This is a genomic window from Streptomyces sp. NPDC046860, assembly GCF_040645115.1.
GTDB lineage: Bacteria > Actinomycetota > Actinomycetes > Streptomycetales > Streptomycetaceae > Streptomyces.
Genome location: NZ_JBEYXQ010000028.1, coordinates 1 through 57,380 on the forward strand (window position 1 = coordinate 1; position 57,380 = coordinate 57,380).

50 protein-coding genes, 1 rRNA gene and 1 pseudogene (1 of these 52 running past the window's edge) are annotated in these 57,380 nt (G+C 73.0%); 38 read left to right on the forward strand and 14 right to left on the reverse strand.

From position 1 onward, the window contains the following. Positions 1-95 (forward strand): 5S ribosomal RNA (gene rrf / locus ABZ898_RS27825); the annotation flags it as partial. Between the two features lie 1,445 nt (positions 96-1,540). Beyond that, the gene (locus ABZ898_RS27830) at positions 1,541-2,398 is read left to right on the forward strand and encodes a hypothetical protein (RefSeq protein ID WP_361664726.1); all 858 of its coding nucleotides are present in this window, start codon (positions 1,541-1,543) and stop codon (positions 2,396-2,398) included. Positions 2,399-2,490: 92 nt separating this feature from the next. Here ABZ898_RS27830 and ABZ898_RS27835 read toward each other — a convergent pair whose 3' ends face one another. Continuing rightward, positions 2,491-3,774, reverse strand: a complete 1,284-nt coding sequence (locus ABZ898_RS27835) for a DUF1015 domain-containing protein (RefSeq protein ID WP_361664565.1) — start codon at positions 3,772-3,774, stop codon at positions 2,491-2,493. A gap of 72 nt (positions 3,775-3,846) precedes the next feature. Here ABZ898_RS27835 and ABZ898_RS27840 point away from each other — a divergent pair, with 72 nt between their 5' ends. The 4 genes from ABZ898_RS27840 (at position 3,847) to ABZ898_RS27855 (ending at position 7,895) form a co-directional block, all read left to right on the forward strand. Continuing rightward, the gene (locus ABZ898_RS27840) at positions 3,847-4,875 is read left to right on the forward strand and encodes an HAD hydrolase-like protein (RefSeq protein ID WP_361664568.1); all 1,029 of its coding nucleotides are present in this window, start codon (positions 3,847-3,849) and stop codon (positions 4,873-4,875) included. 70 nt (positions 4,876-4,945) lie between these two features. Continuing rightward, positions 4,946-5,989, forward strand: a complete 1,044-nt coding sequence (locus tag ABZ898_RS27845) for an iron chelate uptake ABC transporter family permease subunit (protein ID WP_361664570.1) — start codon at positions 4,946-4,948, stop codon at positions 5,987-5,989. Then, entirely contained in the window at positions 5,986-7,032 is a 1,047-nt protein-coding gene (locus tag ABZ898_RS27850) for an iron chelate uptake ABC transporter family permease subunit (RefSeq protein WP_361664572.1), read from the forward strand. The genes ABZ898_RS27845 and ABZ898_RS27850 overlap by 4 nt, the downstream gene beginning before the upstream one ends. Beyond that, on the forward strand, positions 7,029-7,895 hold the full coding sequence (locus ABZ898_RS27855) for an ABC transporter ATP-binding protein (RefSeq protein WP_361664575.1): 867 nt from the start codon (positions 7,029-7,031) through the stop codon (positions 7,893-7,895). The genes ABZ898_RS27850 and ABZ898_RS27855 overlap by 4 nt, the downstream gene beginning before the upstream one ends. On the opposite strand, the gene ABZ898_RS27860 is transcribed toward ABZ898_RS27855, so the two are convergent. Beyond that, a complete protein-coding gene (locus tag ABZ898_RS27860) occupies positions 7,879-8,226 on the reverse strand; it encodes a sterol-binding protein (RefSeq protein WP_361664578.1) in 348 nt (115 codons plus the stop codon). The genes ABZ898_RS27855 and ABZ898_RS27860 overlap by 17 nt on opposite strands. 42 nt (positions 8,227-8,268) lie before the next feature. Here ABZ898_RS27860 and ABZ898_RS27865 point away from each other — a divergent pair, with 42 nt between their 5' ends. The 6 genes from ABZ898_RS27865 (at position 8,269) to ABZ898_RS27890 (ending at position 14,251) form a co-directional block, all read left to right on the forward strand. Then, a complete protein-coding gene (locus tag ABZ898_RS27865) occupies positions 8,269-8,505 on the forward strand; it encodes a hypothetical protein (protein ID WP_361664581.1) in 237 nt (78 codons plus the stop codon). 26 nt (positions 8,506-8,531) lie between these two features. Continuing rightward, positions 8,532-9,347: a TlyA family RNA methyltransferase gene (locus ABZ898_RS27870; protein WP_361664584.1), complete on the forward strand. Its 816-nt coding sequence runs from the start codon at positions 8,532-8,534 to the stop codon at positions 9,345-9,347. After that, positions 9,344-10,270 (forward strand): NAD kinase, encoded by a 927-nt coding sequence (locus ABZ898_RS27875; RefSeq protein WP_361664587.1) that lies wholly within the window; start codon positions 9,344-9,346, stop codon positions 10,268-10,270. The genes ABZ898_RS27870 and ABZ898_RS27875 overlap by 4 nt, the downstream gene beginning before the upstream one ends. A 63-nt stretch (positions 10,271-10,333) precedes the next feature. Then, the gene (gene recN, locus ABZ898_RS27880; protein ID WP_361664729.1) at positions 10,334-12,067 is read left to right on the forward strand and encodes a DNA repair protein RecN; all 1,734 of its coding nucleotides are present in this window, start codon (positions 10,334-10,336) and stop codon (positions 12,065-12,067) included. Positions 12,068-12,076: 9 nt separating this feature from the next. Next, positions 12,077-12,832, forward strand: coding sequence for a hypothetical protein (locus ABZ898_RS27885; protein ID WP_361664590.1), 756 nt, complete (start codon positions 12,077-12,079; stop codon positions 12,830-12,832). A gap of 282 nt (positions 12,833-13,114) precedes the next feature. After that, on the forward strand, positions 13,115-14,251 hold the full coding sequence (locus tag ABZ898_RS27890) for a glycosyltransferase family 4 protein (protein ID WP_361664593.1): 1,137 nt from the start codon (positions 13,115-13,117) through the stop codon (positions 14,249-14,251). Positions 14,252-14,263: 12 nt separating this feature from the next. Here the strand turns inward: ABZ898_RS27890 and ABZ898_RS27895 are convergent, their stop codons facing one another. From ABZ898_RS27895 to ABZ898_RS27905, 3 genes are read right to left on the reverse strand one after another with little or no spacing between them, the layout of a single operon-like run. Next, positions 14,264-15,907, reverse strand: a complete 1,644-nt coding sequence (locus ABZ898_RS27895; protein ID WP_361664597.1) for a PucR family transcriptional regulator ligand-binding domain-containing protein — start codon at positions 15,905-15,907, stop codon at positions 14,264-14,266. A gap of 50 nt (positions 15,908-15,957) precedes the next feature. Beyond that, on the reverse strand, positions 15,958-17,340 hold the full coding sequence (locus ABZ898_RS27900) for an FAD-binding oxidoreductase (RefSeq protein WP_361664600.1): 1,383 nt from the start codon (positions 17,338-17,340) through the stop codon (positions 15,958-15,960). A gap of 53 nt (positions 17,341-17,393) precedes the next feature. Continuing rightward, complete coding sequence (locus tag ABZ898_RS27905) at positions 17,394-19,196, reverse strand: glycoside hydrolase family 15 protein (RefSeq protein ID WP_361664732.1); 1,803 nt, start codon at positions 19,194-19,196, stop codon at positions 17,394-17,396. Between the two features lie 540 nt (positions 19,197-19,736). Between ABZ898_RS27905 and ABZ898_RS27910 the strand changes: the two genes are divergently transcribed. The 10 genes from ABZ898_RS27910 (at position 19,737) to ABZ898_RS27955 (ending at position 31,636) form a co-directional block, all read left to right on the forward strand. Next, on the forward strand, positions 19,737-21,404 hold the full coding sequence (locus ABZ898_RS27910) for a CTP synthase (protein WP_361664603.1): 1,668 nt from the start codon (positions 19,737-19,739) through the stop codon (positions 21,402-21,404). 84 nt (positions 21,405-21,488) lie between these two features. After that, positions 21,489-22,115, forward strand: a complete 627-nt coding sequence (locus ABZ898_RS27915; RefSeq protein WP_361664606.1) for an NUDIX hydrolase — start codon at positions 21,489-21,491, stop codon at positions 22,113-22,115. A gap of 175 nt (positions 22,116-22,290) precedes the next feature. Further along, positions 22,291-24,357 carry a tetratricopeptide repeat protein gene (locus ABZ898_RS27920; RefSeq protein ID WP_361664609.1) on the forward strand — a complete coding sequence of 689 codons (2,067 nt, stop codon included), beginning with the start codon at positions 22,291-22,293 and terminating at the stop codon, positions 24,355-24,357. A gap of 148 nt (positions 24,358-24,505) precedes the next feature. Beyond that, positions 24,506-25,621 (forward strand): alanine dehydrogenase, encoded by a 1,116-nt coding sequence (gene ald, locus ABZ898_RS27925; protein WP_361664735.1) that lies wholly within the window; start codon positions 24,506-24,508, stop codon positions 25,619-25,621. A 371-nt stretch (positions 25,622-25,992) separates the two neighbouring features. Next, a complete protein-coding gene (locus ABZ898_RS27930; protein ID WP_361664612.1) occupies positions 25,993-27,168 on the forward strand; it encodes a ParA family protein in 1,176 nt (391 codons plus the stop codon). Then, positions 27,153-27,698, forward strand: coding sequence for a hypothetical protein (locus ABZ898_RS27935; protein WP_361664614.1), 546 nt, complete (start codon positions 27,153-27,155; stop codon positions 27,696-27,698). Before ABZ898_RS27930 ends, ABZ898_RS27935 begins: the two co-directional genes overlap by 16 nt. A 39-nt stretch (positions 27,699-27,737) precedes the next feature. Beyond that, entirely contained in the window at positions 27,738-28,781 is a 1,044-nt protein-coding gene (locus ABZ898_RS27940) for a segregation/condensation protein A (protein WP_361664617.1), read from the forward strand. Continuing rightward, positions 28,778-29,413 (forward strand): SMC-Scp complex subunit ScpB, encoded by a 636-nt coding sequence (gene scpB / locus ABZ898_RS27945; protein WP_361664620.1) that lies wholly within the window; start codon positions 28,778-28,780, stop codon positions 29,411-29,413. Before ABZ898_RS27940 ends, scpB begins: the two co-directional genes overlap by 4 nt. Before the next feature lie 13 nt (positions 29,414-29,426). After that, on the forward strand, positions 29,427-30,500 hold the full coding sequence (locus ABZ898_RS27950; RefSeq protein WP_361664623.1) for a pseudouridine synthase: 1,074 nt from the start codon (positions 29,427-29,429) through the stop codon (positions 30,498-30,500). A gap of 113 nt (positions 30,501-30,613) precedes the next feature. Next, positions 30,614-31,636 (forward strand): ADP-ribosylglycohydrolase family protein, encoded by a 1,023-nt coding sequence (locus ABZ898_RS27955; RefSeq protein ID WP_361664626.1) that lies wholly within the window; start codon positions 30,614-30,616, stop codon positions 31,634-31,636. On the opposite strand, the gene ABZ898_RS27960 is transcribed toward ABZ898_RS27955, so the two are convergent. Beyond that, positions 31,633-32,319 carry a nucleotidyltransferase domain-containing protein gene (locus tag ABZ898_RS27960; RefSeq protein WP_361664629.1) on the reverse strand — a complete coding sequence of 229 codons (687 nt, stop codon included), beginning with the start codon at positions 32,317-32,319 and terminating at the stop codon, positions 31,633-31,635. The genes ABZ898_RS27955 and ABZ898_RS27960 overlap by 4 nt on opposite strands. 22 nt (positions 32,320-32,341) lie before the next feature. Then, entirely contained in the window at positions 32,342-32,779 is a 438-nt protein-coding gene (locus ABZ898_RS27965) for a Rieske (2Fe-2S) protein (RefSeq protein ID WP_361664632.1), read from the reverse strand. A 239-nt stretch (positions 32,780-33,018) separates the two neighbouring features. On the opposite strand from ABZ898_RS27965, the gene aroH reads away from it, so the two are divergent. The 5 genes from aroH (at position 33,019) to der (ending at position 37,509) form a co-directional block, all read left to right on the forward strand. Next, positions 33,019-33,381 carry a chorismate mutase gene (gene aroH / locus ABZ898_RS27970; protein ID WP_361664635.1) on the forward strand — a complete coding sequence of 121 codons (363 nt, stop codon included), beginning with the start codon at positions 33,019-33,021 and terminating at the stop codon, positions 33,379-33,381. Continuing rightward, positions 33,378-34,472: a prephenate dehydrogenase gene (locus ABZ898_RS27975; protein ID WP_361664638.1), complete on the forward strand. Its 1,095-nt coding sequence runs from the start codon at positions 33,378-33,380 to the stop codon at positions 34,470-34,472. Before aroH ends, ABZ898_RS27975 begins: the two co-directional genes overlap by 4 nt. A gap of 128 nt (positions 34,473-34,600) precedes the next feature. Further along, positions 34,601-35,296 (forward strand): (d)CMP kinase, encoded by a 696-nt coding sequence (gene cmk / locus ABZ898_RS27980; protein ID WP_361664641.1) that lies wholly within the window; start codon positions 34,601-34,603, stop codon positions 35,294-35,296. 2 nt (positions 35,297-35,298) lie between these two features. Next, a complete protein-coding gene (locus tag ABZ898_RS27985; protein ID WP_361664738.1) occupies positions 35,299-35,961 on the forward strand; it encodes a lysophospholipid acyltransferase family protein in 663 nt (220 codons plus the stop codon). 63 nt (positions 35,962-36,024) lie between these two features. Further along, complete coding sequence (der, locus tag ABZ898_RS27990; RefSeq protein ID WP_361664644.1) at positions 36,025-37,509, forward strand: ribosome biogenesis GTPase Der; 1,485 nt, start codon at positions 36,025-36,027, stop codon at positions 37,507-37,509. A 93-nt stretch (positions 37,510-37,602) separates the two neighbouring features. On the opposite strand, the gene ABZ898_RS27995 is transcribed toward der, so the two are convergent. Both ABZ898_RS27995 and ABZ898_RS28000 read right to left on the reverse strand, forming a co-directional pair. After that, on the reverse strand, positions 37,603-37,998 hold the full coding sequence (locus ABZ898_RS27995; RefSeq protein ID WP_361664647.1) for a hypothetical protein: 396 nt from the start codon (positions 37,996-37,998) through the stop codon (positions 37,603-37,605). A 137-nt stretch (positions 37,999-38,135) separates the two neighbouring features. Beyond that, positions 38,136-38,927, reverse strand: a complete 792-nt coding sequence (locus ABZ898_RS28000; protein WP_361664650.1) for a hypothetical protein — start codon at positions 38,925-38,927, stop codon at positions 38,136-38,138. Between the two features lie 537 nt (positions 38,928-39,464). On the opposite strand from ABZ898_RS28000, the gene ABZ898_RS28005 reads away from it, so the two are divergent. Both ABZ898_RS28005 and ABZ898_RS28010 read left to right on the forward strand, forming a co-directional pair. Continuing rightward, positions 39,465-40,160 (forward strand): transglycosylase family protein, encoded by a 696-nt coding sequence (locus ABZ898_RS28005; RefSeq protein ID WP_361664653.1) that lies wholly within the window; start codon positions 39,465-39,467, stop codon positions 40,158-40,160. Positions 40,161-40,579: 419 nt separating this feature from the next. Then, positions 40,580-40,795, forward strand: a complete 216-nt coding sequence (locus tag ABZ898_RS28010; protein ID WP_361664656.1) for an I78 family peptidase inhibitor — start codon at positions 40,580-40,582, stop codon at positions 40,793-40,795. Positions 40,796-40,803: 8 nt separating this feature from the next. Here ABZ898_RS28010 and ABZ898_RS28015 read toward each other — a convergent pair whose 3' ends face one another. Together ABZ898_RS28015 and ABZ898_RS28020 are read right to left on the reverse strand one after the other, a co-directional pair. Then, complete coding sequence (locus tag ABZ898_RS28015; RefSeq protein ID WP_361664659.1) at positions 40,804-41,817, reverse strand: phosphatase PAP2 family protein; 1,014 nt, start codon at positions 41,815-41,817, stop codon at positions 40,804-40,806. 235 nt (positions 41,818-42,052) lie between these two features. Beyond that, positions 42,053-43,219 carry a glycosyltransferase family 39 protein gene (locus ABZ898_RS28020; RefSeq protein WP_361664662.1) on the reverse strand — a complete coding sequence of 389 codons (1,167 nt, stop codon included), beginning with the start codon at positions 43,217-43,219 and terminating at the stop codon, positions 42,053-42,055. Between the two features lie 261 nt (positions 43,220-43,480). On the opposite strand from ABZ898_RS28020, the gene ABZ898_RS28025 reads away from it, so the two are divergent. Both ABZ898_RS28025 and ABZ898_RS28030 read left to right on the forward strand, forming a co-directional pair. After that, positions 43,481-45,130, forward strand: a complete 1,650-nt coding sequence (locus ABZ898_RS28025) for an MFS transporter (RefSeq protein ID WP_361664665.1) — start codon at positions 43,481-43,483, stop codon at positions 45,128-45,130. A gap of 112 nt (positions 45,131-45,242) precedes the next feature. Continuing rightward, complete coding sequence (locus ABZ898_RS28030) at positions 45,243-46,433, forward strand: acyl-CoA dehydrogenase family protein (protein ID WP_361664668.1); 1,191 nt, start codon at positions 45,243-45,245, stop codon at positions 46,431-46,433. A gap of 36 nt (positions 46,434-46,469) precedes the next feature. Here ABZ898_RS28030 and ABZ898_RS28035 read toward each other — a convergent pair whose 3' ends face one another. Beyond that, a complete protein-coding gene (locus tag ABZ898_RS28035) occupies positions 46,470-46,907 on the reverse strand; it encodes a cell division protein SepF (RefSeq protein ID WP_361664671.1) in 438 nt (145 codons plus the stop codon). A gap of 489 nt (positions 46,908-47,396) precedes the next feature. On the opposite strand from ABZ898_RS28035, the gene ABZ898_RS28040 reads away from it, so the two are divergent. From ABZ898_RS28040 to ABZ898_RS28070, 7 genes and pseudogenes are all read left to right on the forward strand, one after another. Continuing rightward, positions 47,397-48,290, forward strand: coding sequence for a S1 family peptidase (locus ABZ898_RS28040; RefSeq protein WP_361664674.1), 894 nt, complete (start codon positions 47,397-47,399; stop codon positions 48,288-48,290). Between the two features lie 361 nt (positions 48,291-48,651). After that, entirely contained in the window at positions 48,652-49,734 is a 1,083-nt protein-coding gene (locus tag ABZ898_RS28045; protein ID WP_361664677.1) for a S1 family peptidase, read from the forward strand. A gap of 222 nt (positions 49,735-49,956) precedes the next feature. After that, positions 49,957-53,391, forward strand: a complete 3,435-nt coding sequence (locus ABZ898_RS28050) for a DNA polymerase III subunit alpha (RefSeq protein ID WP_361664680.1) — start codon at positions 49,957-49,959, stop codon at positions 53,389-53,391. Further along, a complete protein-coding gene (locus ABZ898_RS28055) occupies positions 53,388-54,365 on the forward strand; it encodes a hypothetical protein (protein ID WP_361664683.1) in 978 nt (325 codons plus the stop codon). The genes ABZ898_RS28050 and ABZ898_RS28055 overlap by 4 nt, the downstream gene beginning before the upstream one ends. Before the next feature lie 163 nt (positions 54,366-54,528). Further along, the gene (locus tag ABZ898_RS28060) at positions 54,529-55,383 is read left to right on the forward strand and encodes an alpha/beta fold hydrolase (protein WP_361664686.1); all 855 of its coding nucleotides are present in this window, start codon (positions 54,529-54,531) and stop codon (positions 55,381-55,383) included. A 276-nt stretch (positions 55,384-55,659) separates the two neighbouring features. Beyond that, positions 55,660-56,121: a GNAT family N-acetyltransferase gene (locus ABZ898_RS28065; protein ID WP_361664689.1), complete on the forward strand. Its 462-nt coding sequence runs from the start codon at positions 55,660-55,662 to the stop codon at positions 56,119-56,121. Between the two features lie 88 nt (positions 56,122-56,209). Further along, positions 56,210-56,551, forward strand: a pseudogene (locus tag ABZ898_RS28070) (methyltransferase domain-containing protein); the annotation flags it as partial. Positions 56,552-56,554: 3 nt separating this feature from the next. Here ABZ898_RS28070 and ABZ898_RS28075 read toward each other — a convergent pair. Then, on the reverse strand, positions 56,555-57,058 hold the full coding sequence (locus ABZ898_RS28075) for a DUF402 domain-containing protein (protein ID WP_361664692.1): 504 nt from the start codon (positions 57,056-57,058) through the stop codon (positions 56,555-56,557). After that, positions 57,039-57,380 carry the 3' portion of a GNAT family N-acetyltransferase gene (locus tag ABZ898_RS28080; protein ID WP_361664694.1) on the reverse strand. Its footprint extends 588 nt past the window's final position, so 342 of the gene's 930 nt are visible here — the last part of the coding sequence; the start codon falls outside the window, past its right edge; the stop codon is at positions 57,039-57,041. Before ABZ898_RS28080 ends, ABZ898_RS28075 begins: the two co-directional genes overlap by 20 nt.

The following is a 57,380-nucleotide window of genomic DNA, read 5'->3' on the forward strand; positions in this document are numbered from 1 at the left end:
AAACGCCCGGTTACATTCCGAACCCGGAAGCTAAGCCTCACAGCGCCGATGGTACTGCAGGGGGGACCCTGTGGGAGAGTAGGACGCCGCCGAACAATCTTTGGAGGACCCCTGGTCCCAGCGTTCAGCTGGGACCAGGGGTCCTTTTGTTTTTACAATACTTGTGGTACCCGAAGACAGGAGTCACCCGATGTCCACCAACTCTCCCGACGACCGACCGGAGCGCGACCAGCGGCGACGGGACAGTGGTGACCGCGGTGATCGTGGCGGCTACCGCGGCGGCCCGCGTCGGTCCAACGACCGTGGCGACGACCGCCGTTCCGGCGACCGCCCCTCCTTCCGCCGCGACGACCGCGGTGGCGACCGCCGTGACGACCGTGGCGGCGACCGGGGTGACCGTGGCGGGTTCCGCCGCGACGACCGTTCCGGCGGTGACCGTCCCTCCTTCCGCCGTGACGACGACCGTCGTGGCGATGACCGCGGCGGCTTCCGCCGTGACGACCGTGGTGGGTTCCGTGGCCGTGACGACCGTGGCGGCGACCGCCCGTCGTTCCGCCGCGACGACCGTTCCGGCGGCGACCGTCCCTCCTTCCGTCGTGACGACAGCCGTGGCGACTTCCGCCGCGACGACCGCCGTGACGACAGCCGTGGTGGCGACCGTGGTGGGTTCCGCCGCGACGACCGTTCCGGCGGCGACCGCCCGTCCTTCCGCCGCGACGACGACCGTCGTGGCGGTGACCGTCCGACCTTCCGTCGTGACGACAGCCGTGGCGACTTCCGCCGCGACGACCGCCGTGACGACCGTCGCGGCGACGACCGCGGTGGGTTCCGTGGCCGTGACGACCGTGGTGGCGACCGTCCGTCGTTCCGTCGCGACGACCGCTCCGGTGGCGACCGTCCCTCCTTCCGTCGTGACGAGCGCTCGGGCGGTGACCGTCCCTCGTACCGTCGCGACGACAGCCGCAGCGACTTCCGCCGCGATGACCGCGGTGGCGACCGCCGTGACGACCGTGGTGGGTTCCGTGGGCGTGACGACCGTGGTGGTGACCGTCCCTCCTTCCGTCGTGACGACAGCCGTGGCGACTTCCGCCGCGACGACCGTCGTAGCGACGACCGTGGTGGGTTCCGTGGGCGTGACGACCGTGGTGGCGACCGTCCGTCGTTCCGCCGCGACGACCGTCCCGGCGGTGACCGTCCCTCCTTCCGCCGTGACGAGCGCTCCGGTGACCGTCCCTCGTACCGTCGTGACGACAGCCGTGGCGACTTCCGCCGTGACGACCGTCGTGACGACAGCCGTGGTGGCGGTGACCGCGGTGGGTTCCGTGGGCGCGATGACCGGGGAGGTTTCCGTGGGCGGGACGACCGTCGCGGTGATGACCGCGGTGGGTTCCGCGGCCGTGACGACCGTGGCGCGCGTCCGGGCGAGCGGGGCGGCTTCCGTGGCCGTGACGACCGCCGGGACGACCGCCGCGGGGACGACCGCCGTGGTGGGTTCCGGGGCCGTGACGAGCGGGACCGTGACCGGGAGCCGATCAAGCGGCTGCCGATCCCCGAGGAGGTCACCGGCGACGAGGTCGACAAGGACGTCCGCCAGGAGCTGCAGAGCCTCCCGAAGACGCTCGCCGAGGACGTCGCCAGGAACCTGGTGATGGTCGCCCGCCTCATCGACGAGGACCCCGAGCGGGCGTACGGCTACTCCAGGGTCGCCCTGCGTCTGGCGTCCCGTGTGGCCGCCGTGCGCGAGGCCGCCGGCTTCGCCGCCTACGCCAACCAGAAGTACAGCGAGGCCCTGGCCGAGTTCCGTGCCGCGCGCCGGATGACGGGCAACACCGAGCTGTGGCCCGTGATGGCCGACTGCGAGCGTGGGCTCGGGCGTCCGGAGAAGGCGCTGGACATGGCCGGTGCCCCCGAGGTGCAGAAGCTGGACAAGGCCGGCCAGGTCGAGATGCGGCTCGTCGCCGCCGGTGCCCGGCGTGACATGGACCAGCTGGACGCGGCCATCGTGACGCTGCAGAGCCAGGAGCTGGCCTCCAACTCCGTCCAGCCCTGGACCGCCCGCCTGCGGTACGCCTACGCGGACGCCCTGCTGGCCGCCGGCCGGGAGAGCGAGGCGCGTGAGTGGTTCGCCAAGGCCGTCGAGGCCGACCGCGACGGCAGCACGGACGCCTCCGACCGGCTCGCCGAGCTGGACGGTGTGGAGTTCGTCGACGCCATGGACGAGGACGACGAGAACGAGACCGTGGTGACGGTCGTGGTGGACGAGGACACCACCACCGACGACACCACGACCGACGACGTGTCCGACGAGGACGCGTCCGACGACGACGAGCCCGAGGCCGATGAGCCCGAGGCCGATGAGCCGAAGATCGTCCAGATCAAGGACTCCACCGAGGACTGATCCTCGCGCGGAGGACGGAAGAGAACACGAAAAAAGGGCGGGACCCCAGCGGTCCCGCCCTTTTTTCGTGCCCGTATCGGCCGGAGGCGGCCTCAGATGTCCACCACCCGCAGCACCAGGCCCGACGCCGGCTTGGGGCCGAAGGACGTCGACTTGCGGGGCATCGTCACGCCCTGGCGGGCCAGCTCGCGCACGACCTCCTCGCGCACCGGGTGCAGCAGCACGGCCGTACCGCCGTCGCGTTCCGCCTTGGCGACCGTCGCCTCCGTGTCGTGGATGTAGGCGATGTGCGCGGGGGAGTCCTCGGGGATGTGCCAGACGTGCTCCAGGAGCGCGGCGTGCAGGACGGTCGCGTCCAGGGAGCGCCAGGCGGCCGGGTGGCCGGCCGGGACCGTGCGGGCGAGCAGCGCCGGGTCCGGGTGGTCCAGCAGATGGAAGGCGCCGTCGCCGGCCAGCAGGAACGCGTTGCCCTCGGCGGCCGCCTCGGCGAGTTCCGCGAGCGCCTCGGCCAGCGGTACCTCCAGACGCCGTACCCGGAACAGGCCTTCCACGGCGGCGAGGGCGTCGGCCACCGGCAGGCCGTGCAGCAGGCGGTGGATGGCGCGGACACGCAGCGGGTAGCGGGCGGTGTCGACCAGCAGGACCAGGCCCAGGTCCCAGGGGCCGGGGGAGGGGTGCTCGGCGCGCAGCAGGCGGTAGGTGGCCCAGCGGTGGTGGCCGTCGGCGATGAGGGCCTGGTGGTGGGCGAGGTCGGCCCGCACCAGGGCCAGTTCGGACCGGTCGGTCAGGGCCCACAGGCGGTGGCGTACGCCGTCCTCGGTGGTGGTCGTCAGCAGGGCCGGGAGTTTCGCGGTGCGCTCGACGACGTCGCTGGTGGGGCCGTCGCCGCGGTAGGTCAGCAGCAGGGGTTCCAGGTTGGCGCGGGTGGTGCGCATCAGGGCCGCGCGGTCGGCGACCACCGGTGTCATCACGTCCTCGTGGGGGAGGACGACGCCCTCCTCCGGCTCCGAGACCCGCAGGGCGCCGATGACACCGCGCTGGACGAGGCCGTCGACGTCCTGCTGTTCGTACACGTACAGGGCCGGATCGGGGTCGGGGGCGAGGACGCCCTCGGCGAGCCAGCGGCGCAGCGTGTCGGCGGCCTGTTCGTTGCGGATGTCGGGCGTGTCGGCCTGGGGCAGGATCAGCCGGACGATGTTGTACGGGTCGGCGTCCTGGAGGTGGTGCAGGCCGTCTGGGCGTACGACGACGTCGTACGGCGGGGAGGTGACGGAGGCCAGGCTGCCGACCCGTTCGGGGTCGTAACGAAGGCCGCGGAACGGGGTGAGTTCCAGACCTCGGGGCGCCATTGCTTCCGAGTGACCTGCGATGTTCATCCCGGCATCGTACGTCTGCGGGCGGCTTGCGGGATGATCGGGGGAAAGAGCGTCGAACGAGGAGCGATACGGATGAGCCGGAGCGTCAGGACGAGCCCCGAGGGCAGCGAGCGGCCCCTGAACGAGGCGTACGACACGGCGCTGCTCGACCTGGACGGGGTGGTGTACGCGGGCGGTGAGGCCATCGCGCACGCCGTGGACTCGCTGGCCGACGCCCGCGCCGAGGGCATGCACCTCGCGTATGTCACCAACAACGCGCTGCGCACCCCGGACACCGTGGCGGAGCACCTCACCGAGCTGGGCATACCGACCGGCGCCGACGACGTGATCACCTCCGCGCAGGCGGTGGCCCGGCTGATCAGCGAGCAGGTGCCCGCCGGGGCGAAGGTGCTGGTGATCGGCGGTGAGGGGCTGCGGGTGGCGCTGCGCGAGCGCGGGCTGACCCCGGTGGAGTCGGCCGACGACGACCCGGTCGCCGTGGTGCAGGGGTACGGCGGACCCGACCTGGCGTGGGGGCGGTTCGCGGAGGCGTCGTACGCGGTGGCGCGCGGGGTGCCGTGGTTCGCGTCCAACACCGACCTGACCATCCCGAGCGGGCGGGGCATCGCGCCGGGCAACGGCGCGGCGGTCGAGGTGGTGCGGATCGCCACCGGTGCCGAGCCGCAGGTGGCGGGCAAGCCGCTGCCCCCGATGCACAAGGAGACCATCCTGCGCACCGGTGCGAAGCGGCCGCTGGTGGTCGGCGACCGGCTGGACACCGACATCGAGGGCGCCTGCAACGGCGAGGTCGACTCGCTGCTGGTGCTCACCGGCGTCACCGACGGCGCCCAGCTGCTGGCCGCGCCGCCCCAGCACCGGCCGACCTATGTGGACGCGGATCTGCGGGGTCTGCTGACCGGGCAGCCCGAAGTGGTGCGGGAGGGCGAGGGCTTCTCCTGCGGTGGCTGGAGCGCCACGGCCGGGGCCGGCGGGCTGGAGCTGTCGGGCGAGGGGTCCGCGGTGGACGGGCTGCGCGCGCTGTGCGCGGCGGCCTGGACGGCGGCCGGGGACGGCAGTTGTGCGCTGGACGCGGAGAAGGCGCTGGCCAGGCTGGGTGTTTGAGGCTTGTCCCACACCGCGGCCGGGGGTCTCGGGATCGAGATCGAATAGCAGGATAGGCTAACCTAACCGCGTGTTGGTCGAGAGTCCTCCGGAACAGCGCGCGGCAGCCGCCGCAGCGCCCCCGAAGCGACGGCTGGTGCGTGCCCTCGGGCTGCTCCTCGCCGTCGTCCTTCTGGCGTGCGTCGCCATGACGAGTATCGGCGTCGGCGCCAAGTCCCTGGCGCCGGACCTGATCTGGCACGGGTTGTTCCACGACACCGGGACCTACGCGGACATCGTCGTGCGGGACCGGATCTCCCGGACCGTCCTCGGCCTGCTGGCCGGGGCCGCGTTCGGGCTGTCCGGCTCGGTGCTCCAGGCGCTCACCCGCAACCCGCTGGCCGACCCCGGCCTGCTCGGCATCAACGCCGGCGCCTCCGCCGCCGTCGTCACGGCCATCACCTTCTTCGGCGTGACCTCGCTGAGCGGCTATGTGTGGTTCGCGTTCGCGGGCGCGGCCGCCGTGGGCGCGCTGGTGTGGTTCCTGGGCGGCAGCCGGGGCGCCACCCCGGTACGGCTCGCGCTGTCCGGCACCGCGATCGGCGCCGCGCTGTACGGGTACCTCCAGGCGGTGATGATCGTAGATGACGAGGCGCTGTCCCGGATGCGTTTCTGGACGGTCGGCTCGCTGGACGCCGCCACCGACCGGACCATCGTCCAGGTGCTGCCGTTCCTCGCCGCCGGCATGGTCCTCTCGCTGGCCCTGGCCCGGCCGCTGAACGCCATGGAGATGGGCGACGACACCGCCCGCGCGCTCGGCGCCCACCTGGGCCGCACCCGTGCGCTGGCCATGCTGGCGGCGACCGTGCTGTGCGGCGCGGCGACCGCGGCCTGCGGCCCGGTCATGTTCGTCGGGCTGATGGTGCCGCACGTCGTGCGCTCCTTCACCGGGCCCGACCTGCGCTGGATCCTCCCGTACGCCGCCGTGCTGTCGCCCGTGCTGCTGCTCGGCGCCGACATCATCGGCCGTCTCGTGGCCCGGCCCGCGGAGATCCAGGTCGGCATCGTCACCGCGCTCATCGGCGGCCCGGTCTTCATCTTTCTCGTACGGCGGCGAAGGACGGCCCAGCTGTGAAGACACTCTCCCGGAGCCGTGCGGTACGCACCCCCGGCGGGCTCTCGCTGCGCCTGGACCCGCGCTCCGTCCTCGTCGTGGTCCTCCTGCTGCTCGCCGTGCTGGTCGCGGGCGTCGCGCTGATCGGCACCGGCGACGCGCACATACCCGCGGCCGACGTGCTGCGGGCCCTGGCGGGCGACGGCAGCCCGTCGGAGGACTTCATCGTCAACGAACTGCGGCTGCCCCGGCTGCTGGTCGGACTGCTGGTGGGCGCGTCGCTGGGGCTCGGCGGGGCACTGTTCCAGTCGATCTCGCGCAACCCGCTCGGCAGCCCCGACGTGCTCGGCCTGTCCCAGGGCTCGACCGCGGGCGCCCTGGTGACGATCGTGCTGTTCTCCGGCAGTGCCACCGCGGTGACCCTGGGCGCGCTGGCGGGCGGCCTCGTCACGGGCCTCGGCATCTATCTGCTCGCCTGGAAACAGGGGGTGCACGGATACCGGCTGGTCCTGGTCGGCATCGGTGTCTCCGCCGTCGTGACCGCCGTCAACGGCTATCTGATCACCAAGGCCGACATCGTGGACGCGGCCCGCGCGGTGGTGTGGATGACCGGCTCCCTCAGCGGACGGGACTGGACCCAGGTCTGGCCGCTGCTGGTCCTGTGCGCGGTGCTCGTCCCGCTGGTCCTCGCCAACGGGCGGGGCCTCAGGACGCTGGAGATGGGCGACGACGTGGCCCACGCCCTCGGCGTACGGGTGCACCGGGTACGGCTGGTGCTGATGGTGTGCGCCGTCCTGCTCACCGCGGCCGCCACCGCCGCGGCGGGACCCGTCGGCTTCGTGGCCCTCACCTCGCCGCAGCTCGCCCGGCGCCTGACCCGCTCGCCGGGCCCCAACCTCGTGCCCTCGCTGTGCATGGGCGCGGCCCTGCTGGTCGTCGCCGACTGGGTCTGCCAGCGTGCCTTCGGTGCCGACCAGTTGCCCGTCGGCGTGGTCACCGGGGTCGTCGGCGGCGCCTACCTGCTGTGGCTGCTGGTCAGCGAGCGCCGGGCGGGGCGGGTATGAGCGCCGGAGCCAGCGGACCCCAGCCGAACACTTCGAGGAGCACCAGCACCGTGAACCGCCTGTCCGCCGAGAACGTCACCCTCGCCTACGAACAGCGCGTCATCGCCGACGGCCTGTCGGTGGAGATACCGGACAACTCCTTCACCGTCATCGTCGGCCCCAACGCGTGCGGCAAGTCCACCCTGCTGCGGGCGCTGTCCCGGATGCTGAAGCCGTCCGCCGGCCGGGTGCTGCTCGACGGCGAGGCCATCCAGTCGATGCCGGCGAAGAAGGTCGCCCGTACCCTGGGTCTGCTCCCGCAGTCCTCCATCGCGCCCGACGGCATCACCGTGGCCGATCTGGTCGGCCGGGGCCGCTACCCGCACCAGGGGCTGCTGCGCCAGTGGTCGGCCGAGGACGAGCGGGTCGTCCAGGAGTCCATGGAGCGGACGGGCGTCACCGAACTCGCCGAGCGGTACGTGGACGAACTCTCCGGCGGTCAGCGCCAGCGCGTCTGGATCGCCATGGCGCTGGCCCAGCAGACCCCGCTGCTGCTCCTGGACGAGCCGACCACCTACCTCGACATCCAGCACCAGATCGACGTCCTCGACCTGTGCGCCGAACTGCACGAGACCGAGAACCGCACCCTGGTCGCCGTCCTGCACGACCTCAACCACGCCGCGCGCTACGCCACCCACCTCATCGCCCTGCGCGACGGCCAGGTGGTCGCCGAGGGCGCGCCGAACGACATCGTCACCGCCGAGCTGGTCGAGCGGGTCTTCGGGCTGCGCTGCCAGGTCATCGAGGACCCCGAGACCGGGACCCCGCTGGTCGTGCCCGCCGCCCGCAAGGCGCGGGCGGCGAAGGTCACAGCAGCTTCCTGAGCCGGAACAGGTCCATGAGGCCCGCCTCCAGCCGGATGCGGCCCGAGCCCCAGGCGCCGGCGAAGTTCAGCTCGCCGTCCACCAGCGCCACCAGGTCGTCCCCGGCCAGCGCGAGCCGGATCTGGGCCCGCTCGCGGGGCGGGCCCGGCAGGGTCTCGGCCACCTCGATCCGGCCGCCTCTCATGCGTCCGGCGAAGGTGACGTCCAGGTCGGTGACATGGCAGCTCACCGAGCGGTCCAGCGCGGCGGCCGCGCCGACGTCGCCCTCGGCGTGGCTCATGCTGTCCGAAAGCTTCTCCAGTGCCGTACGGCACTCCTCGATCGTGGCCATCGCGCACGACGGTACCCCAGGCGTTCGCGGTAGCGTCTGGGCATGAGCGAGTCCGCGCCCGGGCCGGTGTCCCCGGAGCCCGAGTCCGACCCGGCGGCCCCGGCGCCGCTGGCCGTCCCCCGCACCCCCACCGGGGACGCCGGGGTCGACGCCCGCGTGGCCCGGCTGGCCGACGCCGACCACCTGCGCACCGACGGACACCTCGGCGTGTACGAGGATGTACACCGGGGGCTGCGCGACGCGCTCGGCGCGCTCGACGCCCGCCCGGACCATCACTGAGCACTGAAGCAGGAGCTGAACCGAACGTGGCAGGAGTCGCACGCCGCCGTCTGGACGCGGAACTGGTCCGCCGGAAGCTGGCGCGCTCGCGCGAGCACGCGAGCCAGTTGATCGCCGCCGGACGGGTCACCGTCGGCAAGACCGTGGCGACCAAGCCGGCCACCCAGGTGGAGACCGCCGCCGCGATCGTGGTCCTGAGCGACGACACCGACCCCGACTACGTCTCCCGCGGCGGCCACAAGCTCGCCGGGGCGCTCGCCGCCTTCGTCCCCCAGGGACTCGAGGTCGAGGGCCGCCGCGCCCTGGACGCGGGCGCCTCCACCGGCGGTTTCACCGACGTCCTGCTGCGCGCGGGCGTCTCCCGGGTCGTCGCCGTGGACGTCGGATACGGACAACTCGCCTGGTCTCTCCAGAACGATGAACGGGTCGTCGTCAAGGACCGTACGAACGTACGCGAGCTGACGCTCGACGAGATCGACGGGGAGCCGGTGGGCCTGGTGGTGGGGGATCTGTCCTTCATCCCGCTCGGTCTGGTGCTGCCCGCGCTCAAGAGGTGCGTGACGCCGGACGCCGATCTGGTGATGATGGTCAAACCGCAGTTCGAGGTGGGTAAGGAACGGCTGGGCAGCGGGGGTGTCGTACGGAGTCCGCAACTGCGGGCGGAAGCCGTGCGCGGGGTGGCCGCGAAGGCGTGGGAGCTGGGTCTCGGGGTGCGAGGAGTCACCGCGAGCCCACTGCCGGGCCCGTCCGGCAATGTCGAGTACTTTCTCTGGCTGCGGGCCGGAGCGCCCGAGCTGGACCCGGCCGAGGTGAGTCGTGCAGTGGCGGAGGGGCCGAGTTGACACATAACCGAGCGCGTACTGTTTTCCTGCTCGCCCACACCGGGCGTACCGCGGCGATCCGCAGCGCGGAACTCGTCGTCAAGGGACTGCTGCGGTCCGGTATCGGGGTGCGGGTGCTGGAGGAGGAGGCGCGCGACCTGCCGCTGCCGGGCGAACCGGCAGGGGTCGAACTCGTCAAGGAGGCGACTCCGCAGTCACTCGACGGGTGCGAACTGCTGATCGTCCTCGGCGGTGACGGCACCCTGCTGCGCGGCGCCGAGTTCGCCCGCGCCTCCGGAGTGCCGATGCTCGGCGTCAACCTCGGCAGCGTCGGCTTCCTCGCCGAGGCCGAGCGGGACGACCTGGACCGCGTGGTCGACCGGGTGGTGGCCCGCTCCTACGAGGTCGAGGAGCGCATGACCATCGACGTGGTCGTGCACCGCAACGGCGACATCGTGCACACCGACTGGGCGCTGAACGAGGCGGCCGTGCAGAAGGTGTCCGCCGAGAAGATGCTCGAAGTGGTGCTGGAGATCGACGGCCGCCCCGTCACCGCCTTCGGCTGCGACGGCATCGTGCTCTCCACGCCCACCGGCTCCACCGCCTACGCGTTCTCCGCCGGGGGACCGGTGGTGTGGCCCGAGGTCGAGGCGCTCCTCATGGTCCCGATCAGCGCGCACGCCCTGTTCGCCAAGCCGCTGGTCACCTCGCCCGACTCGGTCCTCGCCGTCGAGGTGCTCCCGCACGTCCCGCCGGGCGTGCTGTGGTGCGACGGCCGCCGCACCATCGAGCTGCCGCCCGGCGCGCGGGTCGAGGTCCGGCGCGGCGCGGTGCCGGTCCGGCTGGCCCGGCTGCACCACGCCTCCTTCACCGACCGGCTGGTGGCGAAGTTCGCCCTGCCGACCACCGGCTGGCGCGGCGCCCGGGACCACTCCTCGGAGTGACAGGGGCGGCCCGTGTGCGTTCCGCGCTCCGGACCTCGTAAGGTCTGTTCCGTGTTGGAGGAGATGCGGATACGGTCGCTCGGGGTCATCGACGACGCCGTGGTCGAGCTCTCGCCGGGATTCACCGCGGTCACCGGTGAGACGGGCGCGGGCAAGACCATGGTGGTCACCAGCCTGGGACTGCTGCTCGGCGGGCGCGCCGACCCGGCGCTCGTGCGGATCGGCGCGGGCAAGGCGGTGGTGGAGGGGCGGATCGCCCTGGCCGCCGGCGCCTCCGCCCTCGCGCGTGCGGAGGAGGCCGGGGCCGAGCTGGACGACGGCGCCCTGCTGATCAGCCGCACCCTCTCGGCCGAGGGCCGCTCCCGCGCGCACCTCGGCGGGCGCAGCGTGCCCGTGGGGCTGCTCGCCGAGCTGGCCGACGAGCTGGTGGCCGTGCACGGCCAGACCGACCAGCAGGGCCTGCTCAAGCTGTCCCGGCAGCGGCAGGCCCTGGACCGGTACGCGGGCGAGGCCGTCTCCGGCCCGCTGACCGCGTACACCGAGGCGTACCGGCGGCTGCGGGCCGTCGCGGGCGAGCTGGACGAGATCGTCACCCGCGCCCGCGAGCGCGCCCAGGAAGCCGACCTGCTGCGCTACGGCCTGGACGAGATCGCCGCCGTCGAACCCCGCGCCGGGGAGGACACCGAACTCGCCGAGGAGGCGGAGCGGCTCGGGCACGCCGAGGCGCTGGCCGGCGCGGCCACCGCGGCGCACGCCGCGCTCGCGGGCAACCCCGAGGACCCGGAGGGCATCGACGCGTCCACCCTGGTCGCCGGTGCCCACCGGGCGCTGGAGGCGGTCCGCGCCCACGACCCGGCGCTGGCCGCGCTCACCGACCGCATCGGGGAGATCGGCATCCTTCTCACCGACGTCGCCGGTGAGCTGGCGGGATACGCGGACGACCTGGACGCCGACCCGCTGCGGCTGGCCGCCGTGGAGGAGCGCCGGGCCGCGCTGACCGCGCTCACCCGGAAGTACGGCGAGGACATCGCCGGGGTCCTGGCCTGGGGCGAGCAGGGTGCCGCGCGGCTGACCGAGCTGGACGGCGACGACGAGCGGATCGGGGAGCTGACCGCCGAGCGTGACGCCCTGGGCGCCGAACTCGGCGCGCTCGCCGAGGAGTTGACCAAGGCCCGCACGGAGGCCGCCGAGCGGTTCGCCGCCGCCGTCACCGCCGAACTGGCCTCGCTGGCGATGCCGCACGCGCGCGTCTCCTTCGACATCCGGCAGACCGAGGACCCCGACGGCATCGAGGCGGGCGGCCGCACGGTCGCCTACGGGCCCGCCGGTGTCGACGAGGTCGAGCTGCTGCTCGCCCCGCACCCCGGTGCCCCGCCCCGGCCCGTCGCCAAGGGCGCCTCCGGCGGTGAGCTGTCCCGCGTGATGCTCGCCGTCGAGGTGGTGTTCGCGGGGACCGACCCGGTGCCGACCTACCTCTTCGACGAGGTCGACGCCGGTGTCGGCGGCAAGGCGGCCGTGGAGATCGGGCGGCGGCTGGCGAAGCTCGCCCGGACCGCCCAGGTCGTGGTGGTCACCCACCTGCCGCAGGTCGCCGCGTTCGCCGACCGGCAGTTGCTGGTGGAGAAGACCAACGACGGCTCGGTCACCCGGTCCGGGGTGAAGGTCCTGGAGGGGGAGGACCGCGTCCGCGAACTCTCCCGCATGCTGGCCGGACAGGAGGACTCCGAGGCGGCACGCGCCCATGCCGAGGAACTCCTCGCCACGGCCCGCGCGGAGGACCGGACCTCGCCTCACTAGGCTGGGCGGATGACCGTACGCACCGGCCGCGCCGCCGCCCTCTTCACCTCGGCCCTGCTGACACGCGGGCTGACGGCGGCGCTCCGGTTCCGCCCGCCTGGCGGCCCCGGCCGCTGGGAGCGTCCGAACCACGCCGGCCGCACCGTCGAGCTGTACGCGGGCACCGCCTGCGCCGCCGCCACCGCGTTCGCGGCCACGCGGGTCCACCCGGCGGCCGGGCTGGCCGTGCTCGCGGCCGGAACCTGCGGGGCCTACGACGACATCGCCGGGGCCGGCGACCCGCGCCGCGGCTTCCGGGCCCATCTCGGCGCCCTGCGCGAGGGCGAAGTCACCTCCGGCGCGGTCAAGTTGCTGGGCGTCTCCGCCGCCGCGCTGGTCGCCGGGACCCTGCTGAAGGAGCGGCCGCTCGACCGGCTCCTCGCGGCCGTCGTCATCGCGGGCGCCGCGCACACCGTGAACCTGCTCGACGTACGCCCCGGCCGCGCGGCGGGTGCCGTGCTCGCGCTCGCGGCACCGGGCCTGCTCCGGAGCGGGCCGGGAGGCGCGCTGGCCGCGGTCGCGGCGGGCGGGGCGGCCGCCGTGCTCCCGGAGGACCTCAGGGAGCGGGCCATGCTCGGTGACACCGGCGCGCACGCCCTGGGAGCGGCGCTCGGCGCCGCCGCGGCGCTGGCCAACCGGCGCGCGGGCCTGGCCGTGCACGCCGCCGCGGTGGTCGCCGCCACCGTGTATGGGGACCGGGTCACCGCCTGGGCGCGCGCTCTGTGAGCCGCTGACCTCCCGGTACGCGCGCCGGCCGGCTCCGCCCGGCCCCCGGCCGCTCTCACTCGTACGGGTGAGATGCGACGGCGCATTGCCACCGCGCGCGGTCCCGTGGGTCCGCCGGTATCGCACGGAACAGCCGTACGTACTGGCATGCTTGACGGTGTGCCGGGGCGGGCGCCGGCCCCGCGCGGCCCGCCGCACCCGGCCCCGCCGCATCGCCGTTCGCTACCTTCTGTACGTCCTCACCCGACCCACCCCGCCCCGAACCCAGGAGCCCCGGCCTTCGTGACCCCCTTGACCAGCAACGCCCCGCACGGCCAGTCCTCGCTGCGCGCCGTGCAGGTGCTCGGCGGCGGCAACGCCGGGAGCAGCGCCCATGTGCGCTCGCTGGCCGAGGGGCTGGTCGCGCGCGGTGTGCGGGTCACCGTGTGCGCCCCGGCCGAGGCCGACCGTGCCTACGACTTCGGGGGCACCGGCGCCGAGCACGTGCCGGTGCCGCGCAGCAGCGACCCGGCCGCCGTGGCCCAGCTCAGGGCGGCCTGCGCGGACGCCGACCTGGTGCACGCGCACGGGCTGCACGCCTCCTTCCGTGCCGCGCTGGCCCTCGGCGGACGCACCACCCCGCTGGTCGTCACCTGGCACGACCGCTCCTACGCCGAGGGCGCGCGGGCGCATCTGCTGCGGCTGCTGGAGCGGCGCGTGGCGCGGACCGCCGCCGTGGTCCTCGGCACCAGCTCCGCCCTGGTGGACCGGGCCCGCCGCAGCGGCGCCCGCGACGCCCGGCTCGGCGCGATGGCGCTGCCCGGCCGCTCCCGCGCCGCCGGGCCCGAGGACCCGGACCGCCCCTCGGCCAAGCTGCGCGCCGAACTCGGCGCCACCGGCCGCCCGTTGCTCCTCGCGGTCGGCTCCCTCGACCGGCACCGCGGCTACGACGTCCTGCTCGACGCCGCCCGCGCCTGGCGCGGCCTCGACCCGCAGCCGCTGACCCTGATCGCGGGCGAGGGCCCGCTCCGCTTCGAGCTGCAACAGCGCATCACCGACGAGGAGTTGCCCGTCAGGCTGCTCGGCGTGCGCGACGACGTGCCCGACCTCCTCGCGGCCGCCGACCTCGCCCTGCTCACCAGCCGCTGGGAGTCCCGCCCGCTTATCGCCCAGGAGGCACTGCACGCCCGCGTGCCCCTGGTCGCCACCGCGGTCGGCGGCGTCCCCGACCTGGTCGGCGACGCGGCCGAACTCGTCCCCTACGGCGATCCGGCCGCCCTCGCCGACGCCGTCGTCCGGCTCCTCGCCGACCCCGGACACCGCGAGCGGCTCACCGAGCGCGGCACCCGGCAGGCGGCCGGCTGGCCGACCGAGGACGACACGATCGCCCAGGTCCTCAGCATCTACGACGAGTTGACCCAGCCCCTGGCCCTGCTCTAGGAGGCGTCCCGGCTATTCCACGTGCCGCCGTGCCCGAAGCGCCAGGCTCAACGCCACCACCGTGTGCGGGTCGTCGAGGTCGGTGTTGAGCAACTCGGCGACGCGCGCGAGGCGGTTGTAGAGGGTCTGGCGGTTGAGATGCAGCTCGCGGGCGGTCTCCGCCTTGCGGCCCGCGTGCGCGAGGTAGGTCTCCAGGGTGGGGAGCAGCGGCGGTCTGGCGCGCTGGTCGTGTTCGAGCAGCGGGCCGATCGTCCGGTCCACGAACGCCGCCAGGTCAGGATGGTCGCGCAGCCGCCACAGCAGCAGGTCGATGTCCAGGCGGCGGGCGTCGTACCAGGGGCGGTCGGTCAGCCCCTGTGCGGCCGACGCCGTCTCCGCCGCGTGCCGCAGGCCCGCCGAGGCCGCCGCCCAGCCGCCCGCCAGCCCCACCACCACGACCGGCGGCCGGGCACCCGGACGGCTCACCCCGGCCCGCTCCGCGCCCGCCCGCAGCGCGGCCGCCACCCGGTCCGCGACCGAGGCCCGGTCCGCCTGCGACCGCAGCCCCACCAGCACCGGCACCCGGCCCTCCACCGGCCGCACCCCCAGCAGCACCGGCATCCCCACCGACGCCAGCTCCTCGCCGACCGCCCGCGCCAGCACCGCCCAGCTCCCCGCCGGGGACAGCGCGTCCCCCACCTTCATCACCACCGGCAGCAGCGGCCCCTCGCCGGGCCGGAACCCCAGCACCCGGGCCTGTGCCGGGGCGTCCCCGGCGCGCACCCGTCCCTCGGCCAGATCGGTCAGGAAGTCGCCCCGGCCGCGCGCCGCGAGCTCCTCCTCCTGGCGGGCCTGCATCAGCACCACCGCCACGGTCCCCGCCACCCGCTCGGCCGCGAGCCGGTGCACCGGCGCCGGCGGCGCGCCGACCGGCAGCAGCACCAGCCGGGCCCGCACCCCGCCCGGCCCCGCGCCCCCGCCCGGCACGTCCACCAGCAGCGCGCCCGCCGGGGGCGGCTGGGAGCGGTGCTGACCGCGCAGCCCCTCCCACACCTGCAACGGGTCGGTGCCCTCGGGACCCCGCCCGGCCGCGTACAGCAGGCGGCCGTCCGCCGTCTCCAGGAACACCGGGGTGGCGCAGAAGTCCGCCAGGATCGCCAGCAGCTGCGGCACCCCGCCCCCGCCGAGCAGCGCCTCGGTGCAGCGCCGGTGCACGTCCTCCGCCCGCTGGAGCAGCGCGTAGTGGCCGTTGACGATCTCGGTGTGGATCTCCTCGGTCACCGCCACGAACGGCACCTCGCGGTGCAGCTGCACCAGCGGCAGCCCCGAGGACCGGGCCGTGTCCACCAGTGCGGCGGGCAGCCGGGAGAAGCGCGGCCCCAGCTCCACCACCAGCGCGGCGATGTCCCGCTCCGCCAGCGTGCGCACGAACGCCCGCTGCTCGGCCGGGCGGGTGCCCAGGCCGTACCCGGTGGTCAGCAGCAGCTCGCCGCCCTTCAGCAGCGAGGCGATGTGCGGGACCTCGCCCGCGTGCACCCAGCGCACCGCCCGGTCCAGCCGGTCCTCGCCCGCCAGAACCTCCGGGAGCCCGCCGCGCAGGCCGGGCAGCTCCAGCGCCCGCCGCACGGTGACATCCGCACCCCGCGAGCCGTCCCGCCCGCTCTCCACGCCGCTCATGCGCCGGACGCTACCCGTGTGACCTCGTACGGAACAGTCACGCCCCGTCGCTACAGCGGCCGGATGTTGTGGTTGAAGCGGAAGACGTTGTCCGGGTCCCAGGCCCGCTTCGCCTTCTCCAGCCGCAGCATGTTGCCGACGCCGAGGCCCGCGCCGACCCGCTCGGCGCCCTCGTCGCCGATGAAGTTCAGATACACGTCGCCCGTGCTCCACGGCTCCACCCCGGAGCGCACCTCACGCACCCAGGACACGGCGCGCTCGTCGTCGGCCGGGTCCTCCCAGACCGCGAACGGATGCGCCGACCAGGGGGCGTCCCGGTAGGGGACCGGGTAGTCGTGCGGCCCGGCGGCGAGGGCACCGCCCTGCGGGAACAGGATGTGCTGGGTGCCGGTCGGCACCGGCATCCGCTCCCCGAGGGAGCAGTACACGTCCACCAGATCGTCCGGCAGCCCGGTCAGGTACTCGGCCGACCAGTAGTTCCGCATCCCCGGCGGGTCGTCGATCATGCACTGCACCGCCGCGTACGGCAGCTCGGCGACCAGCTCACCGGGGGCCCGCAGCGCCAGCAGCGGAGCGATCAGCTCGCGCAGGTCCGCGACCCCGCCCGCGTACGTCACCAGCGCCCCGCACACCAGCCTGCCCACCATCTCCTGGGGCACGAACTCCTCGGGCGGGCCGGTGATGTACAGCAGGGCCCCGCTCAGCCGGTCGGGTCCGGCCCCGATCACCTCGCGGAAGGCGCGCACCACCTCGGGGCCGCCTTCCGGCGGGTGGAGCAGCAGGGCGACCGCGAACTCCGGCAGGTCGTGCAGGCGCAGGGTGAGGGTGGTGGCCACCCCGAAGTTGCCGCCGCCGCCGTGCAGCGCCCAGAACAGCTCGGGGTGCTCCTCGGGACTCGCCCGCACCTCCTCGGCGTCGGCCGTCACCAGCTCCACGCTCCGGAGGTTGTCCGCCGCGAGCCCGAAGGCGCGGTCCAGCCAGCCGGTGCCGCCGCCGAGGACGAACCCGCCGACGCCGGTGGTGGAGACCCGGCCCCCGGTGGTGGCCAGACCGTACGGCGCGCAGGCCAGGTCCAGGTGGCTCATCAGGGCTCCGCCCCCGACCCGCACCGAACGGGCCCCGGGGTCGACCTCCACCCCGTGCATCCGGCGCAGGTCCACCACCACCGCGCCGTCGCCGAGCGCGTTGCCCGCGACGCTGTGCCCGCCGCCGCGCACGGCGACGGGCAGATCCAGATCACGGGCGAAGCGGACCGTGCGGACCACGTCGGCGGTGTCCGCGCACTGCGCGATCACCGCCGGCCGCCGGTCGATCATGGCGTTGAAGACGGTGCGGGCGTCGTCGTAGCCCGCGTCGCCCGGCGCGAACACCTCGCCGGTCAGCGCCTCGCGCAACGCGGCGAGCGCCGCACCGGCCTTCGAGAGGGAAGCCATGGCCGCCCCCTTCCGCTTCGGGGCAGTGGTCCGCTTCCCAGCGTAGGCGCGGGTCAGCCGCCGTACGCCCCCGAGGCCGTCAGCCGCAGGGCGGTGTCGATCAGCGGGACGTGGCTGAACGCCTGCGGGAAGTTGCCGACCTGGCGCTTGAGGCGTGGGTCCCACTCCTCGGCGAGCAGACCGAGGTCGTTGCGCAGGTCGAGGAGCTTCTCGAACAGCTTGCGGGCCTCGTCCACGCGGCCGATCATCGCCAGGTCGTCCGCCATCCAGAACGAGCAGGCCAGGAAGGCGCCCTCGTCACCGGGCAGGCCGTCGACGCCCGCGTCCTCGCCGTCGGTCGGGTAGCGCAGGATGAAGCCGTCGGAGGTGGACAGCTCGCGCTGGATCGCCTCGATGGTGCCGATCACCCGCTTGTCGTCCGGCGGCAGGAAGCCCATCTGCGGGATCAGCAGCAGGGAGGCGTCCAGCTCCTTGGAGCCGTAGTACTGGGTGAAGGTGTTGCGCTCCGGGTCGTAGCCCTTCTCGCAGACCTCGCGGTGGATGTCGTCGCGCAGTTCCTTCCAGCGCTCCAGCGGGCCCTCCGCGTCCCCGGACTCGATCAGCTTGATCGTGCGGTCCACGGCCACCCAGGCCATCACCTTGGAGTGCACGAACTGCCGGCGCGGCCCGCGCACCTCCCAGATGCCCTCGTCCGGCTCCTGCCAGTGGTCCTCCAGGTAGCGGATCAGCTTGAGCTGGAGCACCGAGGCGTAGTCGTTGCGCGCGAGCCCCGTCATGTGGCCCAGGTGCAGGGCCTCGATGACCTCGCCGTACACGTCGAGCTGGAGCTGGTCGGCCGCGCCGTTGCCCACCCGGACCGGGCGGGAGTTCTCGTACCCCGGCAGCCAGTCCAGCTCGGCCTCGCCCAGCTCACGCTCACCGGCGATGCCGTACATGATCTGGAGGTTCTCCGGGTCGCCCGCCACCGCCCGCAGCAGCCACTCGCGCCAGGCGCGGGCCTCGTCGCGGTAGCCGGTGCGCAGCAGCGAGGACAGGGTGATCGCCGCGTCCCGCAGCCAGGTGTAGCGGTAGTCCCAGTTCCGCACGCCCCCGATGTCCTCCGGCAGGGAGGTGGTGGGGGCGGCGACGATGCCGCCGGTGGGGGCGTAGGTGAGCGCCTTCAGCGTGATCAGCGAACGGATCACGGCCTCGCGGTAGGGGCCGTGGTACGTGCACTGCTCGACCCAGTCGCGCCAGAACTCCTCCGTCGCCCGGAGCGCCTGCTCCGGCTCGGGCAGCGCCGGCGCCTCCTTGTGCGAGGGCTGCCAGGAGATGGTGAACGCCATCCGGTCACCGGCCGAGACGGTGAAGTCGGAGTACGTCGTCAGGTCCTTGCCGTAGGTGTCGGCCTCGGTGTCGAACCACACCGAGTCGGGACCGGCGACGGCGACCGTACGGTTGTCGTACTTGTGCACCCACGGCACCACACGGCCGTAGGAGAAGCGCATCCGCAGCTCCGAGCGCATCGGCACCTCGCCGGTGATGCCCTCCACGATCCGGATGAGCTGCGGGGCGCCGTCACGCGGAGGCATGAAATCCGTCACCCGTACGGTGCCGTGCGGGGTGTCCCACTCCGACTCCAGGATGAGCGAGTCGCCCCGGTAGCCGCGGCGCGCGGCCGCCGGCGGGGCGGAGTCCGCCGCGTACGCCGGGCCGAGCCGCCAGAAGCCGTGCTCCTCGGTGCCCAGCAGGCCGGCGAAGATGGCGTGCGAGTCGAAGCGGGGCAGGCACAGCCAGTCCACCGTGCCGTCCCGGCAGACCAGGGCGGCGGTCTGCATGTCTCCGATGAGTGCGTAATCTTCGATGCGCCCGGCCACGTGCAACTCCAGTCGAACGGCCACGTCACCCCCGCGCGAAGGGGGCTGTCGCTTGGTGCGGTCAAGGGGTGGTTGTCATACGTTGAGCGGTGAAGCAAAGCAGCCCGCCGAGCCCTGAGGCAAAACGGCGGTCCTTGCTCAACGAACTGCCGCGCTCTCGATGTTCCGGATGCTAAAGGCGGGGGTGTGCCGTCATCCCGGCCGGGCTCGGCAGCGAGTGTCCGAGCAGGATACGACGCACGTAGATGATCTGCGCGCCGCTCCGGGCAACCCGTGTGGGCCGAACGAGTGAGCGCGGGGTGAGAACTCCGTGACCGTCACCCACAGGCACCGGAACCGGTCACGCGAGTCCCGCCGGCCGTGTGCGGAGCGTGGCCGGACGCCGACTCCTCCAGGCGCTGATACCCTGGTAGCCCGTGGACCGGTGGGCCCCAAAACCCCCGAACCGCAGCGACGACGCCACCGCGAGGAACACCTGATCCTCCGGGCCGGCGACCGCACCGCATCACAGACAGCGACCACGGGAGCCCCCTCTTGGCCATGCCGCCGAAATCTACGACGACCAAGCACATCTTCGTCACCGGGGGTGTCGCCTCCTCGCTCGGCAAGGGCCTCACCGCCTCCAGCCTGGGCATGCTGCTCAAGGCTCGCGGCCTGCGCGTCGTGATGCAGAAGCTCGACCCGTACCTGAACGTCGACCCGGGCACGATGAACCCCTTCCAGCACGGTGAGGTGTTCGTCACCAACGACGGCGCCGAGACCGACCTGGACATCGGCCACTACGAGCGCTTCCTCGACCGCGACCTCGACGGCTCGGCCAACGTCACCACCGGCCAGGTCTACTCGACGGTCATCGCCAAGGAGCGCCGGGGTGAGTACCTGGGCGACACCGTGCAGGTCATCCCGCACATCACGAACGAGATCAAGCACCGCATCCGGCGCATGGCCACCGACGAGGTGGACGTCGTCATCACCGAGGTCGGCGGCACCGTCGGCGACATCGAGTCGCTGCCGTTCCTGGAGACCGTCCGCCAGGTCCGCCACGAGGTCGGCCGGGACAACGTCTTCGTCGTCCACATCTCGCTGCTGCCGTACATCGGCCCCTCCGGCGAGCTGAAGACCAAGCCGACCCAGCACTCCGTCGCCGCGCTGCGCAACATCGGTATCCAGCCCGACGCGATCGTGCTGCGCTGCGACCGCGAGGTCCCCACCGCCATCAAGCGCAAGATCTCGCTGATGTGCGACGTGGACGAGGACGCCGTCGTGGCCTGCCCCGACGCCCGCTCCATCTACGACATCCCGAAGGTCATCCACGGCGAGGGCCTGGACGCCTACGTCGTCCGCAAGCTCGACCTGCCCTTCCGGGACGTCGACTGGACGACCTGGGACGACCTGCTGGACCGCGTGCACAAGCCGGACCACGAGATCACCCTCGCCCTGGTCGGCAAGTACATCGACCTGCCCGACGCCTACCTGTCGGTCACCGAGGCGCTGCGCGCCGGCGGATTCGCCAACCGCGCCCGCGTCAAGATCAAGTGGGTCACCTCCGACGACTGCAAGACCCCGGCCGGTGCCGCGGCCGCCCTCGGCGACGTGGACGGCATCTGCATCCCCGGCGGCTTCGGCGACCGCGGTGTGCTCGGCAAGGTCGGCGCCATCCGCTACGCCCGCGAGAACAAGGTCCCGCTGCTCGGCCTGTGCCTGGGTCTGCAGTGCATCGTGGTCGAGGCCGCGCGGAACCTGGCGGACATCCCGGACGCCAACTCCACCGAGTTCGACCCGGCCACCGCCCACCCGGTCATCTCCACCATGGCGGAGCAGATGGACATCGTCGCCGGTGAGGGCGACATGGGCGGCACCATGCGCCTGGGCATGTACCCGGCCAAGCTGGCCGAGGGCTCCATCGTCCGCGAGGTCTACGACGGCAAGGAGTACGTCGAGGAGCGGCACCGCCACCGCTACGAGGTCAACAACTCCTACCGCGCCGAGCTGGAGAAGAAGGCGGGCATCCTCTTCTCGGGCACCTCGCCCGACGGCAAGCTCGTCGAGTACGTGGAGTACCCGCGCGAGGTCCACCCCTACCTCGTCGCCACCCAGGCGCACCCCGAGCTGCGCTCGCGGCCGACCCGGCCGCACCCGCTGTTCGCGGGCCTGGTGAAGGCTTCCGTCGAGCGCAAGACGGCGGGCAAGCCGAAGAACTCCAAGTAACACACCAGTTGTTACGGTGGCCGGGGTGCGAACCTTCAAAGGTTGGCACCCCGGTTTTCTTTTGCGCACGTGGAAGGACAGGGCATGACGATCAAGGACACCCCCGAGGAGTGGGAGGTCCGCGCGAGCGCGACCCCGTTCACGGGCAACAAGACCTCCGTCCGCACCGACGACGTGGTCATGCCCGACGGCTCGGTCGTCCGCCGCGACTACCAGGTCCACCCCGGCTCGGTCGCCGTCCTCGCCCTGGACGAGCGGGACCGGGTCCTGCTCATCAACCAGTACCGCCACCCCGTGCGCCACAAGCTGTGGGAGATCCCGGCCGGACTGCTCGACGTGCCCGGTGAGAACCCGCTGCACGCCGCCCAGCGCGAGCTGTACGAGGAGGCGCACGTCAAGGCCGAGGACTGGCGGGTGCTGACCGACGTCTACACCACCCCCGGCGGCTGCGACGAGGCCGTACGGATCTTCCTCGCCCGCGATCTCTCCGAGGCCGAGGGCGAGCGCTTCGTCACGGAGCACGAGGAGACCGACATGGAGTACGCGCGCGTGCCCGTGGACGAGCTGGTCCGCCTGGTGCTCGCCGGGGACGTGCACAACAACTGCCTGGTCGTGGGCGTCCTCTCGCTGGTCGCCGCCCGCGCCGGGGACGGTCTGGAGAGCCTCCGCCCGGCCGGCGCGCCGTGGCCCGCGCGCCCCTTCGCCTCCTGAGTCCGGCCCGGAATCCCCACCGCACCGCATTGGTGTGACCATCGCCTGATCCGATCGGGGGACGTGTCCGCCGCGCTCCACCGGGAACGTCGCAGAGCGTGAACTAGGCTCTGCAAACGCCCGTACCGGAAGAACCGGCGGGCTTTGCGCGTGCGGTGGGACGGGAGCGTGGCCCGTGACGGATCAGGCGGTGGACCAGGAAGAGGCGCGGCTGTCGGAGCCGCCGGCCCCAGGGGGTCAGTTCCTCGGGCGCACCAGGGAGTTGAAGGAACTCAGGGCCGACATCGAGCGGACCGGCCTGGACACCCTCGCCGGCCGCAAGGCCCCCAGAGCCCGCGTCCTCCTCATCGCCGGACGCCCCGGTTCCGGCCGGACCGCGGTCGCCGAGGAACTCGTCCGCCAGGTTGCTCAGCGTTACCCCGACGGCGTGCTCCGGGCCCGCCTCAGCGACCCCGACGGCACCCCCGTTCCCGTGGAGCGCACCGCCCGGGAACTGCTCGCCGCCCTCGGCGGCCGGGCCCCCGCCGGGGCCGGCGAGGACGAGCTGACCGAGGCCCTGCGCACCGCCCTCGCCCCCCGGCGCGCCCTGCTCCTGCTGGACGACGCCGCCGGGGCCGAGCAGGTCGACGCCCTCCTCCCGGACGCGCCCGACTGCCTGGTGGTCGCCGTCTCCCGCGGCCCCCTCACCGGCATCTCCGACGTCCGCCCCTGCACGCTCGGCGGGATGGACACCAAGTCCGCGGTGGAACTGCTCACCCGGTACACCGGCTCGGTCCGCGTCACCGTCGACCCGCGCTCCGCCGAGAACCTCGCCGAGATCTGCGAGGGGCAGCCCGCCGCCCTCACCCTGGCCGGCGGCTGGCTCGCCGCCCGCCCCCAGACGGCCGTCTCCGACCTCGCCAAGCGGCTGCACACCGACCCCGACGACGGCCCCGTCCTCGCCCGCGTCCTCCGGCTCGTCCACGACCAGCTCCCCGCCTCCACCGCGCGGACCCTGCGTCTGCTCACCGAGGCCCCGGCCGGAACGGTCGACGCGCACACCGCCTCCGCGCTCGCCGGCTGCTCGCTCAAGACGGCCCAGACCGCGCTGCGGGAACTGGCCGCCCTCGGCCTGCTCCGCCCGGTCGCCGCCCCGCTGCCCGCGTACGACATCCCCGGCTGCCTGCACCCCCTGCTGCGCGCCCTCGCCGAGACCAAGGACCGCCCCGCCGAACTCCAGCTGGCCCGCGCCCGGCTGCTGGAACGCGACGTGCGGCTGCTCCAGTCCTGCCGTGCCAGCGCCGAGACCGACAGCCCCCAGGCCCAGGAGAAGCTCCAGGCGCTGCCCCCGGCACTGCGCTTCCCCAGCTCCCGCGCGGCCGCCGAATGGCTCGCGGCCCGGCGCCCCGCGCTGCTGGCCGCCGCCCGGCTCGCGGTGGCCGACGGGGAGCTGGACACCCTCGCCCGCCGTCTGATGTCCCAGCTGGTGCGGGCCATGGTCGCGCACCTCGGCACCGAGGCCGCGGCCCCCGACCTGTACGGCATCCACGGACTGGTCCTCGATGTCGCCGAGCGCCGGGGGCTGGCCCGCGAGAAGGCCGCCGCCCTGCTGAACCTCGGGGACGTGGACGCCCAGACCGGCCGCACCCGGGACGCGCTGGCACGCTACCGGGCCGCGCTGGACGCCGGGCGCGAGGCGAACGACCCCTACGCCACCGCCCGGGCGATGGAATCCGTCGGCGGCGCCCACCAGGAGCTGGGCGACCACGACCGGGCCGCCGACTGGTTCGGGCGCGCGCTGTCCCAGCGGCTGGCCCGCGGCGAGCGCGCCGAGGCCGCCCGGCTCTACGGCCGCATCGCCACCGCCCACACCTACGCCGGCCGGTACGGCGAGGCGCTGCGCAACTGGCGGGCCGCCCTCGCCGGGTACCGCAAGGAGGGCGACGTCGCCGCCCACGCGCGCGCCCTGAGCGAGCTGGCCCGCGTCCAGGAGTACGCCGGGCGGCCCGAGGAATGCCTGCGCACCTGCCAGGAGGCGGTGGAGTGGGCGCGGCGCGCGGAGGACGCCCGGCTGCAGGCCGCGCTGCAGCTGCGGCTGGCCGACACCCTGGACCGGCTCGGCGACCCCACGTCCGCCCGCCTGCACCGCGCGGCGGCGGAGCGCATGCTGGAAGAGGAGGCCAACACCGGCGCCAGGGAAGGCAAGTCGGTGGTTCCGGACGAGGAAGCCTGCGAAATCCGCAGTGCATCCGATGAAGATTGATGCAATGGAAGGCTAGACACGCGGAACACCTTCATTAGACTGGCTCTGCCGCACGTTCTCCTGCGGTGTCTCCCGGTGTGCCCCGGCATGCTCGGGTATGTCTTTCAGCGCACCCCCCATACCCCCTGAGCCAAGGACCGTGATCGACGTGAAGGTCGGCATCCCCCGCGAGGTCAAGAACAACGAGTTCCGGGTGGCCATCACCCCCGCCGGCGTGCACGAGCTGGTGCGCGCCGGCCACCAGGTCGTCATCGAGCGGGGTGCCGGTCTCGGCTCCTCGATCACGGACGAGGAGTACGTCGCCGCGGGCGCCGGCATCCTCGACACCGCCGACGAGGTGTGGGCCAGCGCCGACCTGCTGCTCAAGGTCAAGGAGCCGGTCGCGGAGGAGTACCACCGCCTGCGCAAGGACCAGATCCTCTTCACCTACCTGCACCTGGCCGCCTCCCGCGAGTGCACCGACGCCCTGCTGGAGTCCGGCACCACGGCCATCGCCTACGAGACCGTCGAGCTGGCGAACCGCGCGCTGCCGCTGCTCGCCCCGATGTCCGAGGTCGCGGGCCGGCTCGCCCCGCAGGTCGGCGCCTACCACCTGATGCGCCCGGCCGGCGGCCGCGGCGTGCTCCCCGGCGGCGTGCCCGGCGTGACCCCGGCCAAGGCCGTCGTCATCGGCGGCGGTGTCTCCGGCTGGAACGCCACCCAGATCGCCGTCGGCATGGGCTTCGAGGTCACGCTGCTGGACCGTGACATCAACAAGCTGCGCGAGGCCGACCGGATCTTCGGCAGCAAGGTCAAGGCGATCATGTCCAACGCCTTCGAGCTGGAGAAGGCCGTCCTGGACGCCGACCTCGTCATCGGCGCGGTCCTCATCCCGGGCGCCAAGGCCCCGAAGCTGGTCACCAACGAGCTGGTGTCGCGGATGAAGCCCGGAAGTGTCCTTGTCGACATCGCCATCGACCAGGGCGGCTGCTTCGAGGACTCCCGTCCCACCACGCACGCCGAGCCCACCTTCCAGGTGCACAACTCGGTCTTCTACTGCGTCGCCAACATGCCCGGCGCGGTGCCCAACACCTCCACCAACGCGCTCACCAACGCGACGATGCCGTACATCGTCTCGCTGGCGAACAACGGCTGGGTCGAGGCGCTGCGCCGCGACGCCGCCCTCGCCCGGGGTCTCAACACCCATGACGGCAAGGTGGTCTACAAGGAGGTCGCCGAGGCGCACGGCCTGGAGCACGTGGCGATCGAGACGCTGATCGGCTGACCCTTCCCGCGCCGCGACCCCCAAGTCGCCAGCGTGGAAAAGGCGATTCGTCAACACGGATCGTCAACACCGCGAACCCGGCCGGACCTTGCCCGACAAGGTCCGGCCGGATGTGTGTATGGTCACTTTGCGATGCTAAGCCAACTCGCCTCGAACGTAACGCTTGGACCGATTCGCACACCGGTGAAACCTGCTGTGCGACGGCTGTACGCCCTTGACAGCGGGATGTTTCATTGTCGACACATCGAGCCGGGTCCGGCGGATTGTGTTGCTGCGGACCGCCGACACGCCATAGAGTCGCCAACCGTCGGCATGGTGCCACGCTGACCTTGTCTAGAAGTTTCCTGGTCACCAAGGAGGTAAGACGACTTGTGAATGAGTCGACATTTTCTCCCGGAGGTGGTCGACCAGGATTGCGCGGAGAGGGCCAGGGTCCCGAGGGACTCCAGGCCGTCGGCTCCGTCGCGGTGCGCACCTTCGCAGCCCACCAGAGTCCGGTTCCGCAGACGGCCCGGAGAGCACACCAGAGCATGGATGGCCAACACGTGAACGCCATGGCCGGCGACGGAAGTGGCGCGCCCCGCAACCACTTCGCCGACTACGACGAACTGCCCGAGGGGCATTTCTACGATCCCGACGCCGAGTACGAGCCCGATCCGGAGTACGCGGCCACGCTCGCGCCCGACGCGGCACGCCAGCGTCGTGAGCGCGTCGGCCCCACCGGCCGTCCGCTGCCGTACTTCCCCATCCCGGGCCCGCTGACCGACCACGGCCCCGCGAAGATCATCGCCATGTGCAACCAGAAGGGCGGCGTCGGCAAGACCACGTCGACCATCAACCTGGGCGCGGCGCTCGCGGAGTACGGGCGGCGCGTGCTGCTCGTGGACTTCGACCCGCAGGGCGCGCTGTCGGTGGGCCTCGGCGTCAACCCGATGGAGCTGGACCTCACCGTCTACAACCTGCTCATGGAGCGGGGCATGTCGGCCGACGAGGTCCTGCTGAAGACGGCGGTCCCCAACATGGACCTGCTGCCCTCCAACATCGACCTGTCCGCGGCCGAGGTCCAGCTGGTCTCCGAGGTCGCGCGCGAGTCCACGCTCCAGCGCGCCCTGAAGCCGCTGATGGACGACTACGACTACATCGTGATCGACTGTCAGCCCTCGCTCGGCCTGCTCACCGTCAACGCGCTCACCGCCGCGCACAAGGTCATCGTCCCGCTGGAGTGCGAGTTCTTCGCGCTGCGCGGTGTGGCCCTGCTGACCGAGACCATCGAGAAGGTCCAGGAGCGGCTCAACCCCGAGCTGGAGCTCGACGGCATCCTGGCCACCATGTACGACTCGCGCACGGTCCACAGCCGCGAGGTGCTGGCCCGGGTGGTCGAGGCGTTCGACGACCACGTCTACCACACGGTCATCGGGCGCACCGTCCGCTTCCCGGAGACCACGGTCGCCGGTGAGCCCATCACCACCTACGCCTCCAACTCCGTCGGCGCCGCCGCCTACCGTCAGCTCGCCAGGGAGGTGCTCGCCCGGTGTCACGCCGAGTGAGTCTGCCCGGAGCCGACGAACTGTTCCGTACGACAGGAGGGATGGCGCTCCAGCCGTCCTCGCCCCGGCGCGGACCCGGCGGTGAGGCGCGGGTGCCCGCGCCGGCGGGGGAGAGCGACCCGGCCGCGGCGCAGGACGCGCCGCAGTCGGTGCCCGCGCAGGGCGGCGACGGCGAGGGTCCCGAGCACACCGCTGCGGCCGGACCGGAACCGGACGGGGCCGGCGAGTCCCGTATCCGGCCCGCACGCAGGCAGGCCGAGCCCGACGGCTCCGGGGAACAGCCCCGCAAGCGCGGCCGCGCGGCCGCCCGGCGGCCCAGCGGACGCGAGCGGCACGACGAGAAGATCACGGTCTACGTCTCGGCCGAGGAACTGATGGACCTCGAACACGCCCGCCTGGTCCTGCGCGGCGAGCACGGCCTCGCCGTGGACCGCGGCCGGATCGTCCGCGAGGCGGTCGCCGTGGTCCTCGCCGACCTGGAGTCGCGCGGAGAGGCCAGCATCCTGGTGCGGCGGCTGCGGGGGCGCTAGCCGCTCTCCGGGCCGGTCGAGCGATAACCTGCGACCCCCATGAACCCGCACCGCACCACCACCCGTGGCCCCAGACGCCCACTGGGCCGGGGCCCGGACCCCGCGCCTCTGGCCCCGGACCCCGCACCTCTGGCGCCGGACTCCGCAGCCCTGGCCCCGGACCCCGCGCCCCTGGCCCCGGACGCCACCGGGCCGCCCGAGGCCACCGGGCCGCCGGAGGTCGCGGAGCCGCCCGAGGCCGGTGGGTCGTCGGAGCCGGCCGTGGCCGACGGGGTGTTCACGGTCCGGCTGGACAACTTCGAGGGACCCTTCGACCTGCTGCTCCAGCTCATCGCCCGGCACCGGCTCGACGTCACCGAGATCGCCCTGTCCCGGGTGACCGACGAGTTCATGGCGCACATCCGGGCCATGGGGCCCGACTGGGACCTGGACCGGACCACCGAGTTCCTGGTCGTCGCCGCCACCCTGCTCGATCTGAAGGCCGCCCGGCTGCTGCCCGCCGCCCAGATCGAGGACGAGGCCGACCTCGCCCTGCTGGAGGCCCGGGACCTGCTCTTCGCCCGGCTGCTCCAGTACCGGGCCTACAAGCGGATCTCCGACATCTTCGCCGGGCGGCTGGACGACGAGGCCCACCGGTGGCCCCGTACCGTCGGTCTCGAACCGGAGCACGCCGAGCTGCTGCCCGAGGTCGTCATCGGCATCGGGCCCGAGGGGTTCGCCCGGCTCGCGGTCAAGGCGATGCAGCCCAGGCTCCGGCCCCAGGTGTACGTCGACCACATCCACGCCCCGCTGGTCAGTGTCAGGGAGCAGGCCGGGATCGTCGTCGCCCGCCTGCGGGAGGCCGGTGAGACCGACTTCCGGGCGCTGGTGGCCGACACCGACGACACCCTCACCGTCGTCGCGCGCTTCCTCGCCCTGCTGGAGCTCTACCGCGACAAGGCCGTCGCCCTGGAGCAGGAGACCGCGCTCGGCGCCCTGCTCGTGCGCTGGACCGGCGGGGAGACGGACGAGCCCCCGACGGTCACCGACGAGTTCGACCGGCCCGCGCAGACGGCCGAGAAGGCCGGGAGGCAGAAGACGTGAACCACGAGACCGCCGACGACCGCGTCGCCGCCCTCGACCTCAAGCCCGCGCTGGAGGCCGTCCTGATGGTCGTGGACGAGCCCGCGACCGAGGACCACCTCGCGCGGGTCCTGGGGCGGCCCAGGGGCCGCGTCGCCGAGGCGCTGCGCGAGCTGGCCGAGGACTACACCGCCCAGGGCCGCGGCTTCGAGCTGCGTTTCGTCGCGGGCGGCTGGCGTTTCTACACCCGCGCCGCCTACGCGCCGGCCGTCGAACGCCTCGCGCTGGAGGGCCAGACGGCCCGCCTCACGCAGGCGGCCCTGGAGACTCTCGCGGTCGTCGCCTACCGCCAGCCGGTCAGCCGCAGCAGGGTCTCGGCGGTGCGCGGGGTCAACTGTGACGGCGTGATGCGGACCCTGCTCCAGCGCGGTCTGGTCGCCGAGGCGGGCACGGAACCCGAAACAGGTGCGATCCTGTACGTGACGACGAACTATTTCCTGGAGCGGATGGGCCTGCGCGGCTTGGACGAGCTTCCGGAACTCGCGCCCTTCCTCCCCGAGGCGGAGGCGATCGAGGCCGAGACCCAGGAGGGAGTCCCGTCGTTCGACCCGGACGCGCCCGACGCGCCCGGCGGTCAGGACGCAGACGACTAAGACGGAAACCTTGATGCGAAGCAGCGGCAGCGGCAGCGGCAGGAACAGCGGACGCGGTAACCCCCGCGGCCAGGGCGGCAACCGGGACGAGCGCAAGGGGCAGGGCCGCCCCAGCAAGCCCCGCCCGGAGGAGCGCCGCTACGACGTGGGCCCCGGCGCCACGAAGGACGGCCCGAAGTCGGGCCGTGGCGGCGCGGCGCGCGGCGGAGCCAAGGGCGGACCCAGGCAGTCCCAGCAGGCGGGGCGCGGCCGTACGGCGCCCGGCAGCTCGCGTGAGTACGAGACGCGGACCGAGGAGCGCAACAGGGAGCGGTACGAGGGCAAGAAGGACGTCAGGCTGCCCAAGACCTTCCCCGGCGCCGAGCAGGAGGGCGAGCGGCTGCAGAAGATCCTCGCCCGCGCGGGCTACGGCTCGCGGCGTGCCTGCGAGGAGCTGATCGAGCAGGCCCGCGTCGAGATCAACGGCGAGATCGTGCTGGAGCAGGGCCGCCGGGTGGACCCGGAGAAGGACGAGGTCAAGGTCGACGGCCTGACCGTCGCGACCCAGTCGTACCAGTTCTTCTCGCTGAACAAGCCCGCCGGTGTCGTCTCCACGATGGAGGACCCCGACGGACGCCAGTGCCTCGGGGACTACGTCACCAACCGCGAGACCCGGCTGTTCCACGTGGGCCGGCTCGACACGGAGACCGAGGGCGTCATCCTGCTCACCAACCACGGAGAGCTGGCGCACCGCCTCACGCACCCGAAGTACGGCGTGAAGAAGACCTACCTCGCGCACATCGTCGGACCGATCCCGCGCGACCTCGGCAAGCGTCTGAAGGACGGCATCCAGCTCGAGGACGGGTACGCCCGCGCGGACCACTTCCGGGTGGTCGAGCAGACCGGCAAGAACTACCTGGTCGAGGTGACCCTGCACGAGGGCCGCAAGCACATCGTGCGCCGCATGCTGGCGGAGGCGGGCTTCCCCGTCGACAAGCTGGTGCGTGTCTCCTTCGGCCCGATCACCCTGGGCGACCAGAAGTCGGGCTGGCTGCGCCGCCTGTCCAACACCGAGGTCGGCATGCTGATGAAGGAAGTCGACCTCTAGGAGTCTTGCCGCCGTTGCCGGTCCGGCTTTATGGTCAACCTGACGATTAGTCGGGTGGCCGTGCGGCCGGACCAACGGGGGCCGGGGCGGGGTGCGCCCGGAAGGGCGTACCCATGACCACCGCACCCGCGGGAAAGCGCACGGCCACCGGTTCCCTGCTCGGCCTCGCCCTCGGCGACGCTCTCGGGTTCCCGACCGAGTTCGACGACGTGCCGTCCATCCTCGCCAAGTGCGGACCCTGGCGGGAGATGGAGCTGCCGGGCCGCGCCCTCGTCTCCGACGACACGCAGATGACCCTCGCGCTGGCGCGGGCGCTGCGCACCGCGACCGGCCGGGGTGATCTCTCGCCCGCACGGCTGGAGCCGCCGCTGCGCGCGGAGTTCACGGACTGGTACGCGTCACCGGAGAACAACCGCGCCCCCGGCCGCACCTGCCTCACCGCCTGTGAGCTGCTGACGGACGAGGGGCGGTCCTGGCGGGACGCGAGCCAGGTGGGCTCCAAGGGCTGCGGCGCCAACATGCGGGTCGCCCCGCTGGGCCTCGCGCCCGGCCTCAGCGCAGAACAGCGTTCCGGCGCCGCCCAGCTGCAGTCCGCCCTCACCCACGGCCACCCCACCGCGCTGGCCGCCTCCGACCTCACCGCGCACGCGGTGTGGCTCCTGGCCCGGGGCGCCGACCCCACCGGCCTGGTCGGCCGGCTGCGCTCGTACGCGCTCGACCACCGCACCCACTACGACCACGCCTGGCTCGGCGACCTGTGGACCCGCGCCCAGGACCCCAGCCCGGAGCACTTCATCGCCCGCGGCTGGGACGAATGCCTGGCCGTCCTCGACCGCCTCCGGGAAGCGGTCCGCCGGCCCTCGCCCGAGACCGACCCGTGCCTCGCCACCGGTGAGGGCTGGATCGCCGAAGAGGCCCTGGCCACCGGCCTGCTCTGCTTCCTGCTCTTCCCCGGCGACCCCGTCCTGGCGTTGCGCCGGGCCGCCTGCACCTCCGGCGACTCCGACTCCATCGCCTGTCTGACCGGTGCCTTCGCGGGCGCCTGGCTGGGCGCGGACGCCTGGCCCGCCGTCTGGACGGACCGCGTCGAGCACCGCGACGAACTCCTCGAGCTCGGCGCGCTCTGGGACGCCTAGGCGTCCAGCGCCGAGGCCAGGCGGGTGCGGTACACGAAGTCGGCCACCCGCGCTCGGTCCGGCTCCGCCGGGAGCGGGGTGCGCCGCAGGGCCGCGTCGGTCTCCTCCGTCAGCCGGGCCATCCGCGCCTCGACCTCCGGCCAGGGCACCTCGCCCCGCTTCACCGCGAGGAGCGGCTCGCGGTCGTCGCCCACGTCGAGGCGCAGCTCACCGGTGCGGAGCAGATCGCGGGCGGTGGCCAGCAGGCGCAGCAGGTGCATCGCGTGCTTCCAGCGCGGGGCGCCGGTGGTGCGGACATCGGCGTCCAGCCTGCGGCGCTGGCCCAGCGCGTAACCGGTGAAGGTGGCGTGCACCTGGCGGGAGAGGAACGCCCCGCGCAGGGAGAGCAGCTCGCGGCCGGTGTCGTCCGCGTGCTCCACCAGCGGGGAGTGCAGGCACTCCAGGATGTTGGGGTTGGCCCGCAGCGCCAGCTCGCAGAAGCGCTCCAGCTCCCAGGAGAACCGCTCCTCGCCCGGCCCCTCGACATGCGCCGGCGGCTTCTCGAAGCGCCAGAACAGCGGAGTCGGGGCCAGGAACACGCCCCGCCGGTCGGTGTCGCTGGTGTCCGTGGCCAGCCCGAAGGCGCGGGAGCCCATGACACAGGCGTAGACGGTGTGGTCACGGACCAGGTCGGCGGGGCGCATGCGGGGGAGCGTACGCGGGCGCTCAGCTCAGGTGGATCGAATTTCCGTGCACTTGGATCTCCTTGGCGGGCAGCGGCTCGGTGGCCGGGCCGTGCGCGACAGAGCCGTCGGAGATACGGAACCTGCTGCCGTGGCAGGGGCAGTCGACGGTGCCGTCCGCGACCTTGTTCAGGGTGCAGCCCTGGTGGGTGCAGATCGCGGAGAAGGCCTTGTACTCGCCCTTGGCCGGCTGGGTCACCACCACCTTCGCCGCAGGGAAGATCTTGCCGCCGCCCTCCGGGATCTCGGCGACGCTCCCCAGCGCCCGCCCGTCGCCGGAGGAGGACGCGCTCTCCTCGCTGGGGGAGGCACTGGTGGTGGACGGGTCGCTCTTGCCGTCGTCGCCGCATCCCACACAGCAGACGGCGAGCGTGGCGGCTCCCGTGGCGAGAAGCGTGCGCCGCGTCGCGGGCTGGGTCATGTCGTCACTCCGAGAGATACGAGAAGGGGAGAATGGGGCGAAAAGCCCAGGGCTTCCGGGCATCTTGGCACCGAACACGGCCGGGGCGAAGGAGGCGGAGGCGGGTCGGACCCCGCCTCGGCCGAACGGGCGCCCGTCTCACGGCACGGGCGGCGCGCGCCCGGTCCGCCCGGCCTGACTAGGCTGGACGCGACCAGACGCCGACGAGAACGGCACCGGAGCCAGCGAGGAGCAGAGCAGTGGCGGTACGAGCGGTCCGGGGGGCCGTCCAGCTGGAGCGGGACGAGGCCGGACACATGGAGGAGCAGGTCGGCGCGCTGCTGACCGCCGTCCTGGAGCGGAACGGCCTCACCGCCGACGATCTGATCAGCATCTGGTTCACCGCCACCCCCGACCTGCACAGCGACTTCCCGGCCGCCGCCGCGCGCAAGACCGGCATCGTCGACGTACCCCTGATCTGCGCCCAGGAGCTGGACATCGCCGGCGCCATGCCCAGGGTCGTCCGGCTGCTCGCGCACATCGAGTCCGACCGGCCCCGCGAAGCCGTCAACCACGTCTACCTCGGCGCCGCCGCCGCCCTGCGCAAGGACATCGCCCAGTGAGAACCGCAACTGTCATCGGCACCGGGCTGATCGGGACCTCGGCCGCGCTCGCCCTCACCCGGCGGGGCGTCACCGTCCACCTGGCCGACCACGACCCCGCGCAGGCCCGTACCGCCGCGGCCCTCGGCGCCGGCACCGACGAGCCGCCGAAGGGCCGGGTCGACCTCGCCCTGGTCGCCGCCCCGCCCGCGCACGTCGCCGGCGTCCTCGCCGACGCCATGCGCCGCGACCTCGCGCACGGCTACCTCGACGTGGCCAGCGTCAAGGGCGGCCCGCGCCGCGAGCTGGAGGCGCTCGGCCTGGACGAGGCCGTCCTCGCCCGCTACCTCGGCACCCACCCCATGTCCGGCCGCGAGAAGTCCGGCCCGCTGGCCGCCACCGCCGACCTCTTCGAGGGCCGCCCCTGGGTGCTCACCCCGACCCGCGACACCGACACCGAGGTGCTGAACCTCGCCCTCGAACTGGTCTCGCACTGCCGTGCCGTCCCGGTCGTCATGGACGCCGACGCCCACGACCGCGCCGTGGCCCTCGTCTCCCACATGCCGCACCTGGTCTCCAGCATGGTCGCCGCCCGGCTGGAGAACGCCGAGGAGTCGGCCGTGCGGCTGTGCGGGCAGGGCATCCGGGACGTGACCCGGATCGCCGCCTCCGACCCCCGGATGTGGATCGACATCCTCTCCGCCAACCCCGGACCCGTGGCCGACCTCCTCACCGACGTCTCCGCCGACCTCGACGAGACCGTGCGGGCCCTGCGCGCCCTGCAGTCCGCCGACGAGGACAAGCGGCGCACCGGCGGCGCCGGCATCGAGGACGTGCTGCGCCGGGGCAACGCCGGCCAGGTCCGGGTCCCCGGCAAGCACGGCTCCGCGCCGCGCGCCTACGAGACCGTCGCCGTGCTCATCGACGACCAGCCCGGCCAGCTCGCCCGCATCTTCGCCGACGCCGGACGGGCCGGGGTCAACATCGAGGACGTACGGATCGAGCACGCCACCGGGCAGCAGGCCGGTCTCGTCCAGCTCATGGTCGAGCCGGGGGCGGTGCCCGTCCTTTCCGAGGCGCTGCGCGAGCGCGGCTGGGCGCTGCGGCAGTAGCGCCGGTCCCCGCCGGTCCGGCCACCCCGGTGCGTCCGTACGAGTGACCCACACCCAGTAACCTTGTGCGGGGCGCCCTCGCGCCCCGCCACCCCGACCGACACCCTTCACCAGGAAGGTGCCCTCCCGTGGAAAACGGCGCCGCCCCGACCGCCAAGCCCGTGATCGTAGCGATCGACGGCCCCTCCGGCACGGGCAAGTCGAGCACGTCGAAGGCCGTGGCCGCGCAGCTCGGCCTCAGCTACCTGGACACCGGCGCCCAGTACCGGGCCATCACCTGGTGGATGGTGACCAACGGCATCGACCTCGCGGACCCCACCGCGATCGCCGCCGTCGCGGGCAAGGCGGAGATCGTCTCCGGCACCGACCCGCTGGCCCCCACCATCACGGTGGACGGCTTCGACGTGGCCGGGCCGATCCGCACCCAGGACGTCACCTCCAAGGTCAGCGCGGTCAGCGCGGTGGCCGAGGTGCGCACCCGGATCACCGAGCTGCAGCGCTCCATCGCCGAGGCCGCCGAGCTCGGCATCGTCGTCGAGGGCCGGGACATCGGTACGACCGTGCTGCCCGACGCCGACCTCAAGATCTTCCTCACCGCCTCCCCGGAGGCCCGCGCGGCCCGCCGCAGCGGCGAGGTGAAGGGCTCCGACGTCGCCGCCACCCGCGAGGCGCTGATCCGGCGCGACGCGGCCGACTCCAGCCGCAAGACCTCCCCGCTCGCCAAGGCCGGCGACGCGGTCGAGGTCGACACCACCGAGCTGACCCTCGCCCAGGTCATCGAGTGCGTCGTCACCCTGGTCGAGGAGAAGCGGGCCGGGAAGTGAGCCTGCCCGCACCCCCTTCCGAGCGGGGCGCCGAGATCGGGCGGCGCATCGGCGTCGGCCTGATGTACGGCCTGTGGAAGCCGCGCGTGCTGGGCTCATGGCGGGTTCCCGCCGGCGGCCCGGTGATCCTCGCCGTGAACCACTCGCACAACATCGACGGCCCCATGGTCATGGGCGTGGCGCCCCGGCCGACGCACTTCCTGATCAAGCAGGAGGCGTTCGTGGGGCCGCTCGACCCCTTCCTGACCGGCATCGGCCAGCTCAAGGTCGACCGCTCCACCGCCGACCGCACCGCCATCGGCCGGGCGCTCGGTGTGCTGGAGCAGGGCGGGGTGCTGGGCATCTTCCCGGAGGGCACCCGCGGAGAGGGCGACTTCGCCTCGCTGCGTGCCGGGCTCGCCTACTTCGCCGTGCGCGGCGGGGCGCCGATCGTGCCCGTGGCCGTGCTCGGCAGCGCCGACCGGCCCGGCCGCCTGGTCAAGGCGCTGCCCCCGCTGCGCTCGCGCGTCGACGTGGTCTTCGGAGACCCGTTCGATGCGGGCGACGGCTCCGGGCGGCGCACCCGCAAGGCGCTGGACGAGGCGACCGAGCGCATACAGAAGCGGCTCACCGCACACCTGGAAAACGCCAGGCGCCTGACCGGGCGCTGGGCGACACTTGAGTAGTGGAAACGGCCCGGAACGGGCCGCACCACCGATCACCACGAACGACGACGAGGTACGGACTTCATGAACGACCAGAACCAGCCCGACGGCTCGGCCGCGCACGAGTACGAGCACGGGGCTCTCGGCGACGCCGAGTACGCGGAGTTCATGCAGCTCGCCGCGGAAGAGGGCTTCGACATCGAGGACGTCGAAGGCGCCATCGAGGAGGCGGGTCACGGCCCCCTCCCCGTGCTCGCCGTCGTCGGCCGTCCCAATGTCGGCAAGTCCACGCTGGTGAACCGGATCATCGGCCGCCGCGAGGCGGTCGTCGAGGACAAGCCCGGCGTCACCCGTGACCGCGTCACCTATGAGGCGGAATGGGCCGGCCGCCGTTTCAAGGTCGTCGACACCGGCGGCTGGGAGCAGGACGTGCTCGGCATCGACGCCTCGGTCGCCGCGCAGGCCGAGTACGCGATCGAGGCGTCCGACGCGGTCGTCTTCGTGGTGGACGCCAAGGTCGGCGCCACCGACACCGACGAGGCCGTCGTCCGGCTGCTGCGCAAGGCGGGCAAGCCGGTCGTGCTGGCCGCCAACAAGGTCGACGGCCTCTCCGGCGAGTCCGACGCGGCCTACCTGTGGTCCCTGGGCCTCGGCGAGCCGCACCCGGTCTCCGCCCTGCACGGCCGCGGCACCGGCGACATGCTGGACGCCGTCCTGGAGGCGCTGCCCGAGGCGCCCGCGCAGACCTTCGGCGGCGCCGGTGTCGGCGGCCCCCGCCGGATCGCGCTGATCGGCCGCCCGAACGTCGGCAAGTCCTCGCTGCTGAACAAGGTCGCCGGTGAGGAGCGCGTCGTCGTCAACGAGCTGGCGGGCACCACCCGCGACCCGGTCGACGAGATGATCGAGCTGGGCGGCAAGACCTGGAAGTTCGTCGACACGGCGGGCATCCGCAAGCGCGTCCACCTCCAGCAGGGCGCCGACTACTACGCCTCCCTGCGCACGGCCGCCGCCGTGGAGAAGGCGGAGGTCGCGGTCATCCTGCTGGACGCCTCCGAGAACATCTCCGTGCAGGACCAGCGCATCGTCACCATGGCGGTCGAGGCCGGCCGTGCCGTGGTCCTCGCCTTCAACAAGTGGGACACCCTCGACGAGGAGCGCCGCTACTACCTGGAGCGGGAGATCGAGACGGAGCTCGGCCAGGTCGCCTGGGCCCCGCGGGTCAACGTCTCCGCCCGCACCGGCCGCCACATGGAGAAGCTGGTCCCGGCGATCGAGACCGCGCTCGACGGCTGGGAGAGCCGCGTCCCCACCGGCCGGCTGAACGCCTTCCTCGGCGAGCTGGTCGCCGCCCACCCGCACCCGGTGCGGGGCGGCAAGCAGCCGCGCATCCTGTTCGGCACCCAGGCGGGCACCAAGCCCCCGCGCTTCGTCCTCTTCGCCTCCGGCTTCATCGAGGCGGGCTACCGGCGCTTCATCGAGCGCCGCCTGCGCGAGGAGTTCGGCTTCGAGGGCACCCCGATCCACATCTCGGTGCGGGTGCGCGAGAAGCGCGGCGCGAAGAAGAAGTAACCGCCGCGGCGGACATCCGGCACGACGGACATCCGGCATGACGGAAAGGGCGGCCCGGTCTCGGTGGAGACGGGGCCGCCCTTCGCGTGTCGCTCAGTTGCCCTGGCGCGGGCCCGGCGGGAGCGCCGCCCGCCCGGAGCCGTTGCCGTCCGGCTCGGCCCGCCCGATCGTGCCGATCCGCTGCCACTGGGACTGCTGCCGCGCGCTGTACGCCCCCGCGCTGTAGGCGCTGTAGGAGCTGCTGAACGACCCCGGCCGGTGCCCGCCGTACGAGCCGGTGCCCTGGGGGAGGTTCCCGAAGGCGGTGAAATCGAGGTTCTCCTCACCGCTGCGGTCGAAGGGCAGCGTACGGAAGCTCTTGACCCACTCCGCGTACAGCGTGTCGTAGATCGGTGTGTAGGAGGGCCCACCGGAGTTCTCCTGCCCGGACCGGGCGACGGGAACGGGGGACAGCGCGGGCCTGCGGGGAGAAGTGTCGTATGGGTGCACGTATGTCCAAACGACGGCGCCCCCCAAAGAGATGCGGTTGCGGCGGGGACCTTCGAAGGCACGCCGGACAGCACGACCGGCCGTGCCGGCCCCCGGGGGTGGGGAGGCCGGCACGGCCGGTGGCCGGGGGAGCGGACTCAGGTGCCGGCGAGCGGCAGCGCGGCCGCCACCAGACGGCCGTTCGCCGCGGCCTTGTCCAGCGCGTCCCGCAGCAGGTCCTCGCGGGGCTGCCGGCCGATGGAGCCGACCGGCGCCGCGAACATCAGCACCTGCTGGTGCTTGTTGGCGGCGGCCCGCCAGCTGTCCGTGACCTGGAGCGGCTGGTGCGCCTGCCACCAGGCCACCGGCTGGCTGCCGTTCGGGCCCGGCTGGAGCACCGCGTGGAGCTGGCCCACGGCGAGCAGCACCGACCAGCCGTGCAGCACCGGCGGGACGGAGGCCAGTTCGGTGGCGGGCATGAAGCCCTGCTCGATCAGGAGCGGCAGGAAGTCGTCGCCGCCCCCGGTGGTGCCGGGGCGCGCGATGGGCCCGGTCGGCTCGACCACGAGCGCCGGGTGCAACTCGCCCTCGATGAGCACCAGTCCGCTGGTCACACCGAGGACGGCGGGCTCGGGCGCCGCCTGCGGGGCGTGCTGCCCGGCGGCGGGGGCGGCCTCGCCGCCGATGGAGCGGACGGCGCCCTGCAGCTGCTCCTCGGTGACCTGCACGACCTGCGAGGGCAGGCAGCCCGCGTGGGCGAAGGCGAGGACGGCGGTCTCGTCACCGACGAACAGGACGGTGCTGGTGCGTTCCTGCTCGGAGTCCCCCGGAGTACGGCAGGACGTGCAGTCGTAACTGCCCGGAGCGTTCTGTCCGGCGAGCAGCCGGTCGGCTTCTTCGTCGCCGATCTCGGCGCGTACGGCGTCACTGACGTCGAGCATGCGCGGCACGATGGCTCCCTCGGGATGCGCGCGGTCGGCCGGGTGGCTCCCGGTCGCTGAGCCGTGGGGTTGCGGGCTCACGCACAAGACAACGGGCTACCTGTGGTGGTGGTCACGCCCCGGGGGGAACGGAATCGAACCGACCGGCGCACAGGGTCACTTTCCGCGCGGAATCAGACACTCAGCGTCAACTCCGTACACAGTCAAGGAACTTGAAAGGGTGATGTGGAGCACATGCGGGTAAGCGGCATGGTCGACAAGTGACGAAATAACCGTATGAAGTGGTTGGCCGGAAATCGCCGATACCTGCGGTAACCACCAACTGGCCTGCCGCGACGGGCTGTTGTTGAAATGCGGCACCTGTCCTCCTTAGATTCCTTCGCCGTGTGCAACTAGCACCGCTCGGGTGGTTCCGCCGCCCGGTGCCCGGCCGTTCGCGGCCTCGGCACCGGAACCGGCGGACGGGGCGGGCACGTTCGGCCGCGGTCCTGCGCGGCGGGACGCGCCCCGCCCAGGGGGAGCCCGGGTTCGTGGAGAGGGAACTGCATGTCCGAGTGTGCCGATATGACCCGTCCGACCGCCGCAGGCACCACCCGTGACGCCGACCGTCACGGCGGCGCCCGCAAGGGCCGCAACGCGGCCGCCCTCGCCGGAGCCGCGCTGCTCGCCCCGCTGGGGCTGCTGGCGGCCTCCGGAGAGGCCCAGGCGGCGGACAACGGGGTCTGGGACCGCATCGCCCAGTGCGAGAGCGGCGGCAACTGGAGCATCAACACCGGCAACGGCTACTACGGCGGACTCCAGTTCTCCGCCAGTACGTGGCGTGCCTACGGTGGCGGCGCCTACGCCTCCACCGCCGACCGCGCGTCGAGAAGCGCGCAGATCGCCGTGGCGACCAAGGTCCAGCGGGCCCAGGGCTGGGGAGCCTGGCCGGTCTGCTCCGCCCGCGCCGGAGCCTCCGGCGCCGCGCCCGCGTCCGCCGCGGGTGCCGGGACCGACAAGGGAACCGTGCGCAAGAAGAGCGGGCCGGCCCGGTCCGCTCCGGCCAAGGCGCCGCAGCGCCCGGCGGCGGCCCACGCCGACCGGGGTGCCCACCGGGGCGGCTACACCGTCCGCCAGGGCGACACCCTGAGCACCATCGCCGCCCGGCACGGGGTGAGCTGGCAGCGGATCTACGCCGCCAACCGGTCGGTCATCGGTGCCGACCCGAACCTGATCGTGCCGGGGCAGCACCTCGCGCTCTGACGCGAGGTCCCGCCCCGACGGCCACGGCCGCCGCCCTCTCCAGGGGCGGCGGCCGTTCGCATGCCTGTTCGCGCGGAAGCGATGTGCGGTACGGGGCGCGGGGTCCGTGCATTTCCTATGCGCCGTCAGCTCACCGGCCCTCGCGCCCTATTCCGCGGTAAAAACGCTCCGCTCCCGTTCTTGGCCGGTTCCGGTGCGTGTTCCGACGCATTACGACCGGTAATTGGTTCCCGAAAACGGCCGCCCGGGAAAATTCTGTTCGATTACCCCGTGAAGGTGAACGGAAACCCCCATACGTGTGACGGAGAGCGCGGAGGCCGGCCACCGGAAAGCTGTGACAGAAGTGTGACCGGGCGGTACCCGGGGCCCGGCACGGCGGGTGCCTTCCGTAGCCGCCGCGCGCCGCCTAGCGTGGCCGCATGGCACAGATTCCCGCTCCGCCGCCGGAGCCTTCGGACACCCTGGACAGCTATGTCGGCCTGGCCGCCGAGGACGCCGACCGGCGCGCCCGGAGCCGGGGCTGGCAGACGGTGCGCGCGCTGCCGCCCGGCACGGTCATCACGATGGAGTACCGCACGGGCCGGCTGAACTTCGAGGTGCGGGACGGCCGGGTCGCCCGTGTCTGGAAGGGCTGACCCGGCCGTCAGGGGCGCGCGGCCTGCGAGGTGCCGCGCGGCAGCCGGTCCGCGTGCGGGGGCCTGCGGCTGCCCGCCGGGGTGACCGGGGTGCGCTCCGAGCGGGAGGTGTGCGGGCCCGGCGCCAGATGGATCGAGGGCCGGGAGCCGCGCGCCGAGCCGACCGGCTCCCGCGCGGCTGCGGCCGGCTCGGCGGCATGGCCGAGCGGCTGCAGCGCCACCGGGGCGAGCGGCGCGGACGCCGCCGGCGCGGAACGCCTCCAGCGGGCACGCAACCGGTCCCGCAGGGCGAACAGGGCGTCCTCGACCTTGGAGATCAGCGGCTCGAACCAGGGCAGCGCCAGCAGGATCAGCAGCCCGGCGGCCCAGCCCAGCAGCACGTCGCTCAGCCAGTGCGTACCGAGGTAGACGGTGGTGAGGCCGACGCCGAGCGAGGTGACGGCGGAGAGGGCGGACAGCCAGCGGCGCGCCCTCGGCGTGGAGGCCAGATAGGCCAGGATGCCCCAGGTCACGACCGCGTTGGCGGTGTGACCGCTGGGAAATATGTCGCCGCCCAGACCCATCTCGTTCGAGCCGATCACGGTGGCGTAGTGCGGGCCGAGCCGGCCCATGCCGATCTTGGCGGCGCCGACCGTGATGTTCAGCAGCAGCAGCGAGGCGGCCAGGGTCAGCAGCGGGCGGACGGTGTGCTGCCGCCAGGAGCGCCAGCCGAGCCACGCCGCGACCATCACCGCGGTGGGGCCGCGCTGGCCGAGCACCACGTAGTAGTCGAGGAAGGCGTGGATGCCGGGCCACTGCTGGTACGGCCGGAAGAACATGACCCGCCAGTCCAGCCGGACCAGCCAGGACGTGGTGATCACGGCCCACACGATCGCCAGGTAGAAGGCCAGGGTCGAGGAGAACAGCACGGCCCGGTGCCGCGACATCCGCGGCACATCGATGTGGGCCGGCCGTTCCGGCTCACGGTCCAGCCTGGCGAACACCCGGTCCAGACGCCGGGTGAGGTTTCGTTCGGTACGCACCCAATCGACGTTACAGCGAGTGAGGTGTGTTCCCGGTCGGTACTGGGGCTTTGTGATGACGATGTGATGTGGGAAACCTCTCAGGAACCGATCGAATTCCTGAGCATCGGCAAAATCCCCGGAGCGGCCCCCGCGAATTCCCCGATCATGCCGGAGCGTGTTTATCTCGCTTTTAAATTGGTTCACCGAAAGGTGGCCGTGTATTCGGCGGGCGCTCACCCGGAGGGCCGGGCCCTCAGGGCGGGCCGGAGCCGTTCAGCCACAGGGCGCCGTAGACCGCCGCGACGGCCGCGAGCGCCGAGGTGAGCAGCGCCGCGCGGGCCGGGCGGGCCCGGGCCAGGGCGCGGGCCAGGGGGAACAGCAGCGGGAAGGCCGGCAGCAGCAGCCGGGGCTTGGAGCCGAAGTAGCTCGACGCGCACAGGGCCAGCGCCAGCACGACACCGCTGTACACGAGCAGCGCGAGCGGCTGCCGCTGGCGCACCCCGGTCAGGTACAGCCACAGCAGCAGGGCGACCCCGAGGACCAGGGCGGTGCCCGCGAGGGCCGAGGGGAACGCCGTGAACATGGCGGCGACGAAGCGCGCGAAGGCGTACCCGCCGTCGAAGCCGTTGCGCCACCCCGCCTGTACGTCGAGATAGCCGAGCAGGCCGTCCCCGGTGTGCCGGCCCACCCACAGCACGTACGCCGCCGCGCCCAGCGGGGCCACGGCCGCGCCGAGCACCCTGCGCCAGGCGGCGGCGCGCGGCCCGTCCGGACCGCTCCCGTCGCGCCGGAACGAGGCCGCGGCCGTCACCCACACCGCGGCCACCACCGCCGCACCCACCGGCCGGGTCAGCCCGGCGAGCGAGGCCAGCAGCCCCGCTGTCACCCAGCGCCCGGACAGCACCGCGAACAGCGACCAGGCGGCCAGCGCGGTGAACAGCGACTCGCTGTAGGCCATCGACTGCACGACGGCGACCGGCAGCACCGCCCACAGCAGTACCGCGCACACCCCGGCCCGCGCCCCGTACAGCCGGTCCGCCACCGCGAAGATCCCCGCGGCCGCCGCGAGCGAGGCGAGCGCGGAGACCGCGAGACCCGCGTCCGCGTACGACAGCGGGGTCAGCGCGTGCAGCAGCCGTTCCAGCCAGGGCAGCAGCGGGAAGAAGGCCAGGTCGGAGTGGACGTCGCCGTTCGGCAGCCGTACCTCGTGGCCGTAGCCCGCCCCGGCGACCCGCGCGTACCAGAGGGAGTCCCAGCGCGCGGAGAGCAGCTTGTGCGCGCTCGTGCCGCGCGCCGCGCTCCACACGGCCAGCACGGCGAGCCCCAGCGCGCGGACCCCGGCGTACCCCAGGAGCGCGGGGAGGGCCCGCCGGGGGAGGGGGAGCGCGGGCGGGGCCGCCCGCGTGGCTGTTTCGGTCACGCGCCGATTATCGACGGCCGCGCGAACCGCCCGGTCACCCGCCGGTGACCGCGGGCCGCGAGGGTGGCGCACGCCACATCGATCGGTGCGCGGCGGTGAGAGGTCCGCCACGTGACCTGGGCATGAACTCGCGTACGCTGACGAGCCACCCGCGTGGGTCCGAGCGGGCCTTCAGACACCGCTCCTCTTCCGGCCGTACGGCGTGGAGACCCCCGCCCCGCCGACCCGCCGCACGCGAGGATTCTTCTGGGAGGTACGTACATGTCCGGGACGACCACGGCCGCCGCAGGGCCGTGCCGTCGGGCGGCCGGGGCCGGTGCCAACCGCTGGGTCGTCCTCGTCGTCCTCTGTGTCAGCCTGCTGCTCGTCGGCCTCGACGCCACCGTGCTGCACGTGGCGGTCCCCGCCGTCACCGAGGACCTCAGACCCAGCGCGGTCGAACTGCTCTGGATCGTCGACATCTATCCCCTGGTCTGCGCCTCGCTGCTGATCCTCTTCGGCACGCTGGGCGACCGGATCGGACGCAGACGCGTCCTCCTGCTCGGCTACGCGCTGTTCGGCCTCGCCTCCGCTCTGGCGGCGCTCTCCCACAACGGCGGGACGCTGATCCTCGCCCGCGCGCTGCTCGGCGTCGGCGGTGCCATGATCATGCCGGCCACGCTGTCCATCCTGCGCCAGGTCTTCCCCGACCGGCGCGAGCGCGCGCTCGCCATCGGCATCTGGAGCGCGGTCGCCGCCGTCGGCGCGGCCGTCGGCCCGCTGCTCGGCGGGTTCCTGCTGGAGCACTTCTGGTGGGGCTCCGTCTTCCTGGTCAACATCCCGCTGATGCTGGTGAGCCTGCCGGTCGGCCGCATGCTGCTGCCCGAGTCGCGCGGTGAGCGCGACGGCCCCTGGGACATCGTCGGTGCCCTGATGGCGGCCGGTGGCCTGTTCGGGCTCGTCCTCGGCGTCAAGCGGCTCGGCGGCGGCGAGGGCCTCACCGGACCGCTCACCCTGGTGCCGCTCGTGATGGGGGCCGCGCTGCTCGTCCTCTTCGTGCGGCGCCAGTCCCGCCGCGCCCACCCGCTGGTCGACCTCGGCATGTTCCGGCGGCCCGCGTTCAGCACCTCCGTGGGCTGCATCGTGCTCGCCATGCTGGCGCTGGTGGGCCTCGAACTGATCGCCGCGCAGTACCTCCAGCTCGTCCTCGGGCTGTCCCCGCTCCAGACCGGGCTGCGGCTGCTGCCGCTGACCATCGCCGCGATGGCGGCGGGCCTGGCGGGCGCGCGGGTGCTGCGCGTGCTCGGGCCGCGCCGGATGGTCTGCGCCGGGTTCTGTCTCACCGCCGTCGCCGTCGGCCTGCTCACCGCGATGGGCGGGCACGACAACACCCCGCTGCTCCTCAGCGGCTTCGTGCTGCTCGGCTTCGGCCTGGAGACGACCCTCTTCGGGGCCTACGAGTCCATGCTCAGCGAGTGCCCCGCCGACCGGGCCGGCGGCGCCGCGGCCATCGGCGAGACCTCCTACCAGCTGGGCGCCGGCATCGGCATCGCCCTGCTGGGCAGCGTGATGAACGCGGCCTACGCGCCCGCCCTCGGCTCCGTGCCCGGCGTCCCCGCCTCCGCCTCCTCGGCGGCGGGCCGCTCGCTGGGCGAGGCGTACGAGGTGGCCGCACGGCTCGGCGGGCCCGCCGGGGCCGCGCTGCGCCACGCCGCCCGCGACTCCTTCGTGCACGGCCTGCATGTGACCCTGCTGGTCAGCGCCGGTCTGCTGCTGCTCGGCGCGCTGATGGCGCTCCGGCTGCCCAAGGTCATGAACTGCGCCCCGGAGGGCGCCGGGGAGCCGGAGCCCGCGGCCGGGAACGCCGCGGTGCTCGCCAAGGGCGACCTGCCGGCGCCCAGGGCGGCCGGGAAACCCACGGTGTCCGCCTGACACCGGCACTGTCGCTCTGGACGCGGGGCGGAGTCGGGCCGTAACGTCGCCCGGGCATCGTAACTAGCGCTGCTAGTTTAACTGAGCCGTACCGTGCCGGAGGGTGTTCTCCATGTCAGCGTCCCCGAAGCCGCCCGCGTTCGACCCCGCCGACCCGCTCGGCCTGGACGACCTGCTCGATCCCGAGGACCTCGCCGTCCGCGACACCGTCCGCTCCTGGGCGGCGGACCGGGTGCTGCCGTACGTGGCGGAGTGGTACGAGAAGGGCGAGCTGCCCGGCATCCGGGAGCTGGCCCGCGAACTCGGCTCGATCGGCGCCCTCGGCATGTCCCTGACCGGGTACGGCTGCGCGGGCGCGACCTCCGTGCAGTACGGCCTGGCCTGCCTGGAACTGGAGGCCGCCGACTCCGGCATCCGCTCCCTGGTCTCGGTGCAGGGCTCGCTCGCCATGTACGCGATCCACGCCTACGGCAGCGAGGAGCAGAAGAACGAGTGGCTGCCCCGCATGGCCTCCGGCGAGGTGATCGGCTGCTTCGGGCTGACCGAGCCCGACCACGGCTCCGACCCGGCCGGCATGCGGACCTTCGCCAAGCGGGACGGCGAGGACTGGGTGCTCAGCGGGCGCAAGATGTGGATCACCAACGGCTCGGTGGCCGGGGTCGCGGTGGTCTGGGCGCGCACCGAGGACGGCATCCGGGGCTTCGTCGTCCCCACCGACCGTCCCGGTTTCTCGGCGCCGGAGATCAAGCACAAGTGGTCGCTGCGGGCCTCCGTCACCAGCGAACTCGTCCTGGACGACGTACGGCTGCCCGCCGACGCGGTGCTGCCGGAGGTCACCGGGCTGCGCGGACCGCTCGGCTGCCTCTCGCACGCCCGGTACGGCATCGTCTGGGGCTCGATGGGCGCCGCCCGCTCCAGCTTCGAGGCCGCCCTCGACTACGCGCGGACGCGGGAGCAGTTCGGACGGCCCATCGGCGGGTTCCAGCTCACCCAGGCCAAGCTGGCCGACATGGCGGTCGAGCTGCACAAGGGGATTCTGCTCGCCCATCACCTGGGGCGACGCATGGACGCCGGGCGGCTGCGGCCCGAGCAGATCAGTTTCGGCAAGCTGAACAACGTCCGCGAGGCCATCGAGATCTGCCGTACGGCGCGGACGATCCTCGGTGCCAACGGGATCTCCCTCGAATATCCCGTGATGCGGCACGCGACCAACCTGGAGTCGGTGCTCACCTACGAGGGCACCGTGGAGATGCACCAGCTCGTGCTGGGCAAGGCGCTCACCGGGCTCGACGCCTTCCGGTGAGCCCCCCTGGGGGCGGGGCCGGTGAGCGGCCCCGCCTCAGCTCTGGTTGAAGAAGCCGTCCTCCCGGCGGCCCGCCGGTTCACCGTTGATGATCTCGGTGTGGGCGGGCGTCAGCAGGAAGACCCGCGTCGCCACCCGCTCGATGGTGCCCCGCAGTCCGAAGGTGAGTCCGGCCGCGAAGTCCACCACGCGCTTGGCGTCGGCGCCCTCCATCGCCGTGAGGTTCATGATGACCGGGACACCGTCCCGGAACAGTTCACCGATGGCGCGGGCGTCCCGGAAGCTGTCCGGGGTGACCGTGCCGATCCGGCGGCCCTTGTCCTCGGCCGTGTCCGCGGCCACCTTCACCCGCGGGTCGGTGACCCAGGCGTCAGCGGGCTCCGTGCCCTCGGAGTAGTCGTCGTCGTAGTAACGCTCGTCATCGTTGTCGTCGACGAGGCCGAGCCACGCACTCGCCTTGCGTACCGATCCCATGGACGCCTCCTCTCACAGCGGTCTTTCTCGTTCTTCGCTTCCCTATGGTCATCCATGATGCGGACGGCGCGCCAAGTGGATAGACGCCGCGCGGGGGGTTTGTGACGGTACTGGTGCACGATCGATCCGTCGAGAGCCCTTGTGCCCCAAGGGCTCCGACTCATACGGCTGCTGACTGAGAGTGAAATATGATTTGTCGCGGCGGACGGGTGATGTGTGGTGTGTCCGGGTGACAGAGGGACGTCCGGGGTGAGGCGTGCGGGGCGATCGTCAGCTTTTGTGACGTGAGGGGACGTCAGGGAGCGCGGCCTGTCCTGTCGTTGAGGCTTCTACGGCCGAAAGGCACTCTTGTGCCTACCGGTCGTTCGGCCGAATACTCCCCTTCAGCGCTTGTCAGGGGCATGCACGTCCGGACAGACCTGCCGCTGGCTGCGCCTCACGGGCCCCGACCCCACGCGGGCCCCCGAATTCCCCAGGAGGGAACGACACGTGAGGATCAAGCGCACCACTCCCCGAGGCCGTATCGCCAGACGCACCCAGCTGACGGCCGCCGTCACCGGCCTCCTCGCCGTAGCCGCGTTCGCCGCCCCCACCGCGCACGCCAGCGACGCCCGCACGTTCAGCGCCAGTCAGCTCACCAAGGCGAGCGACGCCGTCCGCCAGGCCGACGTACCCGGTACCGCCTGGGCCGTCGACAGCAAGACCAACCGCGTCCTCGTCACCGCCGACAGCACGGTGTCCCAGGCCGAACTCTCCAAGATCAAGGAGCAGGCCGGCGCCGACGCGCTCACCGTCAAGCGGACGCCCGGCAAGTTCAACAAGCTGATCACCGGCGGCGACGCCATCTACGGCGGCTCCTACCGCTGCTCGCTCGGCTTCAACGTGCGCAGCGGCAGCACGTACTACTTCCTGACCGCCGGGCACTGCGGTGAGGTCGCCTCCACCTGGTACAGCAACTCCGCCAAGACCACGCTGCTGGGCACCAACGTCGGGTACAGCTTCCCCGGCAACGACTTCGCGCTGGTGCGCTACACCAACTCCTCGATCGCGCACCCGAGCGCGGTCGGCAGCCAGACCATCAGCAGCGCGGCCACGCCGTCCGTGGGCACCACCGTCACCCGGCGCGGCTCCACCACCGGCACCCACAGCGGCCGGGTCACCGCGCTGAACGCCACCGTCAACTACGGCGGCGGGGACGTGGTGTCCGGGCTCATCCAGACCACCGTCTGCGCCGAGGGCGGCGACAGCGGCGGTCCGCTGTACGGCGGCAGCGTGGCCTACGGGCTCACCTCCGGCGGCAGCGGCAACTGCTCCTCCGGCGGTACGACGTTCTTCCAGCCGGTCACCGAGGCACTGAGCTACTACGGCGTGACCCTCCCCTGAGGACCCTGACGGGCCGTCCTGCGTGACGGCTCCGTCCGGCGGGCCCCCGTACGCGGCAAATCGCGTGCGGGGGTCCGCTTTTTGTCGTGCGGGGGCCGTCGTATCGCTTTGGGACGGTCGGTTTTCAGACACCCGATGCCGTTGCCGCGCGGTGCTGTCCGCTCCACGGTCCGTGTTTGCACTGCGAATTCCCTGGGGTGACTGTCCTCGGTCAAGTCGAGAAGGGTGTTCGAGAGTCCGTCCTGAAGTCGACCTTGTGTCCCGGCTGTGCGGTTCGGAAGAGTGGTCGCTCGTCAACCAGCCTTCCGGTTCGTCAGGTCCCCACAACCTGCCGGACCGACCCCCCACAGGAGGACGTGAGTTGAAGCACCGACGCATACCCGCACGGCGGGCCGCAATCGCCGGAGCGGGTGTTCTCGCACTGGTCGGAGCGGGTGTCACCTTCCAGACTGCGAACGCCAGCGAACCCGCGAAGTCCGCGCCCGACGCGCGGGTCCTGTCCGCTCCGGCGGCCGGAAAGCTCGCCTCCACGCTGCTCGCCGACCTCGGCTCCGACAGCGCGGGCAGCTACTACGACGCCCAGGCCAAGAGCCTCGTCGTCAACGTGCTCGACGCCGACGCCGCCGATACCGTCCAGGCGGCCGGCGCCAAGGCCAGAATCGTCTCCAACTCCCTCGCCGTGCTCGACGGCGCGCGCTCCACGCTGAAGCAGGACGCGACGATCCCCGGCACCTCGTGGGCGACCGACCCGGTCTCCAACAAGGTCGTCGTCACCGCCGACAAGACCGTGTCCCAGGCCCAGTGGGCCAAGCTGGGCAAGGTCGTCGGCGGGCTCGGTGGCGCTGCCGAACTCAAGCGGTCACAGGGAGAGTTCAAGCCCTTCGTCGCCGGTGGCGACGCCATCACCGGGTCGGGCGGGCGCTGCTCGCTCGGGTTCAACGTGACCAAGGGCGGGGCGCCGTACTTCCTCACCGCGGGGCACTGCACCGCGTCGATCACGAGCTGGGCGGACTCGTCCGGTACGACGATCGGGCAGAACGAGGACTCCAGCTTCCCCGGCAACGACTACGGGCTGGTGAAGTACACCAGCGGGGTCGACCACCCGAGCGAGGTCAACCTCTACAACGGGTCCGCCCAGCAGATCACGGGTGCCGCCGAGGCCACCGTCGGGATGAAGGTGACCCGTAGCGGGTCCACCACCCAGGTGCACGACGGGACCGTCACCGGGCTGAACGCCACCGTGAACTACTCCGAGGGCACGGTCAGCGGTCTGATCCAGACCGATGTGTGCGCCGAGCCCGGGGACAGTGGCGGGTCGCTGTTCTCCGGGAGCAGCGCTGTCGGGCTGACGTCCGGGGGTAGCGGTGACTGCAGCGCCGGCGGGGAGACGTTCTTCCAGCCGGTGACCGAGGCGCTGTCCGCCACCGGGACTCAGATCGGCTGAGGTCCGGTTTTCGGTCTTCGGGCTTGGGCCCCCGCTGCTCCTTCGGGAGGGGCGGGGGTCCTTCGTGTGGGGGGCGGGGCCGCGGCGAGTGGGTGCTTCGGGTGTTTGTGCAGGTGAGAGGGGCGGGGTTCTGATCGTACGCGTGTTCGATAGTGGGGGTATGGTGGATAGGGAACGGATGTTCGATTGACGTGGGAGGTGCTTGGCGTGGGAGGTGCCGGCGTGGCGTTCGCGCATCTGCGTGTCGTCTCCGGGTTCTCCGTGCGCCACGGCGCCTCGCATCCGGAGCGGCTGGCCGCGCGTGCCTCCGAGCGGGGCATGGACGTGCTCGCCCTCACCGACCGGGACACCCTCGCCGGGGCCGTCCGGTTCGCCAAGGCCTGCGCGGGCAGCGGGGTGCGGCCCGTCTTCGGTGTCGACCTCGGGGTCGAGGCCGCTTCCGGGGGCGCGGGCGCCGGGGGGCGGGCCCGTACTCCGGTGCGCGGGGGTGCCTTCGTCGACGAGTCGGCTCCCCGGGCGACCTTTCTCGCCCGGGACGGCGCCCGGGGGTGGGCCGAGCTCTGCCGGATGGTCACCGCCGCCTGGGCGGGCGGGGGTGGCCGGCCGCTGCTGGCGCGGGAGGAACTCCGGGGGGACGGGGTGACCGTGCTGCTCGGGCCCGACTCCGACGTGGGGCGGGCGCTGGTCGCCGGGCGGCCCGACCGGGCGGCCCGGCTGCTGGCGCCCTGGCGTGAGGTCTACGGGGACGCGCTGCGGCTGGAGGTGGTCTGGCACGGGCGGCCGGGGACCGGGAGCGGGTCGCTCCGGCTCGCCGCCCGGGTTCTCGGGTTCGCCGTCGAGCAGGGGGTGCGGCCTGTGCTCAGCAATGCCGTCCGGTACGCCGATCCGGGGCAGGGGCGGGTCGCCGACGTGCTGGATGCCGCCCGGCGGCTGGTGCCCATCGACCCCCGGAAAGGGCTCGACTCCGGCGAGGCCTGGCTGAAGGGGCCGAAGGAGATGCTCGCGGTCGCCGAGCGGGTGGTGGAGGCGGCCGGGTACCGGCGCGAGGTCGCGCTGCGGCTGCTCCAGGAGACGCTCGCCGCCGCCGGGGAGTGTGTCGTCGACCCCGAGGACGATCTGGGGATGGGGAGCGTCCGGTTCCCCGAGGGGCGGCTCGTGGGGGCCGGGCGGCGCGGTGCCCAGCGGGCGCTCGCCTCCCGGGCCGTCGCGGGGATGGTGCGGCTCGGGTACGCCGGGCGGCGGGACTACTGGGAGCGGATGCACGAGGAACTGGAGATCATCGGACACCACGGGTACGCGTCCTACTTCCTGACGGTCGCCCAGGTCGTCGATGACGTACGGGGGATGGGCATCCGCGTCGCCGCCCGGGGGTCCGGGGCCGGGTCCCTCGTCAATCACCTGCTGGGAATCGCCCATGCCGACCCCGTGGAGCACGGGCTGCTCATGGAGCGTTTCCTGTCCAGGGAGCGGGTCGCGCTTCCCGACATCGACGTGGATGTGGAGTCCGCCCGGCGGCTGGAGGTCTACCGGGCGATCATCGGGCGGTTCGGGGGTGAGCGGGTCGCCGCCGTGGCCATGCCGGAGACCTACCGGGTCCGGCACGCCATCCGGGACGTGGGGGCCGCCCTGTCCATGGACCCGGCCGAGATCGACCGGGTGGCCAAGTCCTTCCCGCACGTCCGGGCCCGCGACGCCCGGACCGCGCTCGCCGAGCTGCCCGAACTGAAAGGGCTCGCGGCGGAGCAGGAGCGGTACGGGGTGCTGTGGGAGCTGGTGGAGGCGCTCGACGCCCTGCCGCGCGGGGTCGCCATGCACCCCTGCGGGGTCCTGCTGTCCGACGACTCGCTGCTCCGGCGTACCCCGGTGGTGCCCACCAGCGGGGAAGGGCTGCCCATGTCGCAGTTCGACAAGGAGGACGTCGAGGATCTCGGGCTGCTCAAGCTCGACGTGCTCGGGGTGCGGATGCAGTCGGCCATGGCGCATGCCGTGGCCGAGGTGGAGAGGGCTTCGGGGGAGCGGGTCGACCTGGACGCTCTGCCCGAGGGGGACGCCGACACCTACCGGCTCATCCGGTCCACCGAGACGCTCGGGTGCTTCCAGATCGAGTCGCCCGGCCAGCGGGATCTGGTCGGGCGGCTCCAGCCCGACCGCTTCGGGGATCTCGTGGTGGACATCTCGCTGTTCCGGCCCGGTCCTGTCGCCGCAGACATGGTGCGGCCCTTCATCGAGGCCCGGCACGGGCGGGCGCCGGTGCGGTATCCGCATCCGGATCTGGAGCCGGCCCTGCGGGACACGTACGGCGTCGTGGTCTTCCACGAGCAGATCATCGACATCCTCGCGGTCATGACCGGCTGCGGGCGCGGCGAGGCCGACTACGCCCGGCGACTGCTGTCCGACTCCGAGGCCCAGGGGCGGGTCCGGGTGTGGTTCGCCCAGCGGGCCGGGGAGCGGGGGTACGACGCCGACACGGTCCGGCGCACCTGGGAGATCGTCGAGGCGTTCGGGTCCTACGGCTTCTGCAAGGCGCACGCCGTCGCCTTCGCCGTGCCCACCTATCAGTCGGCCTGGCTCAAGGCGCACCACCCCGCCGCCTTCTACGCCGGGCTGCTCACCCACGATCCCGGGATGTACCCGAAGCGGCTGCTGCTGGCGGACGCGCGGCGGCTCGGCGTGCCGGTCCTGCCGCTGGACGTGAACGTGTCCGGGGTCGCTCATCGAATCGAACTGGTGTCCGGTTCAGAGGTGTGGGGGATACGGCTCGCCCTCGCCGACGTGCACGGGATCAGCGAGGCCGAGGCCGCCCGGATCGCCGGAGCGCAGCCGTACTCCTCCCTGCTGGACTTCTGGGAGCGCGGCCGGCCGGGGCGGCCGCTCGCCCAGCGGCTGGCCCAGGTGGGAGCGCTGGACGCCTTCGGCGGCAACCGGCGTGACCTGCAGCTGCACCTGGCCGAACTGCACCGGGGCGCCCGAGGGGGCCGCGGTGACCAGCTCCCGCTGGGCGGCGGGCGGCGGACCGCCTCCGCCGGGCTGCCCGACCTGTCGGACGCCGAGCGGCTCAGCGCCGAGCTCGGGGTGCTGTCCATGGACGTCTCCCATCACCTGATGGACGACCACCGGGACTTCCTGGAGGAGCTGGGCGTGGTGTCGGCCCGGCGGCTGCGCGAGGCCCGGCACGGGGAGACCGTGCTGGTCGCCGGGGCCAAGGCGGCCACCCAGACGCCCCCGATCCGGTCGGGCCGGCGTGTCATCTTCAGCACGCTGGACGACGGGACGGGGCTGGTCGACCTGGCCTTCTTCGACGACTCGCACGACGCGTGCGCGCACACCGTCTTCCACTCCTGGCTGCTTCTGGTGCGGGGGGTGGTGCAGCGGCGGGGGCCGCGCAGTCTGAGCGTCGTCGGATCGGCGGCCTGGAACCTCGCCGAACTCGCCGGACTGCGGGCCGAGGGCGGGCTGGAGAAGGTGGCGGCCCGGCTGGCCGAACCCGTGCCCGCGGCCAAGGGCGAGGAGGGCGGTTCGGGGCGGCCGATCCGGATGTCCACCGGCTTCCGGATGCACCCCTGGGCCGACCTGCGGCCGGCCGGCCAGGAGGTGTCCGAGCAGGCGCCCTCCGCCATGCGGAAGCTGTGGCACCAGAGCCCGGGGAGCGCGGGATGACCGTCCTCTGTGTGCGGTTCCGGTCCGCGTCCGGCGCGGACGACCTCGTGCTGCCCGAACTGCTCGGGCTGCTGGAGGAGTTCACTCCCGTGGTGGAGGGGCTGCCGCCCGATGCGGCGCTGGCCGATCTGCGCGGGGCCGAGCGGTACTTCGGGCGGGACGCGGTGGAACTGGCCGCGCTGATCCGGGTACGGGCGCTCGCCCGGTACGGGGTCGACTGCTCGGTCGGCGCCGGGCCGGGGCCGATGCTGGCCCGGATGGCGCTGCGGCAGGCCCGGCCGGGAGCGGTGTGCGCCGTTCCCGAAGGGCCCGGCGCCGGGGCCGAGTTCCTCGCCGGGCTGCCCGTGGTCGCGCTGCCCGGTGTCGGGGCCGCGACCGCCCGGACCCTGTGCGAGTACGGGCTGGACACGCTGGGGCGGGTCGCCGTCGCGCCGCCCGCCACGCTTCAGCGGCTGGTCGGGGTCAAGATCGCGCGTGAACTGCGGGAACGGGCGGGCGGGGTCGACCGGGGCCGGGTCGTGCCGAACGCCGTCTCCCGGTCGGTGGGGGCCGAGCGGTCCTTCGGCACGGACGAGCTGGACCCGGCCCGGCACCGGCGGGCGCTGCTGGCGGACGCCGAGGAACTGGGCGCGCGGCTGCGGCGGACGGAGCTGGTCTGCCGCTCCCTGACGCTCACCGTGCGCTACGCCGACCGCTCCACCACGGTGCGCGGGCGCACCCTCGCCGAGCCGACCGCGCACTCGGCCGACCTCACCAGGGCGGCGTACGGCATGTACGAGGCGCTCGGGCTGCAGCGGGCGCGGGTGCGGACGCTCGCCCTGCGCGCCGAGGGGCTGACCCCGGCCGGGGAGGCCGCCCATCAGCTCACCTTCGACCCCGTGGACGAGAAGGCCCGGCGCATCGAGGAGGTCGCCGACCTGGCGCGGGCCAAGTTCGGGCCCCGCGCGGTGATGCCGGGGACGCTCGCGGCCTGAGTTGCCCGTGTTGCCGGAGTTTCTGATGGGATGGAACTTTTTACCGACGCGTAACTTCACAGTTGCACTACTCGTCCGTAACTTGACGAGTGAACAGCATCCCGTGATCCGGATCACAGGGTTAGGCCGTGCACTTCCCCTTGAGCCGCAAGGAGATCACACGATGCTGCCCTGGAAGCGAGTGCTCAGACCGCTCGCCGCGCTGCTCCTGGCCGCCGCCGTCGCCACCGTCCCCGCCGCCACCGCCCACGCCGCTCCCAGCAGCGGCTGGAACGACTACTCCTGCAAGCCCTCCGCCGCCCACCCGCGTCCCGTCGTCCTCGTCCACGGCACGCTCGGCAACTCCGTCACCAACTGGGTGTCGCTCGCTCCGTACCTCAAGGAGCGCGGCTACTGCGTCTTCTCCCTCGACTACGGGCAGCTGTCCGGCGTCCCCGTCTTCTACGGCCTCGGCCCCATCGACAAGTCGGCCGGGCAACTGTCCGCCTTCGTCGACAAGGTGCTCACCGCCACCGGCGCCACCAAGGCCGACCTCGTCGGCCACTCCCAGGGCGGCATGATGCCCCGGTACTACCTGAAGTTCCTCGGCGGAGCCGCCAAGGTGAACGCGCTCGTCGGCATCGCCCCCAGCAACCACGGCACCGACCTGAACGGCCTCACCAACCTGCTGCCGTACTTCCCCGGCGCGGAGGACCTGATCAAGGCGAGCACGCCCGCCCTGGCCGACCAGATCACCGGCTCGGCCTTCCTGACCAAGCTCAACGCGGGCGGCGACACCGTCCCCGGAGTGCACTACACCGTCATCGCCACCAAGTACGACGAGGTCGTCACCCCCTGGCGCACCCAGTACCTGACCGGCTCCGACGTCCGCAACGTCCTCCTCCAGGACCTCTGCCCGCTCGACCTCTCGGAACACGTGGCGATCGGCATCTTCGACCGCATCGCGTACCACGAGGTCGCCAACGCCCTGGACCCGTCCCACGCGACGGCCACCACCTGCGCGTCCGCCTTCAGCTGACGTGACTCGGGGCCCTGCCCGGCCTGAGCCGCCCGGCAGGGCCCCGTGATCGTGGGCGGCGTGGCCGAACCGAGGGCCGCGCGCCGAAGTGCACCGGAACTCCTCGAAAGCGGTACGGCCGGCCGACTCCCGCAAGAGGCCGCTCCCGTGGGGGGACGCCCTGAGAAACTAGCCCCGCCGACCGGCGGATCGGTCCGCTCCGGGCCGCTGGAGCCGATCTTTATGGTCGGCTTAAGGCGGTGCTCAGGCTGGCCTCAGGTCGCTACCGTGGCCGGCATGGACGATCACCAGGAGAACGCGGTCCGCGCGGCCACCGCCGAGGACGCGGCGGCCGTGCGCGCGGTCACCGACGCCGCCTACCATCCCTATGTCGCGCGCATAGGAGTCGTGCCCCAGCCCATGGAGGCGGACCACGGCGCCGACATCGCGGCGGGCCGCGTGTTCGTCACCGGCGAACCGGTCGCCGGGCTCGTGGTGGTCCGGCCCTTCCCCGGCCACCTCGCCCTCGACAGCGTCGCCGTCCACCCCGACGCCCACGGCCGGGGCGTCGGCCGCCTGCTGCTGCGCTTCGTGGAGGCGCACGCCCGCGCCCTGGCCCTCCCCGAGATCCGGCTCTACACCAACGCCCTCATGTGGGAGAACCAGCGGATCTACCCCCGCTACGGCTACGACCTGGTGGAACGCCGGGTAGACGGCCCGTACGACCGCCTCCACTACCGCAAGCGGCTCGGCCTCTGACGGGACGTCGTTGTCAGTGGCGGGTGGGGAGAGAGAAGCCACGCTCCACGCGAGCGCTTGCGCGGCCACTCCCGGCGGCGACCAGCCCGCCTCCCCGGCCATGGTCGAGCGGGCCCGCGTCAAGCTGGCCGGCCGGGACGCGCGGGTGCTGGCCGGGGACGCGGCCCGGCCGCCGGTGGAGGAGCGTGGCCATGACGTGATCCTCGTCCGTCATGTGCTGTGGACGCTGCCCCGGCCCGCCGAGGTGCTGCGGCACTGGCGCACCCTGCTGCGCCCCGGTGGGCGGTTCGTGCTCGTCGAGGGCGTCTGGGGGAGCCTCGCCCGGGTCGGCCTGCCCGCCGGCACGGTCACCGGGCTGCTGGCGCCCCTCGCCGGCCGGATACGCGTGGTGCCGCTGGCCGGTGACCCCCTGCTGTGGGACACGCCCTAGGGATCAGGCCGCGAGCAGGGAAGCGAGGCCCTCGGCGCGGGCCAGGGTTTCGAGTTCGTCCAGGGCCGCGCGGGCGGCGGAGGCCGCCGCGGGGTCGTTCTCCGGCAGGCCGCTCGCCGCGAACTCGTCCTCGTCCAGGCGGAGTACGTCCTTGCCGTCGCCGGAGACCCAGAGGTCCAGGTCGAGGTCCTCCACGACTACTTCGCCGCCGGAGCGGACGGCGGGGCGGGTGATGTCGCAGTACCAGCCCTTCAGGGTGCCGTCCTGGGCGCGGACCTCCTTCACCGCGTACCAGCGGTCCCGCCAGTAGTGCTCGGTGAACACGTCCCCGGGCTCGAAGCGCACGAAGCCGAAGTCCCGTACCCCCTCGCCCGCCCAGGGGGCCCGCACCGACACCCGGGTGCCGTCGTCCCCGAGCAGGGCGGCCGGGTAACGGATCTTCGTACGGCCCCCCTTGACCAGGACGATCTCCAACTCGCCGGACAGCTCAGCCGAGTTCGCGGACATAACGCACCTCCGTGGCACAGAACTCGTAACCGAGCCATGTGTTGATCGCGATCATCGGGCCGTTGCCCGCGTCGTTCCCGGTGAACGCCTCGGTGTGGCCGGCCGCGCGCGCCCGGTGCAGCGAGTGCAGCTTGGCGAGCTTGGCCAGGCCCCGGCCCCGGTAGGCGCGGGACGTGCCGGTCATGGCGGTGAAGTAGCGGGTGCCGCCGTCGGTGTAGGCCACGCTGAAGGCGACCGCGCGGCCGTCGGCCACCGCCACGACGGTCAGCCCGAGGTCCAGCAGCGGATGCTTCCAGGTCTCCTCCAGCCACGCCTCGTAGTC

Excerpts from the sequence above, each read along its gene's own strand:
- ABZ898_RS27835 (WP_361664565.1), bottom strand. The coding sequence starts at position 3,774 with ATGAACATCGCAGGTCACTCGGAAGCAATGGCGCCCCGAGGTCTGGAA.
- ABZ898_RS27840 (WP_361664568.1), top strand. The coding sequence starts at position 3,847 with ATGAGCCGGAGCGTCAGGACGAGCCCCGAGGGCAGCGAGCGGCCCCTG.
- ABZ898_RS27855 (WP_361664575.1), top strand. The coding sequence starts at position 7,029 with ATGAGCGCCGGAGCCAGCGGACCCCAGCCGAACACTTCGAGGAGCACC.
- ABZ898_RS27860 (WP_361664578.1), bottom strand. The coding sequence starts at position 8,226 with ATGGCCACGATCGAGGAGTGCCGTACGGCACTGGAGAAGCTTTCGGAC.
- ABZ898_RS27865 (WP_361664581.1), top strand. The coding sequence starts at position 8,269 with ATGAGCGAGTCCGCGCCCGGGCCGGTGTCCCCGGAGCCCGAGTCCGAC.
- recN (WP_361664729.1), top strand. The coding sequence starts at position 10,334 with ATGCGGATACGGTCGCTCGGGGTCATCGACGACGCCGTGGTCGAGCTC.
- ABZ898_RS27885 (WP_361664590.1), top strand. The coding sequence starts at position 12,077 with ATGACCGTACGCACCGGCCGCGCCGCCGCCCTCTTCACCTCGGCCCTG.
- ABZ898_RS27895 (WP_361664597.1), bottom strand. The coding sequence starts at position 15,907 with ATGAGCGGCGTGGAGAGCGGGCGGGACGGCTCGCGGGGTGCGGATGTC.
- ABZ898_RS27900 (WP_361664600.1), bottom strand. The coding sequence starts at position 17,340 with ATGGCTTCCCTCTCGAAGGCCGGTGCGGCGCTCGCCGCGTTGCGCGAG.
- ABZ898_RS27910 (WP_361664603.1), top strand. The coding sequence starts at position 19,737 with ATGCCGCCGAAATCTACGACGACCAAGCACATCTTCGTCACCGGGGGT.
- ABZ898_RS27915 (WP_361664606.1), top strand. The coding sequence starts at position 21,489 with ATGACGATCAAGGACACCCCCGAGGAGTGGGAGGTCCGCGCGAGCGCG.
- ABZ898_RS27940 (WP_361664617.1), top strand. The coding sequence starts at position 27,738 with ATGAACCCGCACCGCACCACCACCCGTGGCCCCAGACGCCCACTGGGC.
- ABZ898_RS27950 (WP_361664623.1), top strand. The coding sequence starts at position 29,427 with ATGCGAAGCAGCGGCAGCGGCAGCGGCAGGAACAGCGGACGCGGTAAC.
- ABZ898_RS27955 (WP_361664626.1), top strand. The coding sequence starts at position 30,614 with ATGACCACCGCACCCGCGGGAAAGCGCACGGCCACCGGTTCCCTGCTC.
- ABZ898_RS27960 (WP_361664629.1), bottom strand. The coding sequence starts at position 32,319 with ATGCGCCCCGCCGACCTGGTCCGTGACCACACCGTCTACGCCTGTGTC.
- ABZ898_RS27965 (WP_361664632.1), bottom strand. The coding sequence starts at position 32,779 with ATGACCCAGCCCGCGACGCGGCGCACGCTTCTCGCCACGGGAGCCGCC.
- der (WP_361664644.1), top strand. The coding sequence starts at position 36,025 with ATGAACGACCAGAACCAGCCCGACGGCTCGGCCGCGCACGAGTACGAG.
- ABZ898_RS28005 (WP_361664653.1), top strand. The coding sequence starts at position 39,465 with ATGTCCGAGTGTGCCGATATGACCCGTCCGACCGCCGCAGGCACCACC.
- ABZ898_RS28010 (WP_361664656.1), top strand. The coding sequence starts at position 40,580 with ATGGCACAGATTCCCGCTCCGCCGCCGGAGCCTTCGGACACCCTGGAC.
- ABZ898_RS28025 (WP_361664665.1), top strand. The coding sequence starts at position 43,481 with ATGTCCGGGACGACCACGGCCGCCGCAGGGCCGTGCCGTCGGGCGGCC.
- ABZ898_RS28030 (WP_361664668.1), top strand. The coding sequence starts at position 45,243 with ATGTCAGCGTCCCCGAAGCCGCCCGCGTTCGACCCCGCCGACCCGCTC.
- ABZ898_RS28035 (WP_361664671.1), bottom strand. The coding sequence starts at position 46,907 with ATGGGATCGGTACGCAAGGCGAGTGCGTGGCTCGGCCTCGTCGACGAC.
- ABZ898_RS28055 (WP_361664683.1), top strand. The coding sequence starts at position 53,388 with ATGACCGTCCTCTGTGTGCGGTTCCGGTCCGCGTCCGGCGCGGACGAC.
- ABZ898_RS28060 (WP_361664686.1), top strand. The coding sequence starts at position 54,529 with ATGCTGCCCTGGAAGCGAGTGCTCAGACCGCTCGCCGCGCTGCTCCTG.
- ABZ898_RS28065 (WP_361664689.1), top strand. The coding sequence starts at position 55,660 with ATGGACGATCACCAGGAGAACGCGGTCCGCGCGGCCACCGCCGAGGAC.
- ABZ898_RS28075 (WP_361664692.1), bottom strand. The coding sequence starts at position 57,058 with ATGTCCGCGAACTCGGCTGAGCTGTCCGGCGAGTTGGAGATCGTCCTG.